The 55,639-nt window shown below is 57.2% G+C and carries 57 protein-coding genes and 2 tRNA genes (1 of these 59 cut by a window edge); 31 read left to right on the forward strand and 28 right to left on the reverse strand.

Annotated elements, in window-relative coordinates; translation table 11 throughout:
- Positions 1-246 precede the first annotated feature (246 nt).
- The 8 genes from ABLU96_RS04740 (at position 247) to ABLU96_RS04775 (ending at position 5,485) form a co-directional block, all read left to right on the forward strand.
- Positions 247-323, forward strand: a tRNA-Arg gene (locus ABLU96_RS04740).
- A 192-nt stretch (positions 324-515) separates the two neighbouring features.
- Positions 516-592 (forward strand) — tRNA-Arg (locus ABLU96_RS04745).
- Between the two features lie 333 nt (positions 593-925).
- Positions 926-1,240 carry a BON domain-containing protein gene (locus ABLU96_RS04750; RefSeq protein ID WP_004853477.1) on the forward strand — a complete coding sequence of 105 codons (315 nt, stop codon included), beginning with the start codon at positions 926-928 and terminating at the stop codon, positions 1,238-1,240.
- Between the two features lie 127 nt (positions 1,241-1,367).
- Positions 1,368-1,934, forward strand: a complete 567-nt coding sequence (gene yqaB / locus ABLU96_RS04755) for a fructose-1-phosphate/6-phosphogluconate phosphatase (protein WP_014226508.1) — start codon at positions 1,368-1,370, stop codon at positions 1,932-1,934.
- Positions 1,931-2,359, forward strand: coding sequence for a YqaA family protein (locus tag ABLU96_RS04760; RefSeq protein WP_025107289.1), 429 nt, complete (start codon positions 1,931-1,933; stop codon positions 2,357-2,359). Before yqaB ends, ABLU96_RS04760 begins: the two co-directional genes overlap by 4 nt.
- A gap of 66 nt (positions 2,360-2,425) precedes the next feature.
- Entirely contained in the window at positions 2,426-3,982 is a 1,557-nt protein-coding gene (gene gshA, locus ABLU96_RS04765) for a glutamate--cysteine ligase (protein ID WP_057173699.1), read from the forward strand.
- 165 nt (positions 3,983-4,147) lie between these two features.
- Positions 4,148-4,663, forward strand: a complete 516-nt coding sequence (gene luxS / locus ABLU96_RS04770) for an S-ribosylhomocysteine lyase (RefSeq protein WP_004104795.1) — start codon at positions 4,148-4,150, stop codon at positions 4,661-4,663.
- A gap of 54 nt (positions 4,664-4,717) precedes the next feature.
- Positions 4,718-5,485 carry a helix-turn-helix transcriptional regulator gene (locus tag ABLU96_RS04775; protein ID WP_048260169.1) on the forward strand — a complete coding sequence of 256 codons (768 nt, stop codon included), beginning with the start codon at positions 4,718-4,720 and terminating at the stop codon, positions 5,483-5,485.
- On the opposite strand, the gene leuA is transcribed toward ABLU96_RS04775, so the two are convergent.
- The 14 genes from leuA to ABLU96_RS04845 form a co-directional block, all read right to left on the reverse strand.
- A complete protein-coding gene (gene leuA / locus ABLU96_RS04780; RefSeq protein ID WP_049098799.1) occupies positions 5,464-7,140 on the reverse strand; it encodes a 2-isopropylmalate synthase in 1,677 nt (558 codons plus the stop codon). The two genes, ABLU96_RS04775 and leuA, sit on opposite strands and share 22 nt — an antisense overlap.
- Positions 7,141-7,284: 144 nt before the next feature.
- Entirely contained in the window at positions 7,285-8,823 is a 1,539-nt protein-coding gene (gene emrB, locus ABLU96_RS04785) for a multidrug efflux MFS transporter permease subunit EmrB (RefSeq protein ID WP_004123984.1), read from the reverse strand.
- Between the two features lie 15 nt (positions 8,824-8,838).
- Entirely contained in the window at positions 8,839-10,011 is a 1,173-nt protein-coding gene (gene emrA / locus ABLU96_RS04790) for a multidrug efflux MFS transporter periplasmic adaptor subunit EmrA (RefSeq protein ID WP_004853464.1), read from the reverse strand.
- Between the two features lie 132 nt (positions 10,012-10,143).
- The gene (mprA, locus tag ABLU96_RS04795; protein ID WP_004104785.1) at positions 10,144-10,674 is read right to left on the reverse strand and encodes a transcriptional repressor MprA; all 531 of its coding nucleotides are present in this window, start codon (positions 10,672-10,674) and stop codon (positions 10,144-10,146) included.
- A gap of 91 nt (positions 10,675-10,765) precedes the next feature.
- Complete coding sequence (ygaH, locus tag ABLU96_RS04800; RefSeq protein ID WP_014226502.1) at positions 10,766-11,101, reverse strand: L-valine transporter subunit YgaH; 336 nt, start codon at positions 11,099-11,101, stop codon at positions 10,766-10,768.
- Entirely contained in the window at positions 11,091-11,837 is a 747-nt protein-coding gene (locus ABLU96_RS04805) for an AzlC family ABC transporter permease (RefSeq protein ID WP_014226501.1), read from the reverse strand. Before ABLU96_RS04805 ends, ygaH begins: the two co-directional genes overlap by 11 nt.
- Positions 11,838-12,115: 278 nt before the next feature.
- Positions 12,116-13,111 carry a glycine betaine/L-proline ABC transporter substrate-binding protein ProX gene (gene proX, locus ABLU96_RS04810; protein WP_014226500.1) on the reverse strand — a complete coding sequence of 332 codons (996 nt, stop codon included), beginning with the start codon at positions 13,109-13,111 and terminating at the stop codon, positions 12,116-12,118.
- Between the two features lie 62 nt (positions 13,112-13,173).
- A complete protein-coding gene (gene proW / locus ABLU96_RS04815) occupies positions 13,174-14,238 on the reverse strand; it encodes a glycine betaine/L-proline ABC transporter permease ProW (protein ID WP_004853456.1) in 1,065 nt (354 codons plus the stop codon).
- Positions 14,231-15,433, reverse strand: a complete 1,203-nt coding sequence (gene proV, locus ABLU96_RS04820) for a glycine betaine/L-proline ABC transporter ATP-binding protein ProV (RefSeq protein WP_014226499.1) — start codon at positions 15,431-15,433, stop codon at positions 14,231-14,233. The genes proW and proV overlap by 8 nt, the downstream gene beginning before the upstream one ends.
- Positions 15,434-15,778: 345 nt before the next feature.
- Positions 15,779-16,741: a class 1b ribonucleoside-diphosphate reductase subunit beta gene (gene nrdF / locus ABLU96_RS04825; RefSeq protein WP_014226498.1), complete on the reverse strand. Its 963-nt coding sequence runs from the start codon at positions 16,739-16,741 to the stop codon at positions 15,779-15,781.
- A gap of 10 nt (positions 16,742-16,751) precedes the next feature.
- Positions 16,752-18,896 (reverse strand): class 1b ribonucleoside-diphosphate reductase subunit alpha, encoded by a 2,145-nt coding sequence (nrdE, locus tag ABLU96_RS04830; protein ID WP_032720441.1) that lies wholly within the window; start codon positions 18,894-18,896, stop codon positions 16,752-16,754.
- Positions 18,869-19,279 (reverse strand): class Ib ribonucleoside-diphosphate reductase assembly flavoprotein NrdI, encoded by a 411-nt coding sequence (nrdI, locus tag ABLU96_RS04835; protein WP_004104769.1) that lies wholly within the window; start codon positions 19,277-19,279, stop codon positions 18,869-18,871. Before nrdI ends, nrdE begins: the two co-directional genes overlap by 28 nt.
- Positions 19,276-19,521: a glutaredoxin-like protein NrdH gene (gene nrdH / locus ABLU96_RS04840; protein WP_064406075.1), complete on the reverse strand. Its 246-nt coding sequence runs from the start codon at positions 19,519-19,521 to the stop codon at positions 19,276-19,278. The genes nrdI and nrdH overlap by 4 nt, the downstream gene beginning before the upstream one ends.
- A 183-nt stretch (positions 19,522-19,704) precedes the next feature.
- Positions 19,705-20,136 carry a carboxymuconolactone decarboxylase family protein gene (locus ABLU96_RS04845; RefSeq protein ID WP_004853446.1) on the reverse strand — a complete coding sequence of 144 codons (432 nt, stop codon included), beginning with the start codon at positions 20,134-20,136 and terminating at the stop codon, positions 19,705-19,707.
- Between the two features lie 87 nt (positions 20,137-20,223).
- On the opposite strand from ABLU96_RS04845, the gene ABLU96_RS04850 reads away from it, so the two are divergent.
- Complete coding sequence (locus tag ABLU96_RS04850) at positions 20,224-21,582, forward strand: PLP-dependent aminotransferase family protein (RefSeq protein ID WP_064406077.1); 1,359 nt, start codon at positions 20,224-20,226, stop codon at positions 21,580-21,582.
- 63 nt (positions 21,583-21,645) lie between these two features.
- Here the strand turns inward: ABLU96_RS04850 and ABLU96_RS04855 are convergent, their stop codons facing one another.
- Entirely contained in the window at positions 21,646-21,972 is a 327-nt protein-coding gene (locus ABLU96_RS04855) for a DUF883 family protein (RefSeq protein ID WP_004123945.1), read from the reverse strand.
- A gap of 149 nt (positions 21,973-22,121) precedes the next feature.
- On the opposite strand from ABLU96_RS04855, the gene ABLU96_RS04860 reads away from it, so the two are divergent.
- The gene (locus ABLU96_RS04860) at positions 22,122-22,472 is read left to right on the forward strand and encodes a DUF2002 family protein (protein ID WP_004123942.1); all 351 of its coding nucleotides are present in this window, start codon (positions 22,122-22,124) and stop codon (positions 22,470-22,472) included.
- 41 nt (positions 22,473-22,513) lie between these two features.
- On the opposite strand, the gene alaE is transcribed toward ABLU96_RS04860, so the two are convergent.
- Positions 22,514-22,963: an L-alanine exporter AlaE gene (alaE, locus tag ABLU96_RS04865; protein ID WP_014839290.1), complete on the reverse strand. Its 450-nt coding sequence runs from the start codon at positions 22,961-22,963 to the stop codon at positions 22,514-22,516.
- 704 nt (positions 22,964-23,667) lie between these two features.
- Here alaE and stpA point away from each other — a divergent pair.
- The gene (gene stpA, locus ABLU96_RS04870) at positions 23,668-24,069 is read left to right on the forward strand and encodes a DNA-binding protein StpA (protein ID WP_042945891.1); all 402 of its coding nucleotides are present in this window, start codon (positions 23,668-23,670) and stop codon (positions 24,067-24,069) included.
- Between the two features lie 46 nt (positions 24,070-24,115).
- Here stpA and ABLU96_RS04875 read toward each other — a convergent pair whose 3' ends face one another.
- The 3 genes from ABLU96_RS04875 to ABLU96_RS04885 all read right to left on the reverse strand — a co-directional run bounded on the left by ABLU96_RS04875 (position 24,116) and on the right by ABLU96_RS04885 (position 25,216).
- On the reverse strand, positions 24,116-24,295 hold the full coding sequence (locus ABLU96_RS04875) for a hypothetical protein (RefSeq protein WP_042945889.1): 180 nt from the start codon (positions 24,293-24,295) through the stop codon (positions 24,116-24,118).
- A 90-nt stretch (positions 24,296-24,385) separates the two neighbouring features.
- Positions 24,386-24,907: a rhodanese family protein gene (locus tag ABLU96_RS04880; RefSeq protein ID WP_014226492.1), complete on the reverse strand. Its 522-nt coding sequence runs from the start codon at positions 24,905-24,907 to the stop codon at positions 24,386-24,388.
- A 9-nt stretch (positions 24,908-24,916) separates the two neighbouring features.
- Positions 24,917-25,216 (reverse strand): metalloregulator ArsR/SmtB family transcription factor, encoded by a 300-nt coding sequence (locus tag ABLU96_RS04885; protein WP_014226491.1) that lies wholly within the window; start codon positions 25,214-25,216, stop codon positions 24,917-24,919.
- A 182-nt stretch (positions 25,217-25,398) separates the two neighbouring features.
- On the opposite strand from ABLU96_RS04885, the gene ABLU96_RS04890 reads away from it, so the two are divergent.
- Positions 25,399-25,995, forward strand: coding sequence for a phosphatase PAP2 family protein (locus tag ABLU96_RS04890; protein WP_025107295.1), 597 nt, complete (start codon positions 25,399-25,401; stop codon positions 25,993-25,995).
- A gap of 13 nt (positions 25,996-26,008) precedes the next feature.
- On the opposite strand, the gene ABLU96_RS04895 is transcribed toward ABLU96_RS04890, so the two are convergent.
- On the reverse strand, positions 26,009-27,796 hold the full coding sequence (locus ABLU96_RS04895) for a sigma-54-dependent Fis family transcriptional regulator (protein ID WP_025107296.1): 1,788 nt from the start codon (positions 27,794-27,796) through the stop codon (positions 26,009-26,011).
- Between the two features lie 249 nt (positions 27,797-28,045).
- On the opposite strand from ABLU96_RS04895, the gene ABLU96_RS04900 reads away from it, so the two are divergent.
- The 7 genes from ABLU96_RS04900 to ABLU96_RS04930 all read left to right on the forward strand — a co-directional run bounded on the left by ABLU96_RS04900 (position 28,046) and on the right by ABLU96_RS04930 (position 37,065).
- Complete coding sequence (locus ABLU96_RS04900; protein WP_004853428.1) at positions 28,046-29,566, forward strand: aldehyde dehydrogenase family protein; 1,521 nt, start codon at positions 28,046-28,048, stop codon at positions 29,564-29,566.
- 664 nt (positions 29,567-30,230) lie between these two features.
- Positions 30,231-30,827 carry a fimbrial protein gene (locus tag ABLU96_RS04905; protein WP_014226488.1) on the forward strand — a complete coding sequence of 199 codons (597 nt, stop codon included), beginning with the start codon at positions 30,231-30,233 and terminating at the stop codon, positions 30,825-30,827.
- 163 nt (positions 30,828-30,990) lie between these two features.
- Positions 30,991-31,650 (forward strand): molecular chaperone, encoded by a 660-nt coding sequence (locus ABLU96_RS04910; RefSeq protein WP_033836968.1) that lies wholly within the window; start codon positions 30,991-30,993, stop codon positions 31,648-31,650.
- Positions 31,651-31,678: 28 nt separating this feature from the next.
- Positions 31,679-34,213, forward strand: a complete 2,535-nt coding sequence (locus ABLU96_RS04915) for a fimbria/pilus outer membrane usher protein (RefSeq protein WP_064406080.1) — start codon at positions 31,679-31,681, stop codon at positions 34,211-34,213.
- Between the two features lie 48 nt (positions 34,214-34,261).
- Entirely contained in the window at positions 34,262-35,326 is a 1,065-nt protein-coding gene (locus ABLU96_RS04920) for a fimbrial protein (protein ID WP_049103470.1), read from the forward strand.
- 135 nt (positions 35,327-35,461) lie between these two features.
- A complete protein-coding gene (locus ABLU96_RS04925; protein WP_064406082.1) occupies positions 35,462-36,256 on the forward strand; it encodes a CatB-related O-acetyltransferase in 795 nt (264 codons plus the stop codon).
- Between the two features lie 35 nt (positions 36,257-36,291).
- On the forward strand, positions 36,292-37,065 hold the full coding sequence (locus ABLU96_RS04930; RefSeq protein WP_049103465.1) for a transporter substrate-binding domain-containing protein: 774 nt from the start codon (positions 36,292-36,294) through the stop codon (positions 37,063-37,065).
- A 39-nt stretch (positions 37,066-37,104) separates the two neighbouring features.
- Here the strand turns inward: ABLU96_RS04930 and ABLU96_RS04935 are convergent, their stop codons facing one another.
- Positions 37,105-38,025 (reverse strand): LysR substrate-binding domain-containing protein, encoded by a 921-nt coding sequence (locus tag ABLU96_RS04935; RefSeq protein WP_064406085.1) that lies wholly within the window; start codon positions 38,023-38,025, stop codon positions 37,105-37,107.
- A 145-nt stretch (positions 38,026-38,170) separates the two neighbouring features.
- Here ABLU96_RS04935 and ABLU96_RS04940 point away from each other — a divergent pair, with 145 nt between their 5' ends.
- The 11 genes from ABLU96_RS04940 (at position 38,171) to ABLU96_RS04990 (ending at position 48,363) form a co-directional block, all read left to right on the forward strand.
- Complete coding sequence (locus ABLU96_RS04940; protein ID WP_025107304.1) at positions 38,171-38,947, forward strand: SDR family oxidoreductase; 777 nt, start codon at positions 38,171-38,173, stop codon at positions 38,945-38,947.
- Between the two features lie 63 nt (positions 38,948-39,010).
- Positions 39,011-40,204 carry an MFS transporter gene (locus tag ABLU96_RS04945; RefSeq protein WP_014839275.1) on the forward strand — a complete coding sequence of 398 codons (1,194 nt, stop codon included), beginning with the start codon at positions 39,011-39,013 and terminating at the stop codon, positions 40,202-40,204.
- Between the two features lie 405 nt (positions 40,205-40,609).
- Complete coding sequence (locus ABLU96_RS04950; protein WP_025107305.1) at positions 40,610-42,004, forward strand: cytochrome-c peroxidase; 1,395 nt, start codon at positions 40,610-40,612, stop codon at positions 42,002-42,004.
- Between the two features lie 7 nt (positions 42,005-42,011).
- Positions 42,012-42,653, forward strand: a complete 642-nt coding sequence (ccmA, locus tag ABLU96_RS04955) for a cytochrome c biogenesis heme-transporting ATPase CcmA (protein WP_029946929.1) — start codon at positions 42,012-42,014, stop codon at positions 42,651-42,653.
- Positions 42,653-43,309, forward strand: coding sequence for a heme exporter protein CcmB (gene ccmB, locus ABLU96_RS04960; RefSeq protein WP_086074038.1), 657 nt, complete (start codon positions 42,653-42,655; stop codon positions 43,307-43,309). Before ccmA ends, ccmB begins: the two co-directional genes overlap by 1 nt.
- A gap of 97 nt (positions 43,310-43,406) precedes the next feature.
- Positions 43,407-44,144, forward strand: coding sequence for a heme ABC transporter permease (locus tag ABLU96_RS04965; RefSeq protein ID WP_025107308.1), 738 nt, complete (start codon positions 43,407-43,409; stop codon positions 44,142-44,144).
- Positions 44,141-44,344 carry a heme exporter protein CcmD gene (gene ccmD, locus ABLU96_RS04970; RefSeq protein WP_025107309.1) on the forward strand — a complete coding sequence of 68 codons (204 nt, stop codon included), beginning with the start codon at positions 44,141-44,143 and terminating at the stop codon, positions 44,342-44,344. The genes ABLU96_RS04965 and ccmD overlap by 4 nt, the downstream gene beginning before the upstream one ends.
- Positions 44,341-44,820 carry a cytochrome c maturation protein CcmE gene (gene ccmE, locus ABLU96_RS04975; RefSeq protein ID WP_025107310.1) on the forward strand — a complete coding sequence of 160 codons (480 nt, stop codon included), beginning with the start codon at positions 44,341-44,343 and terminating at the stop codon, positions 44,818-44,820. Before ccmD ends, ccmE begins: the two co-directional genes overlap by 4 nt.
- The gene (locus ABLU96_RS04980; protein WP_064406087.1) at positions 44,817-46,754 is read left to right on the forward strand and encodes a heme lyase CcmF/NrfE family subunit; all 1,938 of its coding nucleotides are present in this window, start codon (positions 44,817-44,819) and stop codon (positions 46,752-46,754) included. The genes ccmE and ABLU96_RS04980 overlap by 4 nt, the downstream gene beginning before the upstream one ends.
- The gene (gene dsbE / locus ABLU96_RS04985) at positions 46,751-47,308 is read left to right on the forward strand and encodes a thiol:disulfide interchange protein DsbE (RefSeq protein ID WP_025107312.1); all 558 of its coding nucleotides are present in this window, start codon (positions 46,751-46,753) and stop codon (positions 47,306-47,308) included. The genes ABLU96_RS04980 and dsbE overlap by 4 nt, the downstream gene beginning before the upstream one ends.
- Complete coding sequence (locus tag ABLU96_RS04990) at positions 47,305-48,363, forward strand: cytochrome c-type biogenesis protein CcmH (protein WP_064406088.1); 1,059 nt, start codon at positions 47,305-47,307, stop codon at positions 48,361-48,363. The genes dsbE and ABLU96_RS04990 overlap by 4 nt, the downstream gene beginning before the upstream one ends.
- Here ABLU96_RS04990 and ABLU96_RS04995 read toward each other — a convergent pair.
- The 7 genes from ABLU96_RS04995 to speB are packed head-to-tail and all read right to left on the reverse strand — an operon-like array spanning position 48,360 to position 55,283.
- Entirely contained in the window at positions 48,360-49,292 is a 933-nt protein-coding gene (locus ABLU96_RS04995; RefSeq protein WP_064406105.1) for a glyoxylate/hydroxypyruvate reductase A, read from the reverse strand. The two genes, ABLU96_RS04990 and ABLU96_RS04995, sit on opposite strands and share 4 nt — an antisense overlap.
- Positions 49,293-49,297: 5 nt before the next feature.
- Complete coding sequence (locus ABLU96_RS05000) at positions 49,298-50,026, reverse strand: class II aldolase/adducin family protein (RefSeq protein ID WP_064406090.1); 729 nt, start codon at positions 50,024-50,026, stop codon at positions 49,298-49,300.
- A complete protein-coding gene (locus ABLU96_RS05005; RefSeq protein ID WP_064377896.1) occupies positions 50,027-51,547 on the reverse strand; it encodes an amino acid ABC transporter permease/ATP-binding protein in 1,521 nt (506 codons plus the stop codon). It lies immediately after the preceding gene.
- A 24-nt stretch (positions 51,548-51,571) separates the two neighbouring features.
- Entirely contained in the window at positions 51,572-52,375 is an 804-nt protein-coding gene (locus tag ABLU96_RS05010; RefSeq protein WP_348862359.1) for an ABC transporter substrate-binding protein, read from the reverse strand.
- Positions 52,376-52,384: 9 nt separating this feature from the next.
- Positions 52,385-53,461, reverse strand: coding sequence for a 2-oxoglutarate and iron-dependent oxygenase domain-containing protein (locus ABLU96_RS05015; RefSeq protein WP_014226468.1), 1,077 nt, complete (start codon positions 53,459-53,461; stop codon positions 52,385-52,387).
- Positions 53,462-53,473: 12 nt separating this feature from the next.
- A complete protein-coding gene (locus ABLU96_RS05020) occupies positions 53,474-54,322 on the reverse strand; it encodes a TIM barrel protein (protein ID WP_025107317.1) in 849 nt (282 codons plus the stop codon).
- A gap of 10 nt (positions 54,323-54,332) precedes the next feature.
- A complete protein-coding gene (speB, locus tag ABLU96_RS05025) occupies positions 54,333-55,283 on the reverse strand; it encodes an agmatinase (RefSeq protein ID WP_014226466.1) in 951 nt (316 codons plus the stop codon).
- A gap of 116 nt (positions 55,284-55,399) precedes the next feature.
- On the opposite strand from speB, the gene ABLU96_RS05030 reads away from it, so the two are divergent.
- A protein-coding gene (locus ABLU96_RS05030) for a LysR family transcriptional regulator (RefSeq protein WP_004135102.1) crosses the window boundary here: on the forward strand, positions 55,400-55,639 show its 5' portion. The gene runs 672 nt beyond the window's last position; the window shows 240 of its 912 coding nt (coding positions 1-240); its start codon is at positions 55,400-55,402; its stop codon lies beyond the right edge, outside the window.

Here is a 55,639-nt window from a genome sequence, read left to right on the forward strand (position 1 = left end):
AGTACTCGGCTACGAACCGAGCGGTCGGAGGTTCGAATCCTCCCGGATGCACCATCTTCTCCGAGATAGCAGCTACGCTGTTGTTTCACGGTCTGCGAGATAATCGCCAGCACCGGGGAGGATAACGTTGCTTCAGCAACGGCCCGAAGGGCGAACCGAGTGAGTCATCCTCCCGGATGCACCATCTCTTACTTGATACGGCTTTAGCAGCGGTATCAATATCGGCAGTAAAGCAAGTTTCCCGATGCATCCGTAGCTCAGCTGGATAGAGTACTCGGCTACGAACCGAGCGGTCGGAGGTTCGAATCCTCCCGGATGCACCATCTTCTCCGAGATAACAGCTACGCTGTTGTTTCATGGTCTGCGAGATAATCGCCAGCGCCGGGGAGGATAATGTTGCTTCAGCAACGGCCCGAAGGGCGAACCGAGTGAGTCATCCTCCCGGATGCACCATCTCTTACTTGATACGGTTTTAGCAGCGGTATCAATATCGGCAGTAAAGCAAGTTTCCCGATGCATCCGTAGCTCAGCTGGATAGAGTACTCGGCTACGAACCGAGCGGTCGGAGGTTCGAATCCTCCCGGATGCACCATCTTCTCCGAGATAGCAGCTACGCTGTTGTTCCATGGTCTGCGAGATAATCGCCAGCACCAGGGAGGATAACGTTGCTTCAGCAACGGCCCGAAGGGCGAACCCAGTGAGTCATCCTCCCGGATGCACCATCTTCTCCGAGATAGCAGCCACGCTGTTGTTTCACGGTCTGCGAGATAATCGCCAGCCACTCTCCTTGCCTCAAAACCCCTTAAGCGCAATCATTCACCTTATTCTTCAGCACTTTTTTCATTGGCAACTCCCTCTTTCCACTATAATTTATTCCTGTATATCGATCTGATTTTGGGTGAGATAAGTGCAAGGAGAGAAATCCATGAAATGGTTCAAAGCAATATCTGCGTTTTGCGCGACGCTTCTGGTCGCCGTATCGCTGGCGGGCTGCGCAGGTTCGTCCACAAAGGAAAGTACTGGTGGGTACATTGACGATACCGTCGTGACCACCAAAGTCAAAACCGCGCTCTTCAATGATAAAGAGATTAAGTCTTCGGAAATTAGCGTCCAGACCTTTAAAGGTCGTGTACAGCTGAGCGGCTTTGTCTCATCCGCCGAAAGCGCTAAACGTGCGGTAGAAGTGACGCGAAAAGTGCAGGGCGTTCGCGTGGTGGAGAACGATTTAAGAATCAAATAAACGCATCAGATTGCATCTGTATCGACAAGGGCGCCTTCGAGCGCCCTTGTCGCATCTGCCGCTGGCAGCGACAAACCTGACCTTTTGCGTTACAGTAAGACCTCCTTAACCGGTTGGTGAGAAGACGATGTACGAACGTTATGCAGGACTGATTTTTGATATGGATGGCACGATCCTCGATACCGAGCCGACGCATCGTAAGGCATGGAACGAGGTTCTCGGACGTTACGGTATGCGTTTTGATATGCAGGCTATGGTCGCGCTTAACGGCTCTCCAACCTGGCGGATTGCTCAGGCCATTATCGAATTAAACCAGGCTGATTTAGATCCTCACCTTCTGGCGCGGGAAAAGACGGACGCGGTGAAAGCGATGCTGCTTGATAGCGTCCGTCCTCTGCCGCTGATTGAAGTGGTTAAAGAGTGGCACGGTCGTCGTCCGATGTCAGTCGGTACCGGCAGCGAGAGCGCCGTTGCTGAAGCGCTGCTGGCCCATCTGGGCCTGCGTCACTACTTCTCGGCGGTGGTTGCCGCCGATCATGTCGCCAACCATAAACCCGCTCCTGATACTTTCTTACTCTGCGCTGAGCGCATGGGCGTTGCGGCGGAAAAATGCGTGGTCTTTGAAGATGCGGACTTCGGTCTGCAGGCGGCGAAGCGCGCCGGAATGGATGCCGTGGACGTGCGATTGTTGTGAGCGACGCGCTGTCGCTGATATCGCTGTTTGCCAGCAGCTTTTTAAGCGCCACGCTGCTTCCCGGTAACTCGGAAGTGGTGTTGATCGCCATGCTCCTGGCGGGGGTGAGTCAGCCGTGGTTACTGGTTTTAATAGCAATAATCGGTAATAGCCTTGGAGGGGTAACTAACGTTATTCTGGGGCGCCTGTTTCCGCTGCGCAAAACATCGCGCTGGCAGGAGAAGGCGACCGGCTGGCTGAGGCGTTACGGCGCGGTCACGCTATTATTAAGCTGGGCGCCTGTTATAGGCGATTTGCTGTGTTTACTGGCGGGATGGATGCGCATTTCCTGGGGACCAGTGCTCTTTTTTTTATGCCTTGGCAAAGCATTACGCTATATCGTCATTGCGGCGATAACGCTTCAGGGCATGACGTGGTGGCACTAATTGGACTGACGGTTCAACCATTACAATTATGCTAATTCAAACGATTTCGACAGGCGGGAGGTCAAATTGATCCCGGACGTATCACAGGCGCTGGCCTGGCTGGAAAAAAATCCGCAGGCGCTGCAGGGTATTCAACGTGGTCTTGAACGCGAAACGCTGCGCGTCAACGCTGACGGCACGCTGGCCACTACCGGTCATCCGCAGGCACTGGGTTCAGCGCTGACTCATAAATGGATTACCACCGATTTTGCCGAAGCTTTGCTGGAATTTATTACGCCGGTTGATGGCGATATCCAGCATATGCTCACCCTCATGCGCGATGTTCATCGCTATACCGCACGCCATATTGGCGACGAGCGGATGTGGCCGCTGAGCATGCCTTGCTATATCGCGCCCGGCCAGGATATTGAACTGGCGCAGTACGGGACCTCTAATATCGGCCGCCTGAAAACGCTGTATCGCGAAGGGCTGAAAAATCGCTACGGCGCGCTGATGCAAACCATCTCCGGCGTGCACTATAACTTCTCGCTGCCGATGGCTTTCTGGCAGGCTAAGTGCGGCGTTGAGGATGCTGAAAGCGGTAAAGAGGCGATTTCCGCGGGCTATTTCCGCTCCATTCGCAACTATTACCGTTTTGGTTGGGTGATTCCATACCTGTTCGGCGCCTCTCCGGCGATCTGCTCATCGTTCCTGCAGGGCAAACCGACGGCGCTGCCGTTTGAGAAAGCCGGCAACGGCATGTACTACCTGCCGTATGCGACCTCGTTGCGTCTGAGCGATCTGGGCTATACCAATAAATCGCAAAGCAATCTCGGAATTACGTTTAACGATCTCTACGAGTATGTGGCAGGATTGAAGCGGGCGATTAAAACGCCTTCCGAAGAGTATGAAAATATCGGGCTGGAGAAAGACGGTAAGCGTCTGCAAATCAACAGCAACGTGCTGCAGATCGAAAACGAGCTGTACGCGCCGATTCGCCCGAAACGCGTGACCCGCAGCGGCGAAACGCCTTCCGACGCGCTGCTGCGCGGCGGTATTGAGTACATTGAAGTTCGCTCCCTGGATATCAATCCGTTCTCACCGATTGGCGTTGATGAGCAGCAGGTGCGTTTCCTCGATCTGTTTATGGTCTGGTGCGTGCTGGCCGATGCGCCGGAGATGAGCAGCGACGAGCTGCTGTGCACGCGCACCAACTGGAATCGGGTGATTCTGGAAGGCCGTAAGCCGGGCCTGACGCTGGGTATTGGCTGCGAAACCGCTCAGTTCCCGCTGGCTCAGGTCGGCAAAGATCTGTTCCGCGATTTACGCCGCGTGGCGCAAACGCTGGATAGCATCCACGGATGCCAGGCCTATCAGCAGGTCTGCGATGAGCTGGTCGCCTGCTTCGATAACCCGGAATTAACCTTCTCGGCGCGCATTCTGCGTTCTATGCTTGAAGAGGGGATTGGCGGTACCGGCAGAGAGCTGGCCGATCGGTATCGGACGATGCTGCGCGAAGAGCCGCTGGAAATTTTAAGCGAAGCGGATTTTGTCGCCGAGCGTGAAGCATCGGTACAGCGTCAGAAGAAGGTGGAGGCGGCGGATAGCGAGCCGTTTGAAGCGCTGCTGACACGGCACGCGTAGTTTTACGAGCCGTAAAAAAGAAAACGGCCACATCACTGTGGCCAAACTTTCATCTCTGATTCAGGGATGATGATGATAATAAATGCGCGTCTTTCATATACTCAGACTCGCGGCCTCAAAAAGAGTTCATTTTATTTTAAAAAAAATCACTATCGGAGGTGAAGAATGCCGTTGTTAGATAGTTTCACAGTCGACCATACCCGAATGGAAGCGCCTGCGGTGCGTGTCGCGAAGAAAATGAACACGCCTCACGGCGATGAAATCACCGTTTTCGATCTGCGATTCTGCGTGCCAAACCAGGAAGTGATGCCGGAAAGAGGCATTCACACCCTTGAGCACCTGTTTGCCGGCTTCATGCGCGATCACCTGAACGGCAATGGTGTGGAAATTATCGACATCTCTCCGATGGGCTGCCGCACCGGGTTCTATATGAGCCTGATCGGTACGCCGGACGAGCAGCGCGTCGCGGATGCCTGGAAAGCGGCGATGGCCGACGTGCTGAAGGTGAAAGATCAGAATCAGATCCCGGAGCTGAACGTTTATCAGTGCGGAACCTACACCATGCACTCGCTGGAGGAAGCTCAGGAAATCGCTCGCCATATTATTGAGCGCGATGTCCGCGTCAACAGCAACGATGAGCTGGCGCTGCCGAAAGAAAAACTGCAAGAACTGCACATCTAGTGCTTCTGCCACGGCCCGGCGAACCGCGTCGGGCCGCTACTCCCTGACGCCGCGATGTCGACGACTTTAACCTTCAATTTTCAACACCGTTCGCTGGTGCCTTTTGCCCATGATTACGCCCATGGCGATAGCGAACCCTGGCATCAGCACGATTGCGCCCAGCTGCTGCATATCCTCAGCGGCGTGGTGCGGGTGGAAACCGCGCAGGGTTATTGGATTGTGCCGCCGGGGCGTGGCGTCTGGCTGCCCGCCGGTACGCCGCATACCCTACGGGTGACCGGCGTCGCGGCCGCGCGAACCCTGTTTATCGATCCCCTTGCCCGGGCCGATCTCCCCTCATCCTGCCAGATAGTCCAGGTGACTCCGCTGCTGCGTGAACTGATCGTCGCGTCGCTGACGCTGGCGGAATCCTACGCGCCGGGCAGCCGCGATGAACGCATTTACGAACTGATCCTCGATGAAATTCGCGGCATGGCGGTGCTGCCGTTTGGCCTGCCGGAGCCGCAAAGCGAAGCGCTGCGCCGTTTATGCCAGAAGGTAAGAGAAGCGCCCGGCGAACCCTGGAGCAGCGCCGAGGCGGCGAAGGAGAGCAGCATGAGCGAGCGCACGCTGAATCGTCATTTTCAGCAGCAGACCTCGCTCACCTGGAGCGAGTGGGTGCGCCGGGCGAAGCTGATGGAAGCGCTGGTTCGCCTGGCACAGGGACATTCGGTACTGCGGGTGGCGCTGGATCTCGGCTACGGTAGCCATAGCGCTTTTAGCGCCATGTTTCGCCGGGTGATAGGCGTGGCCCCCAGCGACTACTTCCGCTCGCCGGCGTAATGGCCTGCGCTCATCGCATTGCACAACGCCTGCAGCGAGGCGCGCGCCACGTCGCTATCAATTCCTACCCCCCAGCGGCTGTCGCCATTCGGGAAGACGCAGCGAATATAGGCCACTGAACGGCTGTCGCTACGTTCGCCGAGGGTGTGTTCATGATAATCTTTAATCACGATGTGTTGGTTTAACAGGCCGCTCAGCCCGCTGGCGGCGGCGGACAGCAGGCCGTTGCCGCGGCTCTGCAGTCGTCGCGTTTCACCGGCGATGCGCAGGGTCGCCTGCAGAGAAAGCTGGCCGTCCTGCTGGCTATCGCTTTGGTAATCCAGCAGCGCAAGCGGCGGCTGGGGCAGAAGTCCGTAGCGGGCGCGAAACAGCTGCCACAGCGCGTTCTGGGTCATCTCTTTACCATGCGTATCGGTTTCGTGCTGAACGTGCAGGCTAAAATCCTGCTGCAGCGCGCGCGGCAGCTTCAGGCCATGATTCTGCTCAATCAGCCACGCGCTGCCGCTTTTACCGGACTGGCTGTTGACGCGGATCACCGCCTCGTAGCTACAGCCGATATCCTGCGGGTCGATGGGCAGATAGGGCATTTCCCAGCGATCGCCGGGCCGGCGGGCATCGAACCCTTTTTTGATCGCATCCTGATGCGAGCCGGAAAAGGCGGTATAGGCGAGGCTTCCCGCCCACGGGTGGCGCGGATGAACCGGGATCTGGTTGCAGCTTTCGACAATTTCGACCACCCGGTTCATCTCGGAGAAGCTGAGCCGGGGATCGACGCCCTGGCTGTAGAGATTCATCGCCAGCGTCACCAGACAGACGTTACCGGTGCGTTCGCCGTTGCCGAACAGGCAGCCTTCGACGCGGTCGGCGCCGGCCATCACCGCCAGCTCCGCGCTGGCGACGCCAGTTCCCCGGTCGTTATGCGGATGGACGCTGATGCACACATCGGCGCGGCGCGAGAAGTGACGACAAAAATACTCAATTTGATCGGCATAAACGTTAGGCGTGCTCACTTCTACCGTCGCGGGCAGATTGATAATCATTGGCCGTTCGGCGCAGGGCTGCCAGATTTCCGCCACCGCTTCGCAAATCTCCAGCGCGAATTCCGGCTCGGTGAAGCAGAAGGTTTCCGGGGAATACTCGTATTGCCAGCGGGTCTGCGGCTGCTGTTCGCACTGCTGGCGGATAAGCCGGGTGGCGCGGGTCGCCAGCTCGACCACCTGCGCTTTGTTCATTCCAAAAACCAGCTCGCGGAACAGCGGAGCGGTGGCGTTATAGAGGTGAACGGTGGCGCGGTGGGCATCGCGCAGCGATTCGAAGGTCCTGAGGATTAAATCTTCCCGCGCCTGGGTCAGCACCTGAATCGTCACATCCTGCGGGATACGCCGTTCTTCAATCAGTTGACGCACAAAGTTGAAATCGGTTTGCGAAGCCGAGGGAAATGCCACCTCGATCTCTTTAAATCCGCACTCCAGCAGCAAGTCCCAGAACTGCAGCTTGCGCGCGCTGTCCATCGGCTCGGCCAGCGCCTGGTTGCCGTCGCGCAGGTCAGTGGAGAGCCAGCGGGGGGCGCGGGCTATTTTTTGCTCCGGCCAGCGGCGGTCGGGCAGGGCAATCGGCGGATAGGAACGGTATTTTTCACCGGGTTGAGTCAGCATGATTTTCTCCTTCTTAGCGGATCTTCATCGTGCATGACAAGGCGAAAAGGCATCTCCAGCGAACTGGACATCAACTAGCGTAAACCGGACAACCTGCGTGTTGGGCAATAAAAAAGGGATCCGCAGATCCCTTCAGGTCAAACCTTAGTGCGCGCCGCCGCCGCCGCCCCCGGCGCTAAACGGCGGCCTGGCAAACCACACCAACCCGAGCAGTAGGATAAATATCGCCGCCGAGAACCAGAAAATTTCGTTGGCGGAGATAATCAGCCCCTGGTTGGTTATCTGCTGCGCTATCCAGCCGGACGCCTGCTGTTGCGTCATCCCTAATCCCTGCAGCTGATCGTACATCTGCTGGGCGTTGGGATTATACGGCGTCACCGATTCGGTAAGCTGAGCATGGTGCAGCGCCTCGCGGTTCGTCCACATGGTGGTGGTAATCGAGGTGCCGATGGAGCCCGCCAGGGTACGCGTGAAGTTCGACAGGCTCGATGCCGCCGCCAGCCGTTCCGGCGGCAGGCCGGACAGCGTAATGGTCGTCAGCGGCATAAAGAAGCAGGCCACCGCGAAGCCCTGGATAAACTGCGGCCACGCCGAGGCGCCGAAGTCCATACCCGGTTCGAAGGTCCACGCGCGCCAGTAGAAACAGACCGCGTACATAATAAAGCTGAAGGTGACCAGCCGACGCATATCCAGCTTATGCGCGAAGCGGCCGATAATCGGCGACAGGATTACCGGGATCACCCCGACCGGGGCCGAGGCCAGACCGGCCCAGGTGGCGGTATAGCCGTATACCTCCTGCAGTAGCTGCGGCAACAGCACGATAGCGCCGAAGTAGAGCATATAGGCGAGGCTGATACACAGGCAGCCGATGGTGAAGTTTCGCGACTTAAAGAGCGACAGGTCGACTATCGGGTTGTCGTCGGTTAGCTCCCAGACGATCAGGAAGCTTATCGCCACCACTGCGACAATGGTCAGGATGATGATCTCGTTTGAGGCGAACCAGTCCAGCTCTTTACCCCGGTCGAGCATCACCTGCAGGCTACCGATACCAATAATCAGCAGCGCCAGGCCAACGCCGTCAATCCGCCGCTGCTCGGTGCGGGTTTCGCGGTTGCGCAGGGTCTGTAGCGTCATGACCACCACGGCGATGCCAATCGGCACGTTGATAAAGAAGATCCAGCCCCAGTGGTAGTTGTCGCTGATATAGCCGCCGAGGATGGGGCCGCAAATCGGCGCGACGATCACCGTCATTGACCACAGCGCCAGGGCGATAGAGCGCTTGGCGGGCGGATAGTTGCTGAGCAGCAGACTTTGCGACAGCGGGATCAGCGGACCGGCGACGATCCCCTGAATCACGCGGAAGAAAATCAGCATCGTCAGGCTGTTTGACATGCCGCAGGCCCAGGAGGCGATGGCGAACGCCACCGTCGACCAGAGGAACAGCTTCACTTCACCTACGCGCTTTGCCAGCCAGCCGGTAATCGGAATGGAGATAGCGTTCGCCACCCCAAACGAGGTGATAACCCAGGTCCCCTGGCTCAACGATGAGCCAAGGTTACCGGCGATGGTGGGGATGGCCACGTTGGCGATGGTGGAGTCCAGCACCTGCATGAAGGTCGCGAGCGACAGCGCAATGGTCATAATGACCAGCTGCGCGCCTTCCAGCGGTTTTTGCTGTTGCATTACGCTCACCCCGAATTATCCGGCGTTGGCCTGGATGATGTCGTTTATCAGCTTATTGACCGGCTCAAGGCCGATTTCGCGGGCATTACTTTCGTAAACCGGAGAGCTGCGCACCTGGCTTGCCAGCATCTCGCCGCCGCGGTCGGTGGTGTTCACCTCAACCAGGGTCGAAAGGCCGATGCGCAGCGGGTGCTCTGCCAGCTGTTTTTCATCCAGCTCGATACGTACCGGCAGGCGCTGAACCACTTTGATCCAGTTGCCGGTGGCGTTCTGCGCGGGCAGCAGCGAGAAGGCGCTACCGGTGCCCATATCGAGGCCGACCACTTTACCGGTGTATTTCACATCGTCACCGTAAATATCGCTGATCACGGTGGCCGGTTGACCGATACGCATGTGCGCCAGCTGGGTTTCTTTAAAGTTGGCGTCAATCCACAGGTTGGTCGCCGGCACGACGGCCATCAGCGGGGTGGTGCTGCTGATTTGCGCGCCGGGCTGTACGGAGCGACGCGAAACGTAGCCGCTAATCGGGCTGACGATTTTCGTCCGCTGCAGGGCCAGCCAGGCGTTACGCACTTCGGTGGCCGCTTGCAGTACCGCAGGCTGCTGTTCCAGCTTCGTGCCCAGAACGATCGCCTGATTGGCGTTATATTGCTGAATCGCCACGTCCAGTTCGGCCTGCGCGCTGGCAACCGTGTCGCGCGCGTGCTGCAGCTCTTCGCGGCCAATCAGGTTGGCGGCCCCCAGCGGAATACGACGGTTAAGGTCGGTCTGCGCCTGGGAAAGCGCGGTTTTTTTCACGTCGATGCTGGCCTGCAGCTGCTTGCTGTTGATCATCTGCTGGCGCGTTTGACGTACGCTGGCGGCCAGCTGGGTTTGCGCTTTTTCAAACGCCTGCTGGGCATCGGTCTGGTCGAGGGTGACCAGCGGATCGCCTTTTTGCACGTAGTCGGTGTTGTCGGCCCAGACTTTCGTCACGCTGCCGGACACCTGCGCCATAATTTGTACCTGATTCCCTGCCACGTACGCGTCGTCGGTCTCTTCGAAGTGACGCAGTACCAAAAACCAATAAATCCCGTATGCCACGGCAACAATAATAAAGAGCAAGGTCAGCAGCAGGAGGGCGCCTTTACGTTTCCCTTTTTTGCTGCCCGGTTGCTGCGGGGTTTGGCTCTCCGCATTTGCGCTCATGTTATTCTCCACGATCTTATTATTTCACATCGGCTGAGCCGACCTGTTTATCAGAAAGGCCAGCAGAAGATCTGCTGGCCTGTCCGTTTTCCTTGTCAATCCAGAAAAATTGTTGAGCGGTTGGTTCCGCGCTTAGCGCAGAGACTCCGCAAGCACGCCATCCTCTTCCATTTGGTCAAGGCGACCAAGCAGCTTACGGGTGATGTGCTCGAGCTGATCTTTTTCGCTGGTGCTTAAAGAAGACCAGAGTTGATGCAGGCAGTTGTGCTGCGGGGGTAACACTTCGCGCAGGAACTGATGCCCCTTTTCGGTAAGCTGTAAATGCAGGCAGCGACGATCGTTATCGCTTTCGCGGCGCTCAATCCAGCCGCGTTTTTCCAGCTCGTCGGCAATGCGCGTGGCGTTGGTACGCGAAGAGCCCAGCGCGCAGCTCAGCTCGGAAGGCTGAATGCTGTGGTTTTCCTGAGACTCGAGCGTGATCAGCGCCATAAACAATGTCTCGTTAATCCCTTGCGCTTTCAGCATCTTGTTGCGGTTTTCCAGCAATTTTCCCTGCATATGCATGCAAAGACGGGTGAGCAGAATCTCCTGAAAAGGAAAGTCTTCGTGACGGCTGGCGCGGAACTTGAGCATTTGCTCAATGGGAGTAAACGAACTATCCATTTTGGTTATGACCTCATTAATTACAGTCGATATAATAACTATTGTGACAAATAAATCAAATGAATTATTGACAGAAATTGATACTTTAAGCTTATAGCCATGTGCCGATTTTCCAGACAACACCGTAGGTTAGGGCGCTTAATAGTGTAGGCAAAATAATGCTGCGCGTTTTCCAGAAAGCCAGGCCCAGCACGGCGAAGCCAGCCAGCGTGGGCAGCAGGCGGCGGGCATCGTGGAGAATTTCCGGTACGCTGGAGACCACCAGCAGCGCGCAAATAGAGGCGATGCCGATGGTGTCCAGCAGCACGCTGACCGGCCCGCGACGCGTCGGACGCGCGTTCCCGGCGCGCAGGCGCAGCGGCAGATAGCGGAACAGATAATTTACGCAGCCGACCACGAGGCCGATAATTAAAACATCACTGTTCATCGGGCATCCCCTCAATGCTGGCCTGCACCAGCGCGGTCAGACAGCCGCAGACGATCCCGGCAAGGATGGCGGCGGGAATGGAAAACAGGATGATCCCCCCCAGCGCCCCTGCCAGCGCGGCGGTTACGCTAAGCGACTGCTTGCGCTGGAAAGAAGCCAGCAAAAAGCTCATAAACAGCGCGGGAAGCATAAAGCCCAGCGCCGCTTCCACCGCCGGAAAGTCGGTCAGCAGGCCGCTGCCCGAATAAGCGCCGATCAGCGTACCGAAGACCCATGACGCCCAGGACATCAAAGCGATACCGATCATCCAGTTTTCGCTCCAGCGTCGATTGTCGCGTACCAGTTTAGCAGTGGCGGCGGCAAAGACCTCATCGGTCAGGCCGAATGCCCATACCGCGGTTTTTTTCTTGCTCAGCGCGCGCTGGATGCGGCTGCGCAGGGAAGGGCCGTAGAGAACGTGGCGAACGTCCATCGCCATGACGGTGAGCGCGGCGACCCACAGCGAGCTTCCCGCCGCCAGCATCGCGGTGATCACGAACTGGCTGGCGCCCGCGTAAATAATGCAGGAGAAGAACAGACTTTCCAGCGGAGTGAAGCCGAGCTTAGTGGCGTTGAGGCCGAAGGCGAAGGCCACGGGAATATAGCTGATGACGATCGGCAGGCTATCTTTCAGGCCTTCAGCCAGCGTGGCCGCGTCAGCGGGAGGAGAGTGCGTCAATGCGTCAGGATTTTCCATAGGAATTGCTTATTAATAACTCACGTGAAAATCACATGATTAAACAGGTGGATTTACCTTAGCAGAGAGCGGTGTGGCTTAACAGTAACGAAAACGTTGATGGCTAAAGTTATGCAGTTTATTTGCATATCAATCCATCATTTAGAACAGGAGATGTCGTGTTGTGCAGGATGCAGTCTTCCCCGGGGGCGGCGCAAAGCGCCTTGCCCGGGCTACGGCTTTTGTAGCCCGGGCAGATGCGTAGCATCGCCTCCGGGAATTGGCTATAAAGTGGGAGATTATTTCTGCGCGGCCAGCGCTTCGTTCACCCAGCCGTCAAACTGCTGCTGGTGGGCTTTGATCCAGCCGTCGACGTGGCCTTGGATATCTGCTTCTGAACCATGTCCCTCGTGCATCATGGCATTCTCGGCGTTGATGTCGGCAATCGGCAGCTTCATGATGCTAAACAGCTTCGCCGCCGCCGGGTTTTTCTCGGCCCAGGCCTTATTGGCGACGATATGCATGGTGCTGACCGGGAAGCCGTAGTTGGCGCCATTAGAGAGCTTCGTGTCGATGTTTTTTTGCACACCCGGCAGGGAGGAGAATGGCACCTGCAGCCAGACGACGTCTTTACCCGGCTTCAGCACATCGCTGACCCAGTAAGGTGTCCAGGTGTAGTAGATGACCGGCTTGCCCTCTTTATAACGGGCAATGGTGTCGGCCATCATGGCGGCATAGTTACCCTGATTGTGGGTGACGGTATTATTCAGGCCATAGGCATCAAGCTGATGGTTGATCACCGCTTCACAGCCCCAGCCCGGGGTGCAGCCGGTCAGGTCGGCTTTGCCGTCGCCGTTGGTGTCAAACAGTTTGGCGATTTTCGGGTCTTTTAACTGATCGATAGATTTAATGTGGTACTGCTCGGCCGTTTTCTTATCAATCAGATAGCCCTGCGCCGCGCCGTTCACAAACACGCCTTCGCGATAGAACTTTTTATCCCCTCCGGCGGCAGCGTACATATCGTCGTGCAGGGGCTGCCAGTTGACGGCGGTAAAAGTGGCGTCGCCGGAGGCGAGCGAAGTATAGCCAACGTTGTAATCCACTTCGCTCGGCTTATCGACGGTATAACCGAGTTTCTCCAGCGCGCGGCTGACCAGCAGGGTCTGGAAGGTCTCTTCCGAAATGGTGCTCTGAATCGGCTTAACGGTAATGCCTTTGCCAGGCAGATCCGCCGCGAAGGCGGTGGTGGAAATGAGGGCGGTTAACGCTGTGGCAAGGATCGCTGTATGTCGCATCGTTGTTCCTTTTACTTATCAGAAGGGAAGTCTATCCCCCCGGCTGTCGGGGGGATGGGCTCTTATTTACAGAAAGGGCGAGTTATCAGCCCCAGTGGGCCGGTTGCATACCAGCGGCGGTTGCCGCGGCTGCGTGAGTCCCGTCCTACGGCCTGAGTCAGACGGTCAAGAATAATGGCGAGGATAACAATCCCGACGCCGCCAACGGTGGCCAGGCCCATATCAAGGCGACCGATGCCGCGCAGTACCATCTGGCCGAGACCGCCAACGGCAATCATTGAGGCGATGACCACCATCGACAGGGCCAGCATCAGCGTCTGGTTGACCCCGGCCATAATCGTCGGCATGGCCAGCGGTAGCTGAACCTTAAACAACAGCTGACGCGGGCTGGCGCCGAAGGAGCGCGACGCTTCAATCAGATCCGCCGGCACCTGGTTAATCCCCAGAATGGTCAGACGAACAATCGGCGGCAGGGCGAAGATAATGGTGACCACCACGCCCGGAACGTTGCCGATACCGAACAGCATCACAATGGGCACCAGATAGACAAACGCCGGCGTGGTCTGCATCGCGTCGAGCAGCGGACGGATAATTTTCGCCGCCCGCGGGCTCCGCGCCAGCCATATCCCAAGCGGCAGGCCGATAAGCATACAAAACAGCAGCGCGGTCAGCACCAGCGCCAGGGTCACCATCGCCTGCGACCAGGCGCCGATAGCGCCGATAGCGATCAGCGAAATCAGCGTCGCCGCGCCCATGCCGACGCTGGAAATCTGCCAGGCAATCAGCGAGAAAATAATAATCGCCACTGGCGCCGGCATACCCAGCAGCAGCTGCTGGAAGGCGCTCAGGATGTAATCCACCGGTACGCGTATTCCCTGGAATACCGGACGAAAATGCATCACGACCCAGTCGATGCCGTGCGTGACCCAGCTGTCGAGCGGGATCAGCGTTTTATGGAACGGGTCCATAATATTGAAGTGTTCCGGCTGCGGCGCGGGCGCGCTGCTCAGCCAGTCGGCACCGCCGCCATCGGTCGGCGCCGGCGTAGAGGTGCCCCAGGCATCGGCGGATTGCGCTGCGCTATCCGCCGCCGGTGCGGTGTCCCACGGGTTAGATTGATCAGCCATTGTTTGCCCCCTCGCGATCTAAAGCCTGCAGCAGCATCCGTTTGGAAATGATGCCGATGTACTGGTGCCCCTCGTCGACAACCGGTACCGCGCACGGTGCATGGCCGACGTGAGAGAGCAGCTCGCTGAGCGGCGTTTGCGCATCCACCGCCTGCGGTGAGTCAATTAACGCCGCATCAATTCCCTGACCTTCGCTTAGCGCGGCTTTCAGGGAATCAATGGAGACAATGCCAACAAACTTATTCCCGCGTTCAATGACGTAGCCATATTCGCGGTCTTCATCCTGCAGCAATTTCAGCGCGGAACGCGGGCCAAAGCCGGGCGTTTTGCGAATCAGCCCCACCGGGCTACGGCGGGCAATATCTTTGGCGCTGAACACCTGGCTAATATCGACGCCGCGGAAGAAGGTTCGGACATAATCATTGGCCGGATTATTGAGTATTTCATCCGGCGTGCCGACCTGAACCACTTCACCATTTTGCATAATGGCAATCCGATCGCCAATACGCATGGCTTCATCAAGATCGTGGGAAATAAAGACCACGGTACGCTGATGTCTGGCCTGTAATTTAGTGAGCTCATCCTGCATCTCGGTACGAATTAACGGGTCGAGCGCGGAGAAGGCTTCATCCATTAACAGAATATCGGGATTAATCGCCAGAGCGCGGGCGAGACCAACGCGCTGGCGCATGCCGCCGGAGAGTTCGTCCGGGTAGGCATGAGCGTAGTTTTCCAGGCCGACCTGGCGCAGCGCCTCCAGCGCTTTCTCCTGGCGTTCCTGAGTCGGCACGCCGGCCAGCTCCATGCCGAAAGCGGCGTTGTCGAGCACGGTCATATGCGGCATAAGCGCAAAGGATTGAAAAACCATCGCAATTTTTTTTCTGCGCACCTCACGGAGCTCGGCGTCAGAGATTTTAGCGATATCGACGCCGTCGATCAGGACCTGGCCGCGGGTGGGTTCAATCAGGCGATTGAGAAGGCGAACCATGGTAGATTTCCCCGATCCGGAGAGCCCCATGATGACGAATATCTCGCCTTCTTCAATGGTCAGACTGGCGTTCTTTACGCCAAGCGATAACCCCGTCTTTTCCAGTATTTGTTCTTTCGATAGTCCTTTATCGATATATTTGAAAGCCCGCTGCGGGTGCTCGCCAAATATCTTATAGAGATTCTTGATTTCTAATTTAATTGCCATGCAATAGAGTGTTTCCTGTTATTTATTAATATCGATACGGTACCCGGTGATGATAATTGCTTTTTTACACCCTAACATACTGAGAATCTGTGACAACCCTTTATGTGGCGTTGCCAGGGAAATGCGCAAGGGAGAATTCCGGTGCATCCCCCGTGATATAAGGGCTGAGCGCGAATGACTTATGGTCGATATTTTTTAGTTATGTTGCGTTAATTCAGGCGAAAATCGAGGGCATGCTGTTGAATATGACACGGTGATGACCGAAAGATATTGAGTGAGGCGAAAACAAATAATGTGAAATAAATCACCAGGAAATATGCTGATATATTCCTGGTGAAAGTAAGGCTAAAAGTCCCAATCGCCGTCGACGGTTTCTTCCGCTTTTCCCATCACATACGATGAACCTGAACCGGAAAAGAAGTCGTGGTTTTCGTCGGCATTCGGCGAAAGCGCGGCGAGGATCGCCGGATTGACGGCGGCCATTTCCGCCGGGAACAGCGCCTCGTAGCCGAGGTTCATCAGCGCCTTATTGGCGTTGTAGCAGAGAAAGGCGTTGACCTCCTCAATCCAGCCGCTATCGGCGTACAGTTCGCGGGTGTAGGCCAGTTCGTTATCATACAGATCCATCAACAGGTCGAGGGCGAAGTTTTTCATCTCCTCGCGCTTCTCGGCGCTGACTATTTCCAGCCCTTTCTGGAATTTGTAGCCAATGTAATAACCGTGTACCGCTTCATCGCGGATGATCAGGCGAATCAGATCGGCGGTGTTGGTCATCTTCCCCCGGCTGGAGAAGTACATCGGCAGCCAGAAGCCGGAGTAGAAGAGGAACGATTCGAGAAAGACGCTGGCGATTTTTTTCTTCAGCGGTTCATCTGCCTGATAGTACTCCAGCATCAGCTGCGCTTTGCGCTGCAGCGGCGCGTTTTGTTCGCTCCAGGCATAGGCGGCATCGACGTCTTTGGTCTGGCAGAGCGTCGAGAAAATGGAGCTGTAGGAGCGGGCGTGCACCGCCTCCATAAAGCTGACGTTCGACAGCACCGCTTCCTCATGCGGGGTGAGGGCGTCGGCCATCAGCGCCGGGGCGCCAACGGTATTCTGGATGGTATCGAGCAGCGTCAGGCCGGTGAAGACGCGAATCGTTAGCTGCTGTTCCGCCGGGGTGAGCGTTTGCCAGGCGGGGATATCGTTAGACAGCGGCACCTTCTCCGGCAGCCAGAAGTTGCTGGTCAGCCGATTCCAGACCTCCAGATCCTTATCATCTTCAATTTTGTTCCAGTTGATGGCGCTGATGCGCGATAAATGGGTCATCCTGTTCTCCTTACAGCGCGCAGGACACGCAGCCTTCGATTTCGGTACCTTCCAGCGCCAGCTGGCGCAGACGGATGTAATAGAGCGTTTTGATGCCTTTCTTCCACGCATAGATTTGCGCTTTATTGATATCGCGCGTGGTGGCGGTATCGGGGAAGAACAGGGTCAGCGACAGCCCCTGATCGACATGGCGCGTCGCCTCGGCGTAGGTGTCGATGATCTTCTGCGGGCCGATTTCGTAAGCGTCCTGATACAGCGCCAGGTTGTCGTTGGTCATAAACGGCGCCGGATAGTAAACGCGCCCGGTTTTCCCCTCCTTGCGGATCTCTATCTTCGACACGATCGGATGGATGCTGGAGGTCGCGTGGTTGATGTACGAAATAGAGCCCGTCGGCGGCACCGCCTGCAGGTTGCGGTTATAAATGCCGTAGCGCATCACGTCATCGCGCAGCTGCCGCCACATATCGCGGTCGGGCAGGACAATACCGGCACGGGCAAACAGCGCGCGGACTTTCGCCGTTTTCGGCTGCCAGTCGCCTTCCAGGTAGGGGCGGAAATAATCACCGCTGGCGTACCGCGACTGCTCGAATCCGGCAAAACGCGTGCCTTTTTCCCGCGCTATCAGCATCGAGGTACGCAGCGCGTGCCAGGTGATGGTATAGAAATAGAAATTGGTGAAATCCAGCCCCGCTTCGCTGCCGTAGGCAATACCTTCGCGCGCCAGATAGCCGTGCAGATTCATCTGCCCGAGGCCGATGGCGTGCGAAGCGGCATTGCCCGCCGCGACCGACGGTACCGAACGGATATCGCTCATTTCGGACACCGCGGTCAGACCGCGCACCGCGACCTCGACCGTGCGGGCGAAATCAGGAGAGTCCATGGTATGGGCGATATTCAGCGAGCCGAGGTTGCAGGAGATATCCTGGCCGATGCTGGCGTAATCCAGGTTTTCGTCAAAGGTAGAAGGCGCGTTAACCTGTAGGATCTCCGAGCACAGGTTGCTCATATTGATGCGCCCGGCAATCGGGTTCGCGCGATTAACCGTGTCTTCAAACATGATGTACGGATAGCCGGATTCAAACTGAATTTCCGCCAGCCGCTGGAACAGATCGCGGGCGCGGATCCAGCGCTTGCTGACCCGCGCGTCGGCCACCAGTTGTGCATACATTTCGCTTACCGCGATATCGCCGAACGGTTTACCGTACAGGCGCTCGACGTCGTAGGGCGAGAACAGCGCCATCTGCGCATCTTCTTTCGCTAGCTGAAAGGTGATATCCGGAATCACCACCCCGAGCGAGAGCGTTTTAATGCGGATTTTTTCATCGGCGTTCTCGCGTTTGGTATCAAGGAAACGCAGGATATCGGGATGATGGGCGTGCAGATAGACCGCGCCGGCCCCCTGGCGCGCGCCGAGCTGGTTGGCGTAGGAGAAGGCGTCTTCCAGCATTTTCATCACCGGCACCACGCCGGAGGACTGATTCTCGATGCGCTTGATTGGCGCCCCGGCTTCGCGAAGATTGGAGAGCAGAAACGCCACGCCGCCGCCGCGCTTGGATAGCTGCAGCGCCGAGTTCACCGCCCGGCCAATGGATTCCATATTGTCTTCGATGCGCAGCAGAAAGCAGGAGACCAGCTCGCCGCGCTGCTGTTTACCCGCGTTGAGGAACGTCGGCGTGGCGGGCTGAAAGCGTCCGGAGAGGATCTCATCGGTTAGCTGCCGGGCCAGCGCCTCGTTACCCTGCGCCAGGGCCAGGGCCACCATGCAGGTGCGGTCGCCAAAGCCTTCAAGGTAGCGCTTACCATCGAAGGTTTTCAGCGCGTAGCTGGTATAGAACTTCCATGCGCCGAGAAACGTCTGGAAGCGAAAACCGTAGTCCTGAGCGTACGCGAACAGCGCATGAATAAACGAGCGATCGTAGCGGGCCAGCACCCTGGCGTCGTAATAGCCTTCGGCGACCAGCCACGTCAGCTTGTCGTCCTGGCTGGTAAAGGGCACGGTATTCGGCTCAACGTGGTTGGCCATAAACGCCGCTACCGCCTGATGGTCTTTGTCAAACGGGATGCGGCCGTTGCTGTCGTAGAGATTCAGCATCGCGTTGAGGGCGTGGAAATCCGGCGCCTCGGTGGTTATACGTTCTGCGGTTGTCGTTGCCAAAATTCGCTTACTCCTTTACGCACGTTGTCGACATCTTGCGGGGTGCCCATCAGCTCAAAGCGATAGAGATACGGTACGCCGCATTTCTGCTTGATGACGTCGCCTGCCCGGCCGTAGGCCTCGCCAAAATTACGATTGCCCGCGGCGATGACGCCGCGAATGAGCTGGCGGTTATGCGGATCGTTGAGGAAACGGATCGCCTGCCGGGGGACCGCGCCCGCCGTGCCGCCGCCGCCATAGCTGGGGACGATAAGAATGTAGGGTTCGTCTACCTGGATGCGCTCGCGTTCGTTAAGCGGTATACGCACGGCGGGCAGCCCCAGACGCTGGACGAACCGGTGCGTATTTTCGGAACTGCTGGAGAAGTAGACGATCAGGCTCATACGCTGGCCGCTGACGCTGTCGGGCGCAGGCGATTGATCATATCGGGACGGAAGCCGGACCAGCGGGTCTCTCCGGCAATCACCACCGGCAGCTGACGGAAACCCTGCTCGCGCAGCATATCGACGGCTTCAGGGTGGTGGTCGATGTTGATCATGTCGAATTTAAACCCGCGGGTTTCCATGGCCCGTTTAGTGGCATGGCATTGCACGCAGTCGTTTTTAGTGTAAATAGTAATGCGCATGATTCGTATTTCCATTTAAGATAACAGTACGACGTAAAAATTGACGTCGCGTGCTATGGGTTATCGTTGAAGGAAATACTAGATGTAGTTATTTAAAAGTTCAACAACTCAATATATATGGTTTTTGTAAAGGTTAGCCCCCGCGGGAGGATCCGGCGGGGGGCGGGATTTCTTGCCGTAAAATTACAGGCGCATACTCACCGCCAGACGATTAAAGGCGTTCATCAGGCTGATGGCGAAGGTCAGATCGCTGATCTGGCGGGCGCTGAAATGGTCCAGCAGCGGCTGATAAACGGCGTCTTCCGCATGACTTTCGGCGATATGGGTCACCGATTCCGCCCACGCCAGCGCCGCGCGTTCCGCATCGCTGAAATGGGCGCTCACCCGCCAGCCTGCCAGCGCGTCCAGCTTGTTTTGCGCGACGCCGGATTTACGCAGGGCTTTGCTGTGCATCTCCAGGCAGAAGGCGCAGCCGTTGATTTGCGATACCCGCAAATACACCAGCTCGATCAGCGCGCCATCCAGCTCGCTTTTTTCCAGCGCAATTTTGGCCTGAACCAGGGCGTTATAGACTTCCGGGCTCAGTTCATTGTACGGCTGACGTAGTGTGTTCATTTTACTCTCCTCATTAAGACACGAGGAAAATAGCACTATAATGGACTGCATAAGATAGCCATATTGCGATGAAAAAAGCAGACCATGATGGACGGTAAAAAAATTCCGCACTACCAGCGCATTGCCCGACAGCTTAAGCAGGCGATTGAGCGCGGCGAGCTGGCTCCGGGCAGCAGGCTGCCTGCAAGTCGGGTCTATGCTCAGGAGCTTGGCGTGTCGCGGGCGACGATTGAGAACGCCTGGGGAGATCTGGTGGCGCAGGGATGGCTGGAGCGGCGCGGACAGGCGGGGACCTTTGTCTGCGATCGGCTGCTGCCGCAGCAAAACGCGCCCGTTCAGCCCGTCGAGGGCGATGAACCCGCGGCGCCGCTGCCGTTTCAACTGGGGCTGCCCGCGCTGGATCTGTTTCCACGCGGCCTGTGGGCGCGCGTGATGGGTCGGCGTCTGCGTACACAAACGCGTTTTGACCTCGCGCCAGGCGATCCCAGCGGTGAACCGACGCTTCGCCGGGCGATCGTCGATTATTTGCGTCTGTCGCGCAGTATTGAGTGTCGGTCTGAGCAGGTCTTGATCACCGGTTGCTACGCGGCCTCGATGCGCCTTATTTTGCGCACGCTGGCGCGGCCTGGCCAGCAAATGTGGATGGAAGATCCGGGGTTTCCGCTGATCCGGCCGGTAGTGAACGACGAGGGGGTGGCGATCAATCCCGTTCCGGTCGACGACGACGGGATGGATATTCCCTGGGCGCAGCGGCATTACCCGAGTGCCCATTTCGCGCTGCTGACCCCGGCTCATCAAAGCCCGCTCGGCGTGGCGCTATCGCTGGCCAGGCGCAGACAGCTCCTGCTATGGGCGGCGCAGAATAACGCGTGGATTATCGAAGATGATTACGATAGCGAATTCCGCTATCACGGGAAGCCGCTGCCGCCGCTGAAAAGCCTCGACGCCCCGCAGCGGGTCATCTATGCCGGGGCGTTCAGCAAGTCTTTGTTCCCGGCATTACGCGCGGCCTGGCTGGTGGTGCCTGAGCCGCTGGTGGCGCCGTTTCGTGAACAGGCCGCGCTGATGTGCTGTAGCGTGCCGACGCTGTGGCAGCAGACGCTGGCGGATTTTATTCGCGAAGGCCACTTCTGGCGGCATCTGAAGAAAATGCGCGCCAGCTATGCCCAGCGCCGACTGTGGCTTGAGTCGGCGCTGCGGGCGCAGGGATTCACCGTCGTGCCTCAGGCGGGCGGGATCCAGATGGTGGTCAGGGTCGCCGGAGACGATCGGCCTCTGGCGCAGCGCGCCAGACGGGCTGGTCTGGCCGTACAGGCGCTGAGCGACTGGCGGATGGAGACTCGGGGAGAAGGGGGGCTGATAATGAGCTTCACCAACCTGACGTCGGCAGAAATGGCGAATCAGGCTGTGCGTAAGCTTTATGTCGCGCTTTACCCGCAGAGATAACAAAAACCCCTGCAGTGCAGGGGTAGACGCGTATTTGTTATCTTCATGGGTCTGGCTGTTTTATTATCGACGTAAATTCAGCAATACGCCAATAAATACCCCAACGGCAGCTGCGGCGCCAACGCTTTGCCACGGTTTATCGCGCACGTAGCTGTCAGCGCAGCCCATGGCATCGCACGCCGCCTGCTGAACGCGGTTATTGCCGTTAAGCCGCGCGCGGGTCTCTTTCAGCAGCGCCTGCGCTTTTTTACGCGCGGCCTCCGCTTCGTCCTTGGCGTCGCTGCCCCATGATTTCAGCACCTCTTCCAGCGTATCCGCTAATTGGCTGACATCATTATGGATATCTTCAGCGCTCTCTTCTACGTTGTTGCGGTTTGCTCGGTTGGCCATTGGTTTCTCCCTCTATTCCATTGAGTCTATAAGTGTAGGACAAGATTTTGAATTATGCTGTAAATAGCCCTTTATGGAATATTCCGAAAGCGTTGCCTTTAATGAATAAGGTAAGGTTAACGTGCGGTAAAAGATAATGAGGAATGAGTATGTATTTAAGACCCGATGAGGTGGCGCGTGTTCTTGAAAAAGCCGGCTTCACCATGGATGTTGTGACGCAAAAAGCGTACGGCTATCGCCGTGGCGATAATTATGTTTATGTGAACCGTGAAGCTCGTATGGGGCGTACCGCGTTAATTATTCATCCGGCTTTAAAAGAGCGCAGCACAACGCTTGCGGAGCCCGCGTCGGATATCAAAACCTGCGATCACTACGAGCAGTTCCCGCTCTATTTAGCGGGCGATGCTCAGCAGCATTATGGTATTCCACACGGGTTCAGTTCGCGCATGGCGCTTGAGCGTTTTCTGAGTGGCCTGTTTGGCGAAACGCAGTATAGCTGACAAAAAGCGGCTGGCTGAACCAGTCGCTTTTTTGTATCAACTCAGGCTTTGGCCTGCTGATAGGGGCTGACGCGAAACAGGCGGCGGCAGTAGTCGAGGAAATAACCGTACGCTGCGCCCATCATCATCGATACCACGATGTTGGAACTTACCGCCGCGGCGATCTGATGCCAGTCGGCGCCGACAACCAGCAGAATCGCGACGTATACCGGCGACTGGAACGTCACATAGGCCACCACATCCGCAATATTCTTCATCCAGCCGGACGGGCTAATGCGGCGCGCCTGGCGCATCGCGAAATCGCGATAAAAACCGTAAGGCACGGCAATAATAATGTTCACCGGAATCGCCACCAGTCTCGAAGATAACGACTGCTGGAAAGTCATTCCGGAGAGAAAAATTTCGATCATCATGTTCACAACGGTGCAGTACACCACCATCGCAAAGGTGTCTGCTACCGCATGACGCAAGCGGGACTGCGCAGAGAACATTGGTATGCTCCTCGAAAATGAAGTCGATAATGCCAAAAGATTCGCGGTTATTCAGCGTTTTTGGGTGCCTGTTTTGATGTGCGTAGATTATATCTCTGCATTAAAAGAGGCAACTAGCTATAAATTTTTATTTAAAGGCTTTTGGTCGATAAAATACTCTGCGTCAGGCTATTTTTTGTTCGTTACGCTACTTTTGTTCTCTTTACTGATTTTTTTATTGTTTTTCAATTGGTTGTAAAATAAATACGTCATATGGATGAGAGCCAATCCGGGTTGTGAGGGGGGATTTCGCGACAGAATCGCGTAGTGGTGTGAGTTGTGTCACTTTTGGCGTTTTTTACACGTATAAAAGAGGAATGGTAGCATTATATGCTGATTTGTCTGCTGGGTGGGCATTCGGATTTTTTGCATGACTATTCTATAAACGCCCGTAGCGCCCTGCGAGGCGCAACCGTAAATATACGGATAACCTGCTGAGCATACAGGTAATAAGATAAAGACGTTGCCTGGCGAATAGTATTATTTGCAAAAGAATTTATTCAGTTTGATAATTTCGCTTTTATCGATTTGTTTGCCTTATTAATTGCTAAACATTTCCGGTGCTATATCAGGAATTAGTGAAAGGCTGGAAATACATTATCATATCAATTAAACTAGCGCCGTAATCTTTGTTTCATTTGCTATTTGGGAATTTTTTGAATTATATGTCATTACTATTAGAGAAATTGAATAATATCCGTTCACTTCGCGCCATGTCCCGTGAATTCTCCATTGACGTGCTTGAAGATATGCTGGAAAAGCTAAGGACCGTCACTGAAGAAAAACGCGCTGAAGAGCAGGCGGCTCAGGCGCTGCGCGCAGAACATCAGGAAAAAATAAATACCTGGCTGGAATTAATGATGGCTGACGGCATTACCCCTGAACAATTAGCGGGCCACAACAGCGCCTCCCCTAAAGGGAGCAAAAAGCGCCAGCCGCGTCCGGCTAAATATCGTTTTACCGACCATACCGGCGCCGAGAAAACCTGGACCGGGCAGGGACGTATGCCGAAGCCGCTGGCTAAAGCGGTGGCTGAGGGAAAATCCCTCGATAGCTTCCTGATCTAATATTGAAAACGGTGGGGAGACCCACCGTTATCGTTAGCCGGCTTAATCAGCACACGCCAAAATCGCCGTCTTCTTTATAAACCGTCACATCGGCGGCCTTCAGCGTATATTTCTCACCCTGCTCGTTGCTTGCCTGAACGGCAATAATGCGATCGTCCTGGACTTCAACGACTTTAAGTTTTGGCCCACCCGCGCGCGGTTGTACCAGGTCACCGACTGAAAACATACTGCTTCTCCTGTGTGCTGATGAATCTTTTTGCTGACATAACCATAGCTCAGCAAAAGCGTTACCAACAGTCTCTCAAAGAGGTAGAGGCTAGCGACGGTTCCAGGGCATCAAAGCCAAAAGACGCGCCATACCGCAAAACCCGGTAATACCGGCAAAGGTTAAGCCGGCGCCGACGAAGGCGCTAAGCAGAAAAAAGCCGCTGCTGAAAGCATAACCTAAAGCGACGCCAAGCAAAATCAGGGCGCCGGCGACGATCTGTACCTGACGCATAAGCGGCAGCGGCTGTGATTTATCCTCTTTCACCGGCAGACCGGCCGCTTTCCACGCCTGAATTCCGCCAGCCAGCAGCTTTACCTGCGCCGGTGCGGCGGCCTGCGCCAGACGGGCCGCGTTATTTTGGGTGCGCGATCCCGCCTGACAGTGAAAAATAATCGTCTCTTCGGGACTGGCGTGCAGCGCTGCGCCATTCGTCAGCGTCGCCAGCGGCACGAGCTCCGCTCCGGGAATATGCTCGCGGGCGTATTCATCGGCATCGCGGATATCGATCAGCCGGCCGCCCCGGGCGACGAGCGCCTGGGCTTCGGCAGGCGAAAGAGTAGCAATAGGCATAAAGGCTCCTTAAGGACAATAGATTGACTTCAGCGCGGCGACGATTTGCTGAACCGCTGGCCGGGTAATGAAGTAGTGAATGCGCTGCGCCTGACGTTCGCAGCCGATCAGGCCTTCATCACGCATCCGCGCCAGATGCTGGGAAGTTGCGGAGGGGCTCAGCCCGGTTATCCGCGCCAGTTCGCCGGCGCTGGTGCCCGGCGCATCGCATAGCATGCACAGAATCAATAGCCTGCTGGGATGGCTCATGGCTTTCAGCAGCGCGGCGGCTTCGCCGGCGCTGGCCTGTAGCTGTTCGGGAGTATTCATTTATTTTAGTCTTTTCTAAATTTAGTAAAGTCTAAAATAAAAAAGCGTATTACGCCAGCAATGGATGCCGCTGTGGCTAAACAGCGTGGCCAAAACCAGGACGATTCTTGAGCGCCGGGTTAAGCGTAACTTAAGCCAGGGTGGCGATAATGACGGAAATAAGACTGTCGCGAGCTACCGCCATGAACGCACTGGAAACCCTTAATCAAAGCGCCTTTTTAGCGCTGAACGCATCGCCCGGCACGCCGGAGGCGATCCTGGCACTGGCACGTTTTTCAGCGAGCGGGATCATCTTTGTGGTTCCGGCCATTCTGCTCTGGCTGTGGTTTTCCGGCGGGCGGCAGGGTCATCGGCAGGCGCTGTTTTGTACCTTGAGTATTCTGATCGCGCTGGGATTGGGATCGATCTGCGGAATGCTGCTGTTTCATCCGCGGCCGTTTATGATCCCGCTCGGCCATACCTGGATAAATCATCCGGCGGATAACTCTTTCCCGAGCGACCACGGCACGGTGATGTTTAGCGCCGCGTTTGCACTGCTCTCGCTGCGCTCACGCGCCGCGGGGCTCTTTCTGCTGCTGGCGGCGCTGCCCGTGGCCTGGTCGCGGATCTTTCTTGGGGTTCACTTTCCGCTGGACATGGTGGGGGCGGCGTTGGTTTCAGCCTGCGGCGTCTGCGTCGCGAAGCTTATCTGGTCGGGCATTGGGCACCGCTTAACCTCCCTGTGTGAAGCGATAAGCAGACGCCTGTTCGCCTGGCTACCGCCGCGCTTCACGCCCTGAGCGAATCAGAAGGCTATGCGCTATGGCTTCCGCGACGGGCCGCACGGCGATACAGCGTACTGCGCGCGACGCCTAACGCCTGCGCGGCCTTACTGATGTTGCCGTTATAGCTTGCCAGCGTGTCGGCAATCAGCTGCGCATCGTGCTGCTGAAGCCCGCGCAGCGGGCGGGCGGCGGGCGGGCTTCGATACTCCTGGGGCAAATCATCTATCCCCAGCGTTTCACCCTCTTCGGCGAGGGCCAGCAGTACCCTCAACACACTTTGCAGCTGGCGGACGTTGCCCGGCCAGGGATGAGACGTCAGGTGTTGCACAACTTCCGGGGCCAGCGCGATGCGACGCTTTTCTCCGCCCAGCTCGCGCCACAATCGTTGGATAAACCCGGATAGTTCAGGCCATTCGCGCAAGGGCGGCAGCGTTAAAGCAAACTCACGCAGGCGGTAGAGCAGGTCTTCGCGGAAGGTCCCTTCCGCGACGCGCTGCGCCAGATTGCGGTGGGTGGCGCAAATCACCGCGAAATTAACCGGCGAGCTCTGGCTGGCGCCAAGCGGCGTGACCTCTTTCTCCTGTAAGATCCTCAGCAGCCGGGTCTGAAGCGTTAACGGCATATCGCCAATCTCATCAAGAAACAGTACGCCGCCGTCGGCTTCGCGAATCTTGCCGATGTAGCCGTTTTTGTTTGCGCCGGTAAACGCCCCGGGCTGGTAGCCAAACAGCTCGGATTCAATCAGTGATTCCGGCAGCGCGGCGCAGTTGATGGCGACGAATTTGCCGCCGCTCCAGCGGCTGTGCCGATGCAGGGTACGGCTGACGTACTCTTTGCCGCAGCCGGTTTCGCCTTCGATACACAACCCAATCCCGGCGTTAAGCAGGCGCAGCAGCTTTTCGCCTTCGCGCTGGCTGGAGAAAGGCAGCTCGAGGGTGGGGCGCGCGGTCACCGCCACGCCAGCGGTCACGGGAGCGCGTAGACGGTAATAGTAGTTTCGATCTCCGGCGACGAGCGGCAGCGGTACGCTGACGGCGGTTTGCCGCAACTGCGGAAAAAGCTGCTGGAAGGTGAGGTGGCCGAACCGATCTGCGTTAAGTGAGAACTCGCGCATCGCCAGCCGGTTAGCCGCCATCAGCACATTGTCGGTAAAGACCAGCAGACATTCGTCGACGCCGTCGAGCTTTTCCAGCTGAGGATGCAGGCTCATCAGCCACTGTTGCGGATGCAGACTCTGTTTAACCCACAGATATTCTATCTGCTTCGCGGCGCCTTTTACCCACGCCAGCGTGCGGGCGTGCGGGTACCGGGCCGGGCCGGAGATATCCAGCACCCCGGCTATTTTGCCATCGGGACTTTGCAGCGGCACGGCGGCGCAATAAAGACCCTGGTTACTGGTCAGAAAATGCTGGCGGCCATCGATTTCGCAGCTGTCGTCAATCGCCAGCGCGGTGCCAATGGCGTTGGTTCCGCGTCCGCTTTCGCTCCACAGGTTGCCCGGCGCTAAAGCGAAGCGCTGCGCTTTCTGCATGGCGTGCGTATCACCAAAGGTTTGCAAAACCAGACCGCTGGCGTCAGAGAGAACCACGACGGATTGCAGAGCGTTGACTTTGCGGGATAGCTCATTAACGACCGGCTGGGCCAGCGTTTGCAGGCGGCTGTGTCTGGCGAGCCTGTCGGCCAGTTCGCTGGCGTGCAGGCGAGGGAAGTCATCCGTGGCGGGGTCGAGGCCATAGCGCTGGCTACGGCACCAGGAGTCGCTGAGCAGCGGGTTCGCTTCGATCTCTGGCGTCAGGGCAAACGGATTTCCTGGCACGGGACACCTCGTCGTTTAATTTGTGTTGCAATATTGTAGCTATATGGTTTTCGTAGTGTTGCGATTTGCGACACATAAGAGAGATTCTGTGCGACAGAAAGTGACGTGACCTATCTAATTTATTGAAAATTAATTTCTTTTTTAAAATATAAAAAATGGCATAACCCCTGCAATAGACGAGAGACGCAGCGAGCCGCCGTACAAAACTAATATGCCGCTGCCCTCAACCCTACATGAAGGAGATTCGCGATGCGTTATGCTCATCCTGGCACACCGGGCGCTTTGGTTTCACTGAAGTCAGCCTACGGTAACTTTATTGACGGTAAATTTGTTGAACCCATCGGTGGAGAATTCTTTATGAATACCTCCCCGGTCGACGGTAGCAACATCGGGCAGTTTCCGCGTTCTGATGCCAAAGATATCGACTTCGCCCTTGATGCGGCGCACCGGGCCGCCGACGCCTGGGGCAAAACGTCGGCTCAGCACCGCGCTAATCTGCTGCTGCAGGTTGCCGACCGTATTGAGGCCAACCTGGAATATCTGGCGGTAGCGGAGAGCTGGGATAACGGTAAGCCGATCCGCGAAACCCTCAACGCCGACCTGCCGCTGGCGGTCGATCACTTCCGCTATTTCGCCGGCTGCCTGCGCGCGCAGGAGGGAAGCACGGCGGAGATTGATGAAACGACGGTGGCTTATCACTTCCATGAGCCTCTCGGCGTGGTCGGACAAATTATTCCGTGGAACTTCCCGCTGCTGATGGCCGCCTGGAAGCTCGCTCCGGCGCTGGCTGCGGGCAACTGCGTGGTGCTGAAACCGGCAGAGCAGACGCCGCTCAGCATTACATTGCTGCTGGAGATTATTGGCGATCTGTTCCCGGCGGGCGTCCTTAACGTGGTTCAGGGATTTGGCAAAGAGGCGGGTGAAGCGCTGGCAACCAGTAAACGCATCGCCAAAATCGCCTTTACCGGCTCAACGCCGGTAGGCCGCCATATCATGGCCTGCGCGGCGGAAAACATTATCCCCTGTACCGTTGAGCTGGGCGGTAAATCGCCGAACATCTACTTTGCCGACGTGATGGAAGGAGAAGAAGAGTATATCGAGAAGGCGGTTGAAGGCCTGGTTCTGGGCTTCTTTAATCAGGGTGAGGTCTGCACCTGCCCGTCCCGCGCGCTGATTCAGGAGTCTATTTACGAGCCCTTTATGGCGCGGGTCATGGAGAAGGTGGCGCAAATTCGCCGCGGCGACCCCTTTGATACCGATACGATGATCGGCGCGCAGGCGTCGCGTCAGCAGTTCGATAAGATCCTTTCCTATATTAAGATCGCTCGCGATGAAGGCGGAAAGATCCTGACCGGCGGCGAACGCGCCAGCATCTCTGCCGAACTGGATAACGGTTTCTATATTCAGCCGACGCTGATTCAGGGTCGCAACGATATGCGCAGCTTCCAGGAGGAGATCTTTGGCCCGGTTATCGGCGTCACCACCTTTAAAGATGAAGCCGAGGCGCTGGCTATTGCAAACCAAACCCAGTTTGGCCTTGGGGCCGGGGTGTGGACGCGGGATACCAACCTGGCTTATCGCATGGGGCGCGGCATTAAGGCCGGTCGGGTGTGGACCAACTGCTATCACATCTACCCTGCGCACGCCGCGTTCGGCGGCTACAAACAGTCCGGCGTAGGGCGCGAAACCCATAAGATGGCGCTCAATGCCTATCAGCAGACGAAGAACCTGCTGGTGAGCTACGGTACCGCGCCGCTGGGCCTGTTCTGATCGTCCCTGTCAGCTATTTATTTTAGGATAACCCGCAATCTTCAGCATCGATTGCGGGTTTATTATTCCACAAAGAAAGTATTGTTATTCATCTTTCCTCTCCGGCTTTCAGATGAAATACACTTGTCATCAATATCTCCTGCTTATAATGACTCGCGTGATTATTGTTTATTCGACAACGAAAATAAGATAAAAGCCAATCTAAGATTTATCCTAATATTCTATAAAAACCCAGTCCGCTCACAGAATTATTGCCGAAAAATCGCGGTGAAATTAGGGGTGATTGTTAAATTACACCGCCTGATGTTGCTTTTTGATGTTATTGCATCGTGATTTTTGGTTGCATTAATTAACAATGCGCATAATGTTTTTAATATTATCTTTATATGTAAAATAAAACAGCATTTCATTAACATAACAAAATATTGCGATTTGTAATCGGTAGGGATAGTATTTATTTGTTACCTTAATAAAGGGTTTATCAATTTCGCCGAAGAACTTCTTTTTATCAAAATAGCCAATTAAGCAGCTTATTTTTGCTGCCTGATGTCCTGCGGACGGAACGCGAATATTATTAACATGGAGGATCTGCACGCAGATTTGCCCGGGGCTTAATCCCTCGCGCGCAATCTGTCGAAAATATAAGTTAGAGATGAGATGAATAATGAAAACGCAATTTCGTATTATGGCAATGTTTGTCGGTGCTCTGGTGTCCGCTAGCGCATTATCCTCGCCTTCACAACCCGCCAGATCGGCAATGACCGTTAACCCCGGTTCTAATGCGGGCACGCAGGGGACGGGTGGGCAGGTCGAATTTACCGGATCGATTACCGATTCCTCCTGTAATGTTGATAGCACCAGCGCAAATCAGAGCGTCGATCTGGGGAAATGGGCGAGCAGCTATTTTACCGGCGCAGGTTCTGAAACGACCAAAACCGCCTTCCATATCAAAGTGAAAGATTGTCCTTCTACCGTTACCACCGTCTCGGTGCTGTTTGACGGTACCCGCGATACCAACAATAGCGATCTGCTGGCGATTAACGGTACCGCAAGTGGGGTAGCGATAAAGCTGTATGAAGATGATAAGTCGACGCCGGTTGATCTCGGCGCCGTCTCACGCGGCCACAGCGTTACCGCTGGCGCGAGCGGCGCGGCAACGGGTACCGCCGATCTGGAATTCTTTGCTGACTATGTCTCAACCAGCGCGGTTTCCGCCGGTTCTGCCAACGGTACGGCCAACTTCAATATGGTTTACAACTAATACCCTGGAAGCGGGTAAAGCTGCGGTTATTCATGGCTTCCCACGCCGGGTAAGCCGCCAGCCGCCGCCGCCCGGCTGAAATAGGGTCGGCATAATTAATGCAGATTATTTATCAGCTTCAGGCAGTGATACCCGCTTTTATTATTCCCGGACGGTAGTCATTATGAAACGAACGATCGCCGCGATAGCCTTTTTATTGCTATCAACTGCGGCACAGGCCGGTATTGTCATGGGAGGAACCCGTGTTGTTTATCAGGAAGGGAAACGTGAAGCCGCAATATCGGTCACCAACGCTGATACTCATTCACCTTATCTGGTGCAATCGTGGGTAGAAAACTATACGGAAAACAATAAAAGCCGGGTGCCTTTTATTGTGACGCCGCCGCTTTTCCGTCTCGATCCTGAACAGCAGAACGTATTGCGTATTAACTATATTGGTGGAACGCTGCCCACCGATCGCGAATCCGTTTTTTGGCTCAATGTGAAAAGTATTGCACCAACGAAACAAGATGAAGTGAACAAGCTTCAGGTCAATATTAAATCAAAGTTTAAGATCTTCTATCGCCCGAATGGTCTGGCGGGCGAGCCTGACGATGCATGGCGCAAGCTGACGTTTAACATTGAAGGTTCCAGGCTGGTTGCCCAAAACCCGACGCCCTATTTTGTCTCCTTTTTTGTTATTTCGGTTGGCGGTACAGATATTCCGCAACCCGGCATGATTGGCCCCTTTGATCATAAAGCGTGGCCGATTACTCATTCCGGGGTAGTTAAATGGCGCGCCATTAATGACTTCGGTGGTATTACGGATTACGCGCAACAGTAATTAATTTGCTTCGCCTGGTCAGGATATTGTGAAAAATAACACTTCGGATATGACTTCCGTTTATTCGGCGATCGCGGCGCCAACCGGCGGGATTTTATTATTGCCGACGGCGCTTTTTCTGCTGTACCAAAGCGGTATCGCGCGGGCGGAGGACTACTTTGATCCGGCGGCATTAGAATTTACTAATCCGCAGCAAAAGACCGCTGATTTACACTATTTTGCTAAAGCTGGCGGCCAGCAGCCCGGGACATACCCGGTCAGCATTTGGGTGAATAACCAGGAGATAGCCCAGGGCGAGGTGACATTTGTCGACAGCAACGGCGAACTGCGGCCGCAGTTAACCCCGGCGCAGCTGGCGGAATATGGCGTCAACGTCAGCGCTTTCCCGGCGTTTAATACCCTGCATGAGGGAGAAACGTTCACTCGCATCGAGCGCTACATCCCCGATGCCAGCAGCCGTTTTGATTTCGCCACTCAGCGTCTGAACTTAAGTATTCCCCAGGCGGCCATGAACGCCCAAAGCCGCGGATACGTGGATCCGGCACGCTGGGATGATGGTATCCCGGCGGCGTTTGTTAACTATAACCTGACCGGGTCGCAAACCCGGCAGACGGATGACAGCAGCCGCTCCAGCTACCTGAATCTACGCAGCGGGGTTAACCTTGGCGCCTGGCGCCTGCGTAACGTCTCGTCGATGGAGTATGACCGGACCCGGCGCTGGAATTCTCAGAGTACCTGGCTACAGCGCGACCTGAAGTCACTCAAAAGCCTGCTGCGGATGGGCGATACCTTTACGACCGGCGACGTTTTCGACAGCGTGCAGTTTCGCGGCGTTCAGCTGATGTCCGATGATGAAATGCTGCCGGATAGCCAGCGCGGCTTCGCCCCGACGATCCGCGGAATGGCGCACAGCAACGCCAAAGTCACCATCTCCCAGCATGGCTACGTTATCTATGAAACGTTCGTCTCGCCGGGAGCGTTTGCGATAAACGACCTCTATCCAACGGCGCAAAGCGGCGATCTCGAGGTGCAGGTAAAAGAGAGCGATGGTTCGGTGCGGACCTTTACCCAGCCCTTTTCAGCCGTCCCGTTTATGCTGCGGGAAGGACGCGTGAAATTCAGCCTGAGCGCCGGACGCTACCATTCGGAGCAGAGCCAGGCGCGCTCGCCGACGTTTTTGCAGGGTACGCTCTTTTATGGGCTACCGGCTGAATTCACGCTCTACGGCGGTAGCCAGCTGGCGCAGGATTACCAGTCATGGGCGCTCGGCGTCGGGCGCGGTTTTGGCGAGCTCGGATCGCTTGGAGGCGATGCGACATGGGCGAACACCACGACGCCGTCGGGAAAGCGCTCGGCCGGCCATTCGGTACGGGTGCAGTACCAGAAGGATTTTGCCGGCACCGGCACCTCATTTAGCCTCGCCAGCTATCGCTACTCCTCAGGCGGTTATTACGACTTCAGCGAAGCCAGCGCGCTTGAGAGCCGCAATGGCCTGCTGGATAACAAGCGCAGCCGCGAAGAGGTCTCCCTTTCTCAGGCGTTTGGCGGTATGAGCAGCCTGGCGATTTCCGCCTGGTCGCAGGAGTACTGGCACCGCCAGAGCCGCGATGAAACGATCCATCTCGGTTTTTACAGCGCCTGGCGAGGCGTTTCGTGGGGCGTGGGTTATTACTACACCCAGTCATCCGATCGCCAAAAAGACGATCGCTCGTGGTCCTTGAACCTGAGCATTCCGCTTGGCGGCCCGCTGTCCGAGAGCGCGGTTAGCTACAGCACCACCTCCGACAATAGCGGACGCACCTCGCAGCAGGCGTCGCTGTACGGTTCGCTTCCGCGCAATCCCAATCTCTACTACTCCCTTCAGCAGGGCTACGTTAACGGCGGCCAGGGCAGCAACAGCAGCGCATCGCTCGATTACCACGGCGGCTATGGAACCGCGCAGCTCGGCTATCGCCGCGATAGCGCAAGCCATCAGCTGACCTGGGGCGCATCGGGGTCCATCGTCGCCCATCCTCATGGCGTGACGCTGGGTCAGACCGTCGGCGAAAGCTTTGCCATCGTACGCGCGCCGGGAGCCGCCGACGTGGCAATTCAGAACGGCAGCAACGTGCATACCGACTGGCGGGGCTATGCGGTGGTGCCCTCGCTGACGGCGTATCGCAAAAACATCATTACGCTCGATACCGAATCGCTGGCCGACGATGCCGATGTTGAACTTGAAGGGCAGACGGTGATCCCCGGCGGCGGGGCGGTGGTGCAGGCAAACTATCAGACCCACATCGGCAGCCGCGTGCTGTTTACCCTTCGCGATAGCCACGGCCCGCTGCCGTTCGGCGCCAGCGTTCGCTTGCGTAAAGCAGAAGACGATCGGGGCGCGGCGCCGGGCGGCATGGTGGCGGATGGCGGGCAGGTCTATCTGAGCGGTATTCCGCAAGAAGGGACGCTCGATGCCGCCTGGAACACCGACAATATCTCACGGAGATGCGCGCTGCATTTCCATCTTACCGATACCGTACAGCAGGGGCAGAGTCCGGTTAAAACCGTCTCTGGCCTCTGCCAGTAGGTCTGCACAGAGGTGATTTTGCGCATAGTATCGTTTTTATTCCTGCTGATGGCGGGGATTTATAGCCACAGCGGCTGGGCGGAAACCTGCAGAGGAGATATCGGCCAGATGACCGTGAACGTCCAGAATATCAAGTACCTGCCCACGCTGCCGTTGAATACCCAGATGACCGGCATGATGGCGGATAACGGCAGCGGGATTCATTTCTCCTGCGATCTTCAGGTGCCGAAAGCGGCGGCAAAGCGTCTGGTTTATCGGCAGCTAAAAACGGCCTCAACGCCGCTGTCAATCGGCGGCCAGCACGTGTTCCCCTCAGCGCTGGACGGCATAGGATACTCGCTGGGCTTCCAGTGCAGCGGCGGCGCCGTTCGCTTTATTGATGGCAGCCATGCGGCCGGTAATGGGGAATCCGTGACGGTTTGCGACAGCAATGAGATGGCTAACCTGCTGAACCAGCAGCAGATTGTGGTGAAAGTCTTTGTGACGTTTTATAAGACGGGTAATGTCGCCCTGGTCAGCGGCAACCACGCAAACGTTCCGGCGCAGCCGCAGATTGGCGAACTCACTATCCAGCAGCAGGCCGACAGCCGCAGCGGTTTTGTCGCCAGCTCGCCGGTCACGCTCGATATGGCGGCGCTGAATGTCGATATCGGCAGCAGCGGCAGCTGTCAGGTTTCAACCGCGAATATTCACGTTAGCCTTGGCACGGTAAATAAAGCGGAGTTTAAGGGCAAAAACACCACCGGCGGCGTCGCGAAGCGCTTCTCCATACCGGTCTTCTGCTCCACGCCAACCGATATCCGCATCGGCTTTTTTGGCGTCACCTCGCCATCCGGGGGAACGGATACTCTGGCGCTAAGTAAAGCAAACGCCTCCGCGAGCGGTGTGGGCGTCAGGCTCACCTACGGCAATAACAGTGCCCCAGCGCCCGCCGCCGGAACCGGCGTCAAAATCAATGAGGCCAGTAACTTACCTGTACTCAAGCGGATTACCGCCAGCAGCGCGGGGGCGGCGGAAAATATCAACTTTAACGCCCAGTACGTACAGACGGATGACGCGGTAACCGCCGGTACCGCCAATAGCATGGTGACATTTGCGCTGGAGTATAACTGACCGTCGCTTTCGCGCTGTCGCTCACAAAAAAGAGAAGTCATAACGATTTTTCGCACGGCGAGCGGATCGGTACGCTATCAATGATCGAGAGATTAAGCGGCTGTCCGGGAATATTTTTGTGCGGGAAAATCGATAATGAAAATCGCCTTTGGGGAGCTTAAGCCACTATTGCAGGCGCAGCGGATTTTTGTCGGCGGGCAGACGCTGGCCTGTAGCCACGCCTTTTACCGTGACGACCTGCCGATTGAGATACCGGAAAACTTAGCCACCGAGGCCTATACCACCTACTGGGGGCGCTGCGGCGAACGGCTGGCCTCGCTGGGCGCCTTTAGCTATACGCGAACCCTGCTGCCGGCGCTGATTAACGTGGGGCGCTACACGTCGATTGCCGATCGGTTACAGGTGCTCGGCGACCGACATCCCCTGGAGTGGGCCAGCGCCAGCCCGGTGTTTTATGCCCATCATTCCGGCGTGATGGCGACGCTGGCCGCCGATAGCGGCAGGACCAACCAGTTTTATCCTTTTGCAAAAACGCCCCGGTCGATAACCATCGGCAACGATGTGTGGATTGGCCAGAATGTCACCCTGGCGCAGGGGATCACTATTGGCGATGGGGCTGTCATTGCCGCCAACGCGCTGGTGGTCAAAGACGTCGCACCGTACGCCATCGTCGGCGGTAATCCCGCGAAGATCATCCGCATGCGCTTCAGCGAGGCGATTATTGAGCAGCTGATGGCGCTACGATGGTGGCGTTACTCCGCCCAGGATATTGCCGGGTATCCGGTTAATCAGGTTGAGCGCTTTTGCGAGCAGCTCGCCGGGCGGGTGGCCGAAGGAACGATGCCGCCTTTCTCGCCGCCGGTATTGACGGTATCCATGATTAAAGATTTTATAAACAATAAACAGCATCCGCTGCGCAGCGCGGTGTAATCATAAACGGTTCACATTTGAACAAGGATATAACGATGAAGTTGAAGTCAGGTCTTGTTTTCGTCATCGCTGCCGTCGCCTTTGGCGCCCAGGCGCGCGACATGAACAGCATTCAACAAAGCGGTGAACTTAAAGTCGGCGTCCCGGGGGATTACGCGCCGCTGGCGTTTCATAATAAAGCCGGGGAGCTGGTGGGCTACGATGTTGATATGGCGAAAGATCTCGGCAAGCGGCTTGGGCTAAAGGTGAGCTTTGTGACGACCAGCTGGCCCACGCTCTCCGCCGACCTGAAGGCCGATAAGTTTGATATCGCCATGGGCGGGGTGACGGAAACCGCAGCGCGGGCGAAAGATTTCGCGTTAAGCCAGCCGGTGGTGCCGAACGGCAAGATTGCGCTGGCTAACTGCGCGGCGGCGCCGGCGCTCGGTAGCCTGGAAAAAATCGACCAGCCAAACGTGAAGGTGGTGGTGAATCCGGGCGGCACCAACCAAAGCTTTGTCGATGAACATATCAAACAGGCGCAGATTATTCGGGTGAAAAACAATATCGATAACCTTGAAGCGCTGCGGCAGAAAACGGCGGATATGATGGTGACCGACCTGATTGAGGGCGTCTATTACGAGAGCAATGAGCCGGGCGTGTTTTGCGTGGCCAATGAGCAGCCGTTCCCGGGCACCGCCAGCTTCAAAGTCTATATGATGAATAAAGATAACCCGCAGCTGCTGGACAAGGTTAACCAGTGGCTGGCCAGCCAGGACAAAAACGTGCTGAAACAGAAGTGGCGCATTCATGACCAGCTAAAACCATAAAGCAATAAAGGTTTTCTATGCGGGGGTGGCGGAAGATATTCAGCGTATCGGGTTTTCCGCCAGCACATCGTGAAGCAGCCAGTCATAAAACACCTTCACTTCCGGGCGCATGACCGCATGCTGGGGCGTCACAATATAGTAGGACCAGGTGAGCGGCCAGCGGCGGGCCGGGTGTAGCTGAACGAGCTGGCCGGTGGCGAGGAGCTGTTGTACCAGCGCCCGGCGAACAATAGCGACGCCGCGCCCGCTGAGCGCGGCCAGGATGACCGCCGACGTTGAGTTAATATGCAACCCGCTATCGCGCGCCGTTGGCGCCTGAGCGGCCTCCAGCACTTCCGCCCATGATGGAAAGCTGGCGCCGGGATAGGGCGTATCATCATGAATCAGCTTTTGCGCCGCCAGCCACTCGCCGCAGGCGGTTTTGTCTGCCGGGACGATTCGCGGGCTGCACACCAGCACCGCTTCTTCATCCATCAGCCAGGTTTTATCGACCCCGGGCCAGTCGCCGCGACCGCAGCGTACCGCCAAATCCGCTTCGCCGTGGGCCACATCCATCAGCTTTTCCGTAACGTTGAGACGCAGGTCGATATTATCATAGACTTCAGAGAAGCGGTTTAAGCGCTCCATCAGCCAGTTCATCATCAGAACCTGCGAGGCGGTAATCACCACCACGGAACGCGCCCGGCGGCCGCGAAGCTTATTCAGTCCGCTCTCCAGCTTATCCAGCCCCTGAGTAATATCCTGCAGCGCCGCCTGCGCTTCGCTCACCAGGGTGAGACGCTCTTTACCGCTACGGGTACGGTGCAGCAGCGGATGGCCGACCCACTCTTCCAGCGCCCTGACCAGCTGCCCGACGGCGGCGGGCGTCACGCCCAGCTCGCGCGCCGCACCGGTAAAGCTGCCGTGGCGGGCGGTGGCTTCAAACGCGTGAAGCCATTTCAGTCGGTTAAGCGAACGCATGGTGAATATCCCTCAGTGAATTTGCGTCTCAGTATAGGTCATCAAGATAGATTTTCTTTGTCGTTGGGCTATTTCTTCTCATTCGTCAGCGCGCTGCAGGAAAGGCATGCTTAGGCTACACAAATCAAGCGTGAAGAGGTGAATGATGAATACGGCGTTTATGGGAAAAAAACTGTTAGTGGTTGGCGGGACCAGCGGTATGGGGCTGGCGACGGCCAAACGGGTGGTGGAGAATGGCGGCAGCGTGGTGCTGGTGGGCAATCGTCGGCAGAAGGCCGAACAGGCGCGTCAGGCGCTGGCGGCAGCGGGGAAGGTGGATGTTATCGTCGCTGACCTGACGAGCGAAAGCGGTATGCAGCAGGTTATGGCCGCTATTAACGCGGAACATCAGGATATCAGCCTGCTGGTCAACGCCGCCGGCGTTTTCTTCCCGAAGCCGTTTATCGAACATGAAATGGCTGACTACGATCGGTATATGCATCTCAACCGCGCGACGTTTTTTATCACCCGCGAGGTGGTGCGCAATATGCTGGCTAATGGCATCAAAGGTTCGATTGTGAATATCGGCTCGATGTGGGCGCAGCAGGCCATCGGCGCAACGCCGTCGTCAGCCTACTCCATGGCGAAAGCGGGTCTGCATGCGCTGACCAAAAATCTGGCGATTGAGCTGGGCGGCAGCGGGATTCGGGTCAATGCGGTATCGCCGGCGGTGGTGCATACGCCGATATATGAAGGGTTTATCCCTAAAGAGGATGTGAAGGATGTGATGAACAGCTTTGACGGCTTCCATCCCATTGGCCGCGTCGGCACGCCTGATGATATCGCGCAAACCGTGGCGTTTCTGCTCAGCGATAGCACCCGCTGGGTGACCGGCGCGGTTTGGGATATTGATGGCGGCGTGATGGCTGGTCGTCATGCCTGATTACGTTCATTATGTCAGTCAGGGTATTGGCATAACGCAAACGAATTCAGGATAAAGAGAGTCATGAGCGCTGAGATAACGCTGCCCGTCGGACAGCAAAACCAAAATATTGTTCGCCTGGCGACGGCGCAGGCGCTCGCAGGAGCAAACTCGGTGGTGTTTTACGCCACAGGGGCGATTGTGGGCAATGCCATCGCGCCCTCGCCGACGCTGGCCACGCTGCCCATCACCATTTTTGTGCTGGGGATGGCGGCCTGTATTTTGCCGTTTGGCGCGCTGGCCAGAAGACGCGGGCGCAAAACGGTCTTTATGGTCGGTACCGGCGCCGGCGTGTTGACGGGAGCGCTGGCGGCGCTGGCGGTCGCGATCGCTTCGTTCGGACTGTTCTGTCTCGCGGCCTTTTTCGGCGGCGCCTATGCGGCGGTGGCGGTGTCCTTCCGCTTTGCCGCTACCGACGGCGTCAGCGGCGAGCGGCGCGCGCGGGCGCTCTCGCTGGTCATGGGCGGCGGCGTGGCGGCGGGGATCATCGGCCCGATGCTGGTGACCGCGACCATGAATTTGTGGCCGCCGCACACCTTTGCGATGACCTTTATCGCTCAGGGGCTGGTGGCGGCGGTATCCGCGCTGGTCTTGCTGGGGGTAAAAACCCCCGAGCCGGCGGCGCAGGCCAAATCGGGCGGGCGCCCGCTGGGCGAAATCGTGCGCCAGCCGGGGTTTTCCCGGACGGTTTTTAGCGGCGCTATATCCTATATGGTGATGAACTTCCTGATGACCGCGGCGCCGCTTTCCATGCATATGCACGGGATCTCCCAGCAGGCGTCGAATCTGGGCATTCAGTGGCACGTGATCGCCATGTACGGTCCCGGATTTTTTACCGGCAAGCTGATTAATCGCTTCGGCGCCCGGCGTATTAACGCGGCCGGTTTAGTTCTGCTGCTGCTGTCGGTGATGGTTGGCCTCGCCGGTATCGACGTGATGCACTACTGGCTGTCGCTGATCCTGCTGGGTATCGGCTGGAACTTCGGCTTTACCGGCGCGTCGGCGCAGATCATGGATTTCCACCGGCCGGAAGAGAAAACTCAGGTGCAATCGCTGAATGATTTTATTGTCTTCGGCGTCATGATGATTGGCTCATTTTCCTCGGGCGCGTTGATGAACCTCTTCGGCTGGAATGCCGTGCTGTGGGGTTCGCTGGTGCCGGTTGCGGTTGCGCTGATCGCATTGTTGGCAGGCCGACGCCCAACGCTAAGGGGTTAATCCTCTTAGCTTTTCAAACGCAGGCGGAATTATTTTTCCGCTTTTTATTTCTGCCGCGAGAGCAAATTTAAAATATGAATTGGTAGGGTGAGATAAAATTCATCTCTCTTTTTTACTGCTTAATGGAAACACGCTAATGTGAATCCTCTCATTAATGTTTTACCCGTTTGTATAATAAGGGTGAATACATGGAAAATTGAGCAAAGGGGTGAGATTTTTAGCCGCCGCGCGCAGCGCAGAATAATATAGTGATGATAGGGTGTGGTTATTATATCTATAGGTCCTGCCTGTCATCGGCTTTGACGCTAATCAATATCCACGGCGCCGTCACCGCTATGATGTTACGTGAAACTATAAATATAAAACGTCATTATCTCAGCTGCAATGCCTCAAAGGAATGATCTTATGAAGAAAATTGCGACCATTACAGCCTCGGTCATTACCGCAGGCGTGTTATGTTATTTAGGGTTGTCAGGCTATATCTGGTATTACGACAGTCAGCGTATTAAAAAAAACGACGTCCGGTTCTCGGCGGTTGCCGAGAATAATAAAGTTCTCTCTTTTTTTAGTGAAAAAGGTTGCGACTATTGCCATACGCCCTCGGCGGAGTTGCCCTTTTACGCCGCTTTTCCCGTTGCCAAACAGCTGATGGATTATGACGTACAGCTGGGATACAAATCCTTTAACCTTCAATCCGTGCGTACGTCACTGATTGACGATAAACCCGTTTCACAAAGTGAATTAAACAAGATTGAGTGGGTTATGCAGCATCAAACGATGCCGCCTACGCGATACGTCGCGCTGCACTGGACCGGCGGCGTTAGCGACAGCGAACGTATTGAGATACTCAACTGGATTAAGCACCAGCGCGAGCGCTACTACGCCAGCGCTGATACCGCCGCGCAGCATCGCAATGAACCTCTCCAGCCGATCCCTAAAAAGCTGCCCGTTGATGAGCGGAAAGCTGCGCTGGGTTTTCGTCTTTATCACGACGCGCGAATGTCCGGGGATAGCACCATTTCTTGCGCACACTGCCATGCGTTAAACGCGGGCGGGGTCGATGGCAGAAAAACGTCTATCGGCGTGGGGGGCGCTGTTGGGCCAATTAACGCGCCAACGGTATTTAACGCCGTCTTTAATATTGAGCAATTCTGGGACGGACGGGCATCAACGCTGCAAGAACAGGCCGGTGGCCCGCCGTTAAACCCCATTGAGATGGCATCAAAATCCTGGGGAGACATTATTAATAAACTGGATAAAGATCCCGTATTGAAAAAGGATTTTTTAGCCGTTTATCCGCAAGGTTTTAGCGGTGAGCGCATCACTGACGCTATCGCTGAATTTGAAAAAACATTAATTACCCCCGACGCGCCATTTGATAATTGGCTGCGCGGTGATGAAGACGCGCTGACCGCGCAACAAAAACATGGCTATCAGCTATTTAAAGATAATAAATGTGCTACCTGTCACGGCGGTATTATTCTCGGCGGCCGCTCTTTTGAACCGCTGGGGCTGAAGCGTGATTTTAATTTTGGTGAAATCACGGCTGCTGATATTGGCCGAATGAATGTGACGAAAGAGGTACGGGATAAATTACGCCAAAAAGTGCCGGGTCTACGCAACGTGGCGCTCACCGCGCCCTATTTTCATCGCGGTGATGTTCCGACGCTTGATGGCGCAGTAAAACTGATGCTGCGCTATCAGGTCGGTACGGATTTAGCGCAAAAAGATATCGATGATATTGTCGCTTTTCTGCATAGCCTGACCGGTGTTTATACGCCGTATCAGCCGGGGCAATAACGGGATGATGAGCGAAAGTTCCCGGAGCTGGCTCAGGGCCATTAAACTGCACTGCGAACGCGATGGTCGGACGCTGCTGAAAGATTTTTCATTCAGCGTTTCGGCGGGCGATTGGGTGCAGATAGCCGGAGGCAACGGTGCGGGGAAAACCACTCTCCTGCGCCTGCTTATCGGGCTGGCCCGCGCTGATGCCGGAGAAATCTACTGGCAGGGCCGCCCTCTGCATCGCGTGCGCGATAGCTACCAGCAAAACCTGCTGTGGATTGGCCATAAGCCGGGAATCAAAGCCAGGCTGACCGCCATGGAAAACCTGCGCTTTCTCCATCAACACGATGATATCGCCCAGTGCCGGGAGGCCCTTAAGCAGGCCGGGCTTGCCGGCTTCGACGATATTCCTGTTAACCAGCTCTCCGCCGGTCAGCAGCAGCGCGTGGCGCTGTCGCGCCTCTGGCTGACCCGCGCCCGCCTGTGGATCCTCGACGAACCTTTTACCGCCGTCGATACGGAGGGCGTCGAACGCCTGATTCAGCGCATGGCGCAGCACACGGAGCAAGGCGGCATCGTCATTTTCACTGCTCATCAATCAATTAGCGCGGCATCCGACAGGATTCGACGCATTGCGCTGTGCGGCGAGAGGGCGGAACCGTGATGTGGCGGATTTTTTGCCTTGAACTGCGGGTCGCGTTTCGCCATCGCGCGGAAATCGCCAATCCGCTGTGGTTTTTTCTGATTGTCATTACGCTGTTTCCGCTTGCCGTTGGTCCGGAGCCGCAGCTGCTGGCGCGGCTGACGCCCGGCATTATTTGGGTCGCTGCGCTGCTCTCCTCGCTGCTGGCGCTCGAGCGCTTGTTTCGCGACGACTTACAGGACGGCAGCCTTGAACAGCTGATGCTGCTGCCTTTACCGCTGCCGGCGGTGGTCGTGGCTAAAGTGATGGCTCACTGGGTGGTCACCGGTGTGCCCCTGCTGATCCTGTCGCCGCTGGTGGCTCTGCTGCTGGGCATGGACGTCTATGGCTGGAAAATTATGGCGCTGACCCTGCTATTAGGGACGCCGACGCTGGGGTTCCTCGGCGCGCCGGGCGTGGGGCTCACCGTCGGACTTAAGCGCGGCGGCGCGCTGTTAAGCATTCTGGTTCTGCCGCTGACTATTCCCTTACTTATTTTTGCTACCGCCGCGATGGATGCGGCCTCCATGCATCTGCCCGTGGCGGGGTATATGGCGATATTGGGCGCGCTGCTGGCGGGCAGCGCAACGTTAAGCCCCTTTGCGACGGCGGCGGCGCTACGCGTCAGTCTGCACTAGCGCGGTTTTTGATGGATGGCGCTTATCAGGTTTGCGGCGCCTGGGATTCAGGCCCGGGCTTATCAATGGATTTATCTTTATTTCTGGTGACTGAAATATGAGGAAAACAGGGATTCAACTGACGAATCCGCCGCGGCTTTATCAGCTCTGCGGCAGGGTCGCTCCGTGGCTGGGCGGCGCCAGCGCGCTGGTACTGATCGCAGGCTGGGTCTGGGGATTTGGCTTTGCGCCCGCGGACTATCAGCAGGGCGAGAGCTATCGCATTATCTATCTGCATGTTCCGGCGGCAATGTGGTCTATGGGCATTTATGCCCTGATGGCGGCCGCGGCGTTCATCGGCGTGGTCTGGCAGATGAAAATGGCCAATCTGGCGCTGGCGGCGATGGCGCCCGTGGGGGCGGTGTTTACTTTTGTGGCGCTGGTGACCGGTTCCGCGTGGGGTAAGCCAATGTGGGGAACCTGGTGGGTTTGGGATGCCAGATTGACCTCTGAGCTGGTGCTGCTGTTTCTCTACGTCGGCGCGATAGCGCTGTGGCACGCTTTTGACGATCGCCGTCTGGCCGGGCGCGCGGCGGCTATTCTGGTGCTGATTGGCGTGGTGAATTTACCTATCGTTCACTACTCGGTTGAGTGGTGGAACACCCTGCATCAGGGCTCAACGAATATGCAGCAAAGCATCGCCCCGGCGATGCGCGCGCCGCTGCGGCTGGCGATTATCGGCTACCTGCTGCTGTTTATCACGCTGGCGCTAATGCGCATGCGGAATCTGATTTTGCTCATGGAAAAACGTCGCCCGTGGGTCAGTGAACTGATTTTAAAAAGAGGTCGTCGATGAGCAGCGCATTTACAAGCTGGAGTGATTTCCTGACCATGGGCGGCTATGCCTTTTACGTCTGGCTGGCGGTGGCGTTGACCATTCTCCCGCTGGCGGCGCTGGTCGCGCACAGCGCGATCCTGCATCGTGTCATTCTGCGCGATATCGCCCGGCAGCGCGCCCGTGAAGCCCGCAGGCGCGCGGCGCGGGAGGCGATATGAATATTCGCCGCAAAAACCGCCTGTGGGTCGCCCTCGCGGTGATCGCCGGGCTAACGCTGACCACCGCGCTGGTGCTCTATGCGCTGCGTTCCAGTATCGACCTGTTCTATACGCCTGGCGAAATCCTCTACGGCAAGCGCGAAACGCAGCAGCGGCCCGAGCGGGGTCAGCGTCTGCGCGTCGGCGGGATGGTCGCGCCCGGCAGCGTGAAGCGGGATGCGAATTCGCTGCAGGTGAGTTTTAGCATCTATGACGCCGAAGGTTCGGTGGACGTCAGCTACGAAGGCATTCTGCCGGACCTGTTCCGCGAAGGGCAGGGCGTGGTGGTTCAGGGCGAGCTTGATGCGCACAACCGGATACAGGCGAAAGAAGTGCTCGCCAAACACGATGAGAACTACACTCCGCCAGACGTGGAAAAAGCGATGGAGAGCAACCATCGTCGCCCGGATAGCGCCTACAGGGACACATCCTTATGATGCCTGAAGTCGGCAACGGGCTGCTGTGCCTGGCGCTTGGCGTCGCGCTACTGCTTTCCGTCTATCCGCTGTGGGGCGCGGCGCGGGGGGACAGGCGAATGATGGCCTCTTCCCGGGTATTTGCCGTTCTGCTGTTCATCCTCATTATGGGCGCCTTTATGGTGCTGATTAACGCCTTCATTACCAACGATTTTACGTTGAGCTACGTGGCCAGTAACGCCAATACTCAGCTGCCGGTCCGGTACCGCGTGGCCGCAGCCTGGGGCGCACATGAAGGTTCGCTGCTGCTATGGGTGCTGCTGATGAGCGGCTGGACAGTGGCGGTAGCGCTGCGCAGCAGGCGAATGCCGCTTGATATTGTCGCCCGGGTGCTGGCGGTGATGGGAACGATCAGCGTTGGCTTTCTGCTGTTTATTCTGTTCACCTCCAACCCGTTTGCCCGTACGCTGCCGGAATTTGCCATTGAAGGGCGCGACCTGAACCCGCTGTTGCAGGACCCCGGGCTCATTTTCCATCCGCCGCTGCTGTATATGGGCTATGTGGGCTTCTCGGTGAGTTTTGCCCTGGCGATAGCCGCGCTGTTGAGCGGGCGGCTGGATAGCACCTTCGCGCGCTTCTCTCGCCCATGGACGCTGGCGGCGTGGGCGTTCCTGACGCTCGGTATTGTGCTGGGCTCCGCGTGGGCTTACTACGAGCTCGGATGGGGAGGCTGGTGGTTCTGGGATCCGGTGGAAAACGCGTCGCTGATGCCATGGCTGGCCGGCACCGCGCTGCTGCATTCGCTGGCGGTCACTGAACAGCGCGCCAGCTTCAAGGCGTGGACGCTTCTGCTCGCTATCTGCGCATTTTCGCTCTGTCTGCTGGGGACCTTTCTGGTACGTTCCGGCGTGCTGGTCTCGGTTCACGCTTTTACCTCCGACCCGGCGCGCGGCATGTTTATTCTTGCCTTTATGGTGCTGGTCATTGGCGGCTCTTTACTGCTGTTCGCCATGCGTGGCTATAAAGTCCGCTCTCGGGTAAATAATGCGCTCTGGTCGCGCGAGTCGCTGCTGCTCGGCAACAACGTTCTGCTGATGGTCGCTATGCTCACGGTGCTGCTGGGTACGCTGCTGCCGCTGGTGCATAAACAGCTGGGTCTCGGCAGTATTTCGATTGGCGCGCCGTTCTTTAATACGATGTTTAGCTGGCTGATGGCGCCGTTTGCGCTCCTGATGGGCATCGGCCCGCTGGTGCGCTGGGGGCGCGATCGCCCGCGTAAGCTCAGGAGGCTGCTGGTTATCGCCTGCGCAAGCACGCTGGCGCTGTCGCTTCTGTTGCCGTGGTGGTTGGGCGATAAGATTGTCGCCATGACGGTGGTCGGGCTGGCGATGGCCTGTTGGGTCTTTGTGCTGGCGGGAGTAGAGATCGCTTTGCGGGTTTCACGCGGCGCCAGGATGACCCTCAGCTACTGGGGAATGGTCGCAGGCCACCTCGGGCTGGCGGTCACCCTCGTGGGTATCGCCTTTAGTCAAAATTACAGCGTGGAGCGCGACGTGCGCATGCGGGTGGGCGACAGCGTCGATGTCCATGAATATCGCTTTTCTTTCCGTGAGGTCAAAGAGGCGATCGGCCCAAACTATCGCTCCGCCGTCGCGGTGATTGGCGTCATGCGACGCGGTGAACCGCAGGCGATACTGAATGCGGAAAAGCGCTTTTACCACAGCAGCAGCGCCATGATGACCGAAGCGGCGGTTGACGGCGGATTCACCCGCGATCTCTATGCCGCGCTGGGCGAAGAGCTGGGCAACGGCGCCTGGGCCGTACGCCTTTATTATAAACCGTTCGTACGCTGGATTTGGGCCGGGGGAGTGCTGATGGCGCTGGGCGGGCTGTTGTGCCTGTGCGATCCGCGCTATCGCCCGCGCCGCGGATATCCTGGCGCGGAGGCCAGATGAAGCGCTGTACGTTGTTGATGCCGCTGGTCATGTTTATGGCTATCGCGATGCTGCTGCTGTGGCAGCTGGCGCGTAATGTGGAAGGGGACGATCCCAATAGCCTGGAGTCGGCGCTGATCGGAAAACCGGTACCGATTTTCCGTCTTGAGGCGCTGGAAGATCCCGGGCAGCATTTTCAGTCGGATGCGCTGGCCCAGGGCAAACCGCTGCTGCTTAACGTCTGGGCGACCTGGTGCCCGACCTGTCGCGCAGAGCATCAGTATTTGAATCAGCTTTCCGCGCGGGGGATCCGCGTGGTGGGGCTGAACTACAAAGACGATCGGCAGAAAGCAATTGGCTGGCTGAACACGCTGGGCAATCCCTACGCGCTGAGCCTGTTTGACGGCGACGGGATGCTCGGGCTGGATCTCGGAGTCTACGGCGCGCCGGAGACGTTTTTGATCGATGGACAGGGGATCATTCGCTACCGCCACGCGGGTGATCTTAACGATCGGGTGTGGGAGCGCGAATTCAGGCCGCTGTGGGAGAAGTTTAGCCGGGAGGCTGCGCCATGAGATTATTACTGAGCGCGCTGATGCTGCTGCTTTGCGCAAACGCGCTGGCCGCTATTGATGTCATGCCGTTTAAGGACGAGGAGCAGGAACAGCGGTTTCGCCTGCTTACGGAGCAGTTTCGGTGCCCGAAATGCCAGAACAATAGCATTGCGGATTCCAGTTCCGCGATCGCGGCCGACCTGCGGCAGAAAGTTTTTACGCTCATGCAGGAAGGAAAAAGCGACAGCGATATTGTGGACTACATGGTGGCGCGCTACGGCAACTTCGTTACCTACGATCCGCCATTAACCCCGCTGACGATGCTGCTGTGGGTCGTGCCGGCCGCAGCGATCGCCATGGGCGGTTGGGCTATAGTGGCCCGCTCCCGCCGCCGCGTCAGGCCAGGGCAGGAGACGTTTTCTGACGGCCGGGCGCCGGAGGATAAATCCGCCGGGCCGTGGATTTTTATACCTGGCGCGGTGCTTGCGCTGGCGGTAGGTGCGGTCAGCTATAGCCAGACCGGCCACTATCAGCAGGTGCAACGCTGGCAGCAGGCGGTGGCTCAGACGCCGGCTCTGTTGGCGCGGGTGCAGGATCCAAAGGCGCAGCCGCTTGATGAAGACGAACTGCGGCGTCTGGCCCTCGGGCTACGCACGACGCTGTGGCAAAATCCGGACGCTTCTATTGAGGACTGGCTTATGCTTGGGCGTCTCGGCAGGGTCCTGGACAACGCCGCTATGGCGACTCAGGCCTATGCTCGCGCTTACGCGCTGGCTCCGGATAACGATAGTGCGGCATTTGGCTATGCGGAGGCGCTGCTGCGGGTATCTGACCCGCGGGGCGATGCGCTGGTGCGCCAACTGATGGAGAGCCAGCGCGTTAACGACCGCCTGCTTAATCTGTACGCGCTCAGTGCATCAGAGCAGGCGCATTTCAGCGAGGCGCTGACGGCGTGGCGGTTGCTGCTAAAACGATTACCGCCGGACGATACGCGCCGGGCGGTCATTGAGCATCATATCAACCAGACGGAGCAACGGTTAACCCACGAACATCCCGCCGTTGACGCGCAAGGTTAATAACCGCTCCGTTTGTTCACCAGGTTTTTCAGCGGCAGCGCCTGCTGCTGCCGCCGGATGTTGTCCAGCAGCTGGCGGGCAATCACCTCCGTCTGCGCGATGGAGGCCATATGCGGCGTGATCGCCACCTGCGGGTGTTGCCACAGCGGGTCCTCCTGGGGCAGGGGCTCGACGGGGAAGACGTCCAGCACCGCGCCGGACAGCTTGCCGCTATCCAGCGCCTCGAGCACGTCCTGATTCACCATATGCTCGCCGCGGCCGCAGTTAATCAGCGACGCGCCGTCGGGCAGCTGCTGCAGTAAAGGATGGGCGAGGATACCTCGCGTCTCCCCGGTTAACGGCAGGACGTTGATCAGCGCATCCAGCTGGCCAAGGAATTCGCCAGCCTGCGCCTCTCCGTGGTAGCAGCGCACGCCGGCAAGGGATTTTTCGCTACGCGCCCAGCCGGAAACCCGATACCCCAGCGCGGCCAGCTGCGAGGCGATATAGCCGCCAATTTCGCCGAGGCCCATGACGCCAACGTGATAATCGGCCGCCGCTCGCTGCGGATACATCTTCCAGACGCGCTCGCGCTGGTGGGCCAGTGCCCGGTCAAAGTGACGCTGAAACCACAGCACGCCCCACAGCGCGTATTCAAACATACCGTGACGAAAATCTTCATCCACCACCCGGCAGAGCGGAACGTCGCTGGCGAAAACGCTGGCGGGCAAATGGTCTACGCCGGCAGACGCGGCCTGGATCAGCTTCAGCTGAGGCGAGCGCGCCAGCAGCTGCGGGTCGGGAAACCAGCAGCAGGCGTATTGCGCCTCGCGGGCGGCGGGGTCCTCGGGCAGAACCGTTTTCACTTCCGGGAATAGTGCGAACGCGGCGCAAATCTCCCGGGTGTACTGAGGATCGTTACAATCCACGACGATGGTGAACTGAGTCATAGGCATTAGCTCTTATAAGAAGTATCAAGACGGTCGAGGCGCCGCAGCCACGCCTGCCACACCAGCTGGCGTTCATATTCAACCCCCATTAGCTGCTCACAGGCGTGCCGGCTCAGTGGTTCAGGTATCGTATGGATGGGGCCGAGCGGCGCCAGCTGCGCGGCGGCCATCTGGATCTCGCAGGCGCGGTTCAGGTAGTACATGATGTAAAACGCATCGGCGACGGTGCGCCCGACCGACAGCAGCCCGTGGCTTTGCAGGATCATAGCGATGTTCTCGCCGAGCGAGCGCTGGATCCGCACGCGTTCATCGAGATCGAATGCGACGCCTTCATAAGGATGGTAGCCGACGCGTTGATAAAATTCGGTGCTGATTTGGTTAAGCTGCAGCAGCCCGTCTGCGCAGGCGGCAACGGCCATCCCCGGCAGCGTGTGGGTGTGGATCACGCAGTGGGCGTCTTCCCGGGCCATATGGACCGCGCTATGAATGGTAAATCCCGCCGAGTTTGCCGGGGCGCTGCCCTCGACGACCTTACCCTGCATATCGACCACGATTAAGTTGCTGGCGGTGACTTCGTCAAACATCATGCCAAAGGGGTTAATCAAAAAACGCGGCTCGCCGTCGCCGGGCAGGCGCACGGAGAAGTGGGTATACAGCGTGTCTTCCCAGCCGAAGAGCGCCGCCAGACGATAGGCGGCGGCCAGCTGCTGGCGTAGTTCCCGTTCAGTTGCCATTTATTGCACTCCCATAAATTCACGAATGCGGGTGAGGGTCGGATCGGCGGCATCGCTGCGAATGCGCTGCGGCGGCATATCGCTCTGCACGACGCCGTTTTCCATCATCACCACCCGGTCAGAAATTGATAAGGCGAAGTCCATCTCGTGGGTCACGATAATCATCGTCATGCCTTCGCGGGCGAGGGACTGAATGACCTTCAGCACTTCGCCAACCAGTTCAGGGTCCAGCGCCGACGTGGGTTCATCAAACAGCATGATGTCCGGTTTCAGCGCCAGGGCGCGGGCGATGGCCACGCGCTGCTGCTGGCCGCCGGAGAGCTGGTACGGGTACTTTTCGGCGTGCGCCAGCAGACCGACGCGATCCAGCAGCCACAGCGCCTGCTCTCTGGCGGCGGCGCGGTCGAGCAGCTTGTGATAGAGCGGGGCGAGCATCACGTTATCCAGCACCGTGCGGTGGGGAAACAGGTTGAAGCCCTGGAACACCATGCCGATGCGGCGTACGCCCGCGCGCATTTGCTGTTTATCCACAACGGAGGCGCCCTTCAGGTAATCCTCGCCGTAAAGAATGATCTCGCCGCCGTCGATGCTTTCAAGAGCGTTAATGGTGCGGATCAGGGTGGTCTTGCCGGAGCCGGACGGGCCGATGATGCTGATTACCTCGCCGTTTTCCACTTTCAGGTCGATGCCTTTCAGCACGTGGTGCTGGCCCCAGGATTTTTCGATGGCGTGCAGATCCAGCGCCGGTGGGTTGCCGCTGGCGGCCTGCGCTTTTTGCGTCTGTACCGGCGGCTTCAGGTTCTGGCGCAGGGTTTCGCATTCATGCTCGTTGAGCGTTTGCGGGCGCTTACGCTGAATATCCAGCAGGTTTTCCAGCGCCCGGAACAGCCAGCTAAACATCGTGACGACCATAACGTAGTAAATGGCGACCGCCAGCAGCGTCTCCATGACGAGAAAATTCTGCGCGTACAGGCGCTGGCCGGTCAGCAGCAGCTCCGGCAGCGAAATAACCGACAGAATCGAGCTGAGCTTGATGATGGTGATGTATTCGTTAATCAGCGTGGGCAGGGAAATACGAAAAGCCTGCGGGATAATAATTAAGCGCTGAATCCCGATAAAGCTAAAGCTTAAGGCATGCCCGGCTTCGCTTTGCCCCCTGGCGACCGAAAGCAGGCCGCCGCGATGGATTTCCGCCATGTAGGCCGCTTCGGTCACCGTCATCGAGACCAGCCCGGCAATAAACGGAACGCCGAGCAGCGGTTGGGTGGCCGGAAACAGCTGCGGCAGGTTATAGACAAAGACCAGCAGGACCATCAGCGGTACGCTGCGGAAAAACCAAATATAGAGTTCGACGGGAACCTTCAGCCAGCGCGGGCCGGAGAGCTTCGCGCAGGCTAAAAGAAAACCTAATATCAGGCCAATAAACCAGGACAATGAACTGACGACAACCACGGTGACACACGCCTGCCAGAATGCCCCAACGCTAAATAATGAAAAAAAGTATCCCCAATCGAACTCCATACCGACTCCCGTTTAATTATTGTATTAATTGATGCTTTCTAAGTTGTATTTCTTGATGATGGCGTCATATTTGCCGTTGGCTTTAAGGGTGGCTAACGTTGATTTAATGGCCTCGGCCAGCTCGGTGTTGCCTTTGGCGACGTAAATTCCCAGCGGCAGCGGATAGACCAGACGGTTCGAGCTAATGGCCAGGCGGCCGCGGCTTTTCTCGACGATAATTTGCGCCGCCGGGGCGATTTCTAACTGGGCGTTGATATTTTTCGACAGCAGGGCCTGGGAGGCTTCCGGCGCGGTCGGGAATTCCTGGATACTAATGGCCGGTTTGCCGTTTTTCAGGCAGTACTCGTCGGAGTGCGTTTTCAGGCTGGAAACCCAGGCGGTACCCGCCTGCAGACCTACCTTCACGCCGCACAGTTCGTCTTCCGTTTTTGGCTGAATGGCGCTGCTTTTCAGCGCAATAATGGACGCGCCGGACAGGGCGTAAGGGATGGCGTCCGCCTGCTTCTGGCGCTCGGGCGTCACGTACATCCCGGAGATCACCGCATCGTATTTTTTACCGATACCTAAGATCAGGCTGGTGAATTTCGTGTCGATAAGCTGCGGTTTTGCCTTCAGCTGTTCGGCGATCAGCGCCGAGAACTCCGGGTCAATGCCGACAATATTGTTATTGCTGTCATAGGATTCAAAAGGCGGATAGGTCACCTCCATCCCGACTTTAAAGACGCCCTCGGTCAGCAGCTCAGCGGCCTGAGCCAGCGGTGAAAAACAAGCGGCGACGGCGATGGATAAAGCCACACGGCGCGAGAGTTTTTTTAGCGTTTTGTTCATCATTTATCCTCACGGGTTATTTACGGTTTTTTGCTGTGCTTGTTTTTTCAGATGGCCAAAGGTGTTAGTGCCGCGGGCGCGTTCGGGGAGCTGGAGCTCGCCTCGGGTGACTTTCTCGCGCAGGTAGCGATAGGTCTGTAACGCCTGGCTCCACATATGCTCACCAATGCTCAGTTCTTGATATTCGCTGGCTTCGCCTGCCTCAAGGAAGCCCGGCAGCGGGCGAATCAGCGTGTGGTAGTCGCAGGCGAAAAACAGCGGGAAGGAGTAGCGTTCCTGCGGCACCTTGCGTACGCGGTGTGCGGTTGCAACAAATGTGCCAGCGCTCAGGACTTCCAGCATGTCGCCGATATTAATCACGAAAGCCTCTTCTCCGGCCGCGTTCTTCAGCGGCGGGGCGTCGATCCAGTCGCTATCTTCATTCAGCACTTCAAGACCCGGCTGGTCGGCGAGCAGCAGGGTGAAGCATTCATAGTCGGTGTGTGCACCAATACCGGGAACATCTTCGGCGCTGGCGTCAAAGGGGTAGTGGATCAGACGCAGCTTTGACGGCGGGCAGGTAACCATCGACCTGAAATAGCCCTCCGGCAGGCCAAGGGCGAGAGCGAAGGCGTCAAACAGGCGATGCCCAAGGGCGAAGACCGCGTCATAGTAGGCCAGCACGCGGGATTGAAATTCCGGCACGTCCGGCCACTCGTTGGCGCCAATCAGCGGCGTTTTCGCCACGACGAACGGGTGGTCGTCGGCGGCCTGAAAGCCGATATCAAACGCCTCTTTGTGATCCGGCTTGCCGGAGCCGTAAATCTCTTCCCCTTCGGGAACGTAGCCCTTATGGCTTTTCGACTGTCCGATGTAGTACGCCATCTTGCGCTCCATCGGCAGGGCGAAAATCTCTTTGGCCGCCGCGCGGATCCCGGCAATCAGTTCAGGCGCGATGCCGTGGCCGGTAACGTAGAAAAAGCCGACTTCGCGGGCCGCCTGGCCGATGGCGTCGGCCACCGCCTGGCGTCGGACGAGATCGTCGCAGGCCAGGTCGCTGATATCGATGGTCGGTAATTCAGTAAACGAACTTTTTGCAGCGGTCATTTCTTCCGTTCCTTATTCAGTTTGCGAGGTGAATTCAACAAAATGCTGCTGTTCACGCTGGGCCATCCAGGCGTTCAGCGACCACAGGTCGGCGACCGGAACGTTGGTAAACGGCAGGTGATGCAGGTAGCCATCGGGGCCAAATTCCGGCGTAAGCGTGGTGTACTGGTAGCCGCGCCGGCGCTGCGATTGCCAGATCTGTTCCCAGAAGCGCTGCTGAAACCGCAGGGCCGCCCGATATTCCGGCGCGGCGGGGTGCGGCACCTGCGGCCCCTGGTCGTACCCGGCGCGGGCCTGAATATGGTGGACCCGTTCGATAAAGGCGCTGAAGTCATCGCAGGGGTCATCCAGCAGGCGTTCGCTTACCACGATCCAGTGGCTGATATCGGCGGTAAAGCGCAGCTGCGGCAGCTGTTGAATTATCTCCAGCGTCAGCCACGGGCTATACAGCGACGTGGCGCGATGGGTTTCAAAGCTGCAGAACAGTTCATATTCGGCGGCGAGCTCATGCGCTCTGCCGAGAAAATCCACCTGCTGCGCCAGCGGCCAGCGGTCGTTACCGGCCAGCAGATTGACGAAGCGCGGATTAAGCGCTTTTGCCGCCGCAAAACGTTCTTTTAAGCGCTCCAGATGCTGCGCGGGCGTCTCGGCCTGGGCCGGAATAACTCCGCCGCCGCTGAACACAATGGCGATATACTCAAGCGCGGACGCTTCGATGCGTTGGGCCAGCGTCCGCTGCTCTTCTGGCGTCAGCGGAACCCGCGCTTCAATGCCGCAGCAGCCGACGCTCCGGAGTTCGCTGACCGTTTGCTGCCACGGGGTGGTGACGCCCCACAGCGTGCGAAAGACGTTAAGCTGCATGGTTTTTCCTCTATGGATATTTCACGCCCGGGAGAACGCAGAGCATTTCATACAGCAGGTTGGCGGCCAGCTGGGACGTGTTGCCGCTGACGTCATAGGGGGGCGAGACCTCGACCAGGTCGCAGCCAATCAGGTTCAGACCGCGGCAGCCGCGCACGATTTCCAGCGCCTGAATCGACGTCAGTCCGCCCACTTCCGGAGTTCCGGTGCCGGGGGCCCAGATCGGGTCGAGGCTATCAATATCGAAGCTGAGATAAACCGGGCCAGCCCCCATTTGCTGGCGCACTTCGGCCATTAGCGGAGTCAAAGATTTGTGCCAGCACTGCTCGGCCTGAACCAGACGAAAACCGCGATCGACGCCCCACTGGAAGTCACCGGCGGCGTAGCCCTGCGCGCGCTGGCCAATCTGCACGACGCGTTTAAGATCCAGCAGCCCCTCTTCGACGGCGCGGCGGAAGGTGGTGCCGTGGGCAATCTTTTCGCCGAACATTTCATCGTTGGTATCTGTGTGGGCATCGACGTGAATCAGCCCAACCGGACCGTGCTTTTTGGTCAGCGCGCGCAGGATCGGCAGGGTAATGGTGTGATCGCCTCCCAGCGTCAGAGGGATAAGCGGAAAACTATTTAAACCGGTGTAGTAATCCTCGATAATCTGCACCGATTTGAGCAGGTTGTAGGTATTGATCGGTACATCACCGATATCTGCCACCGACAAGGAATCAAAAGGCGCGGCGCCGGTGGCCATGTTATACGGGCGAATCATTACCGATTCGGTACGAATATAGCGCGGTCCGTAGCGCGTTCCGGAACGCTGTGAGGTTCCGATATCCAGCGGGATGCCGACAAACGCTGCATCAAGTCCCTGTAAATCTTCGATAAATGGCAGGCGCATCATCGTGGCGCGGCCACCAAAACGCGGCATCTCGTTGCCACCCTGCGGTTGATGAAAGACGTTATCCATTTCAGCTCCTGAATCTGACAAACAAAACTCAACAGCAGGGATAGTGCGAAAGATGTGCTGGACTTTAAATCGTCTGCCGCAAATACTTAGTTCATTTATTAGTGAACTAAGACGCCATGCTTAACGACGCGACGCTTAACATTCGACAGCTCCAGGTTTTTGAGGCGGTGGCCCGTCTTGAGAGCTATGGCCGGGCCCAGCAGGAGCTGGGGATTTCCGTTTCCGCGATCAGCAATGCGATGTCGCAGCTGGAAGGCCAGCTTGGCTTTAGCCTGTGTCAGCGCGGGCGCGGCGGCTTTGCGTTGACCGAAAAAGGGCAGCATTTTTTACAGCAGGCGATCCGCGTGCTGAGCGAA

Origin of the sequence: Klebsiella sp. CN_Kp106 (assembly GCF_040064575.1) — a bacterium.
Classification (GTDB): Bacteria; Pseudomonadota; Gammaproteobacteria; order Enterobacterales; family Enterobacteriaceae; genus Klebsiella; species Klebsiella michiganensis.

What these genes read in the sequence shown, in the direction of transcription:
- ABLU96_RS04750 (WP_004853477.1), top strand. Translation starts at nt 926, where the DNA reads ATGAAATGGTTCAAAGCAATATCTGCGTTTTGCGCGACGCTTCTGGTC.
- yqaB (WP_014226508.1), top strand. Translation starts at nt 1,368, where the DNA reads ATGTACGAACGTTATGCAGGACTGATTTTTGATATGGATGGCACGATC.
- luxS (WP_004104795.1), top strand. Translation starts at nt 4,148, where the DNA reads ATGCCGTTGTTAGATAGTTTCACAGTCGACCATACCCGAATGGAAGCG.
- ABLU96_RS04775 (WP_048260169.1), top strand. Translation starts at nt 4,718, where the DNA reads ATGTCGACGACTTTAACCTTCAATTTTCAACACCGTTCGCTGGTGCCT.
- leuA (WP_049098799.1), bottom strand. Translation starts at nt 7,140, where the DNA reads ATGCTGACTCAACCCGGTGAAAAATACCGTTCCTATCCGCCGATTGCC.
- emrB (WP_004123984.1), bottom strand. Translation starts at nt 8,823, where the DNA reads ATGCAACAGCAAAAACCGCTGGAAGGCGCGCAGCTGGTCATTATGACC.
- emrA (WP_004853464.1), bottom strand. Translation starts at nt 10,011, where the DNA reads ATGAGCGCAAATGCGGAGAGCCAAACCCCGCAGCAACCGGGCAGCAAA.
- mprA (WP_004104785.1), bottom strand. Translation starts at nt 10,674, where the DNA reads ATGGATAGTTCGTTTACTCCCATTGAGCAAATGCTCAAGTTCCGCGCC.
- ygaH (WP_014226502.1), bottom strand. Translation starts at nt 11,101, where the DNA reads ATGAACAGTGATGTTTTAATTATCGGCCTCGTGGTCGGCTGCGTAAAT.
- ABLU96_RS04805 (WP_014226501.1), bottom strand. Translation starts at nt 11,837, where the DNA reads ATGGAAAATCCTGACGCATTGACGCACTCTCCTCCCGCTGACGCGGCC.
- proX (WP_014226500.1), bottom strand. Translation starts at nt 13,111, where the DNA reads ATGCGACATACAGCGATCCTTGCCACAGCGTTAACCGCCCTCATTTCC.
- proW (WP_004853456.1), bottom strand. Translation starts at nt 14,238, where the DNA reads ATGGCTGATCAATCTAACCCGTGGGACACCGCACCGGCGGCGGATAGC.
- proV (WP_014226499.1), bottom strand. Translation starts at nt 15,433, where the DNA reads ATGGCAATTAAATTAGAAATCAAGAATCTCTATAAGATATTTGGCGAG.
- nrdF (WP_014226498.1), bottom strand. Translation starts at nt 16,741, where the DNA reads ATGACCCATTTATCGCGCATCAGCGCCATCAACTGGAACAAAATTGAA.
- nrdI (WP_004104769.1), bottom strand. Translation starts at nt 19,279, where the DNA reads ATGAGCCTGATCGTCTACTTCTCCAGCAGTTCCGAAAATACGCACCGG.
- nrdH (WP_064406075.1), bottom strand. Translation starts at nt 19,521, where the DNA reads ATGCGCATTACTATTTACACTAAAAACGACTGCGTGCAATGCCATGCC.
- ABLU96_RS04845 (WP_004853446.1), bottom strand. Translation starts at nt 20,136, where the DNA reads ATGAACACACTACGTCAGCCGTACAATGAACTGAGCCCGGAAGTCTAT.
- ABLU96_RS04850 (WP_064406077.1), top strand. Translation starts at nt 20,224, where the DNA reads ATGGACGGTAAAAAAATTCCGCACTACCAGCGCATTGCCCGACAGCTT.
- ABLU96_RS04855 (WP_004123945.1), bottom strand. Translation starts at nt 21,972, where the DNA reads ATGGCCAACCGAGCAAACCGCAACAACGTAGAAGAGAGCGCTGAAGAT.
- ABLU96_RS04860 (WP_004123942.1), top strand. Translation starts at nt 22,122, where the DNA reads ATGTATTTAAGACCCGATGAGGTGGCGCGTGTTCTTGAAAAAGCCGGC.
- alaE (WP_014839290.1), bottom strand. Translation starts at nt 22,963, where the DNA reads ATGTTCTCTGCGCAGTCCCGCTTGCGTCATGCGGTAGCAGACACCTTT.
- stpA (WP_042945891.1), top strand. Translation starts at nt 23,668, where the DNA reads ATGTCATTACTATTAGAGAAATTGAATAATATCCGTTCACTTCGCGCC.
- ABLU96_RS04875 (WP_042945889.1), bottom strand. Translation starts at nt 24,295, where the DNA reads ATGTTTTCAGTCGGTGACCTGGTACAACCGCGCGCGGGTGGGCCAAAA.
- ABLU96_RS04880 (WP_014226492.1), bottom strand. Translation starts at nt 24,907, where the DNA reads ATGCCTATTGCTACTCTTTCGCCTGCCGAAGCCCAGGCGCTCGTCGCC.
- ABLU96_RS04885 (WP_014226491.1), bottom strand. Translation starts at nt 25,216, where the DNA reads ATGAATACTCCCGAACAGCTACAGGCCAGCGCCGGCGAAGCCGCCGCG.
- ABLU96_RS04890 (WP_025107295.1), top strand. Translation starts at nt 25,399, where the DNA reads ATGAACGCACTGGAAACCCTTAATCAAAGCGCCTTTTTAGCGCTGAAC.
- ABLU96_RS04900 (WP_004853428.1), top strand. Translation starts at nt 28,046, where the DNA reads ATGCGTTATGCTCATCCTGGCACACCGGGCGCTTTGGTTTCACTGAAG.
- ABLU96_RS04905 (WP_014226488.1), top strand. Translation starts at nt 30,231, where the DNA reads ATGAAAACGCAATTTCGTATTATGGCAATGTTTGTCGGTGCTCTGGTG.
- ABLU96_RS04910 (WP_033836968.1), top strand. Translation starts at nt 30,991, where the DNA reads ATGAAACGAACGATCGCCGCGATAGCCTTTTTATTGCTATCAACTGCG.
- ABLU96_RS04920 (WP_049103470.1), top strand. Translation starts at nt 34,262, where the DNA reads ATGGCGGGGATTTATAGCCACAGCGGCTGGGCGGAAACCTGCAGAGGA.
- ABLU96_RS04925 (WP_064406082.1), top strand. Translation starts at nt 35,462, where the DNA reads ATGAAAATCGCCTTTGGGGAGCTTAAGCCACTATTGCAGGCGCAGCGG.
- ABLU96_RS04930 (WP_049103465.1), top strand. Translation starts at nt 36,292, where the DNA reads ATGAAGTTGAAGTCAGGTCTTGTTTTCGTCATCGCTGCCGTCGCCTTT.
- ABLU96_RS04935 (WP_064406085.1), bottom strand. Translation starts at nt 38,025, where the DNA reads ATGCGTTCGCTTAACCGACTGAAATGGCTTCACGCGTTTGAAGCCACC.
- ABLU96_RS04940 (WP_025107304.1), top strand. Translation starts at nt 38,171, where the DNA reads ATGAATACGGCGTTTATGGGAAAAAAACTGTTAGTGGTTGGCGGGACC.
- ABLU96_RS04945 (WP_014839275.1), top strand. Translation starts at nt 39,011, where the DNA reads ATGAGCGCTGAGATAACGCTGCCCGTCGGACAGCAAAACCAAAATATT.
- ABLU96_RS04950 (WP_025107305.1), top strand. Translation starts at nt 40,610, where the DNA reads ATGAAGAAAATTGCGACCATTACAGCCTCGGTCATTACCGCAGGCGTG.
- ccmA (WP_029946929.1), top strand. Translation starts at nt 42,012, where the DNA reads ATGAGCGAAAGTTCCCGGAGCTGGCTCAGGGCCATTAAACTGCACTGC.
- ccmB (WP_086074038.1), top strand. Translation starts at nt 42,653, where the DNA reads ATGTGGCGGATTTTTTGCCTTGAACTGCGGGTCGCGTTTCGCCATCGC.
- ABLU96_RS04965 (WP_025107308.1), top strand. Translation starts at nt 43,407, where the DNA reads ATGAGGAAAACAGGGATTCAACTGACGAATCCGCCGCGGCTTTATCAG.
- ccmD (WP_025107309.1), top strand. Translation starts at nt 44,141, where the DNA reads ATGAGCAGCGCATTTACAAGCTGGAGTGATTTCCTGACCATGGGCGGC.
- ccmE (WP_025107310.1), top strand. Translation starts at nt 44,341, where the DNA reads ATGAATATTCGCCGCAAAAACCGCCTGTGGGTCGCCCTCGCGGTGATC.
- ABLU96_RS04980 (WP_064406087.1), top strand. Translation starts at nt 44,817, where the DNA reads ATGATGCCTGAAGTCGGCAACGGGCTGCTGTGCCTGGCGCTTGGCGTC.
- dsbE (WP_025107312.1), top strand. Translation starts at nt 46,751, where the DNA reads ATGAAGCGCTGTACGTTGTTGATGCCGCTGGTCATGTTTATGGCTATC.
- ABLU96_RS04990 (WP_064406088.1), top strand. Translation starts at nt 47,305, where the DNA reads ATGAGATTATTACTGAGCGCGCTGATGCTGCTGCTTTGCGCAAACGCG.
- ABLU96_RS04995 (WP_064406105.1), bottom strand. Translation starts at nt 49,292, where the DNA reads ATGACTCAGTTCACCATCGTCGTGGATTGTAACGATCCTCAGTACACC.
- ABLU96_RS05000 (WP_064406090.1), bottom strand. Translation starts at nt 50,026, where the DNA reads ATGGCAACTGAACGGGAACTACGCCAGCAGCTGGCCGCCGCCTATCGT.
- ABLU96_RS05005 (WP_064377896.1), bottom strand. Translation starts at nt 51,547, where the DNA reads ATGGAGTTCGATTGGGGATACTTTTTTTCATTATTTAGCGTTGGGGCA.
- ABLU96_RS05010 (WP_348862359.1), bottom strand. Translation starts at nt 52,375, where the DNA reads ATGAACAAAACGCTAAAAAAACTCTCGCGCCGTGTGGCTTTATCCATC.
- ABLU96_RS05015 (WP_014226468.1), bottom strand. Translation starts at nt 53,461, where the DNA reads ATGACCGCTGCAAAAAGTTCGTTTACTGAATTACCGACCATCGATATC.
- ABLU96_RS05020 (WP_025107317.1), bottom strand. Translation starts at nt 54,322, where the DNA reads ATGCAGCTTAACGTCTTTCGCACGCTGTGGGGCGTCACCACCCCGTGG.
- speB (WP_014226466.1), bottom strand. Translation starts at nt 55,283, where the DNA reads ATGGATAACGTCTTTCATCAACCGCAGGGTGGCAACGAGATGCCGCGT.